This window comes from Aquincola sp. J276 (assembly GCF_024700035.1).
Classification (GTDB): Bacteria; Pseudomonadota; Gammaproteobacteria; order Burkholderiales; family Burkholderiaceae_C; genus Aquincola; species Aquincola tertiaricarbonis.
The window spans coordinates 3,267,718-3,322,933 of the sequence record NZ_JAJONC010000001.1 but is presented as its reverse complement, the minus strand read 5'-3'; the positions used below and the strand labels follow the sequence as shown (position 1 = coordinate 3,322,933).

Sequence of the window (55,216 nt, the reverse complement as noted above, 5' to 3'; positions counted from 1 at the left end):
GGAGCTGTTCGAGACGGTCACCGGCACCGAGATGGAACATGTGATCTACAAGGAGACCTCGCTGCTGTACACCGGCGTGGCCACCGGCGAGCTGGCCTTCGCGCTGGGCACCAGCGCCAGCTCCGGCTCGCTGCAGCGGGCGGGCAAGCTGCGCTACATCGCCGTGGCGGCGCCCAAGCGCGTGCCGGCCTTCGCCGACGTGCCGACGGTGGCCGAGTCGGGCGGCCCGGCCAACTTCGAGGTGATCGGCTGGACCACCATCGCCGCACCCAAGGGCATTCCGGCCGAGCGCGCCGAGAAGATCCGCCGCGACATCGAGAAGGCGCTCGCCGAGCCCGACGTGAAGCAGCGCTACGACACCTTCGGCTACGAGCTGTTCCCGCAGACACGCGAGCAGTTCGTGCAGTTCATCGGCAGTGAATCGGCACGCTTCGCCGACGTGGTCAAGAAGGCCAACGTCGCGCTCGACTGACGCCCGCCCCACACTGCACCCACCGCATCAGGAGACACCGCATGAGCAGCACCCACGCCTTCATCTGCGACGCCGTTCGCACCCCCTTCGGCCGCTATGGCGGCGCGCTGTCGATGGTGCGCGCCGACGACCTGGGCGCCGTGCCGCTGCGGGCGCTGATGGCGCGCAACAAGGAGGTGGACTGGGCGCAGGTGGCCGACGTGCTGTACGGCTGCGCCAACCAGGCCGGCGAGGACAACCGCAACGTGGCCCGCATGAGCGCGCTGCTGGCCGGCCTGCCGCTGGACGTGCCGGGCGCCACCATCAACCGCCTGTGTGGCTCGGGCCTGGACGCCGTGGGCAGCGCCGCCCGCGCCATCAAGGCGGGCGAGGCCGGCCTGATGATCGCCGGCGGCGTGGAGAGCATGAGCCGCGCGCCCTTCGTGATGCCCAAGGCCGAGAGCGCCTTCTCGCGTGCCAATGCGGTGTACGACACCACCATCGGCTGGCGCTTCGTCAACAAGCTGATGAAGGAGCAGTACGGCGTCGACTCCATGCCCGAGACCGCCGAGAACGTGGCCACCGACTACAGGATCGAGCGCGAGGCGCAGGACCGCATGGCGCTGGCCAGCCAGCTCAAGGCGGTGGCGGCGCAGAAGAGCGGCTTCTTCGATGCCGAGATCGTGCCGGTGACCATTCCTCAGAAGAAGGGCGACCCGGTGGTGGTGAGCAAGGACGAGCATCCGCGCGAGACCTCGCTGGAAGCGCTGGCCAAGCTGCGCGGCGTCGTGCGGGCCGACGGCACGGTGACGGCCGGCAATGCCTCGGGCGTGAACGACGGCGCGGCGGCGCTGCTGCTGGCCAGCGAAGCCGCCGCGGCGAAGAACGGCCTGACCCCGCGTGCCCGTGTGGTGGGTATGGCCACCGCCGGCGTGCCGCCGCGCATCATGGGCATGGGCCCCGCGCCGGCCACGCGCAAGGTGCTGGCGCTCACAGGGCTGACGCTGGACCAGATCGACGTGATCGAGCTGAACGAGGCCTTCGCCGCCCAGGGCCTGGCCGTGCTGCGCGACCTCGGCTTGCAGGACGACGACCCGCGTGTGAACCCCAACGGCGGCGCCATCGCGCTGGGCCATCCGCTCGGCGCCAGCGGCGCGCGGCTGGCCACCACGGCGGTGAACCAGCTGCACAAGAGCGGCGGCCGTTATGCGCTGTGCACGATGTGCATCGGCGTCGGACAGGGCATCGCCGTGGTCCTCGAACGGGTGTAAGCCGCCGCGCACCCGCCACGCCGGCCCCCGCAAGGTGGCCGGTTTTTTTTCGTCCCGTCCCCGTGCGCGCCAATGCAGTTTGTGCGCAGCGCGCCCAACCCACCCCTCGACCCCCTGGTGAGCAGCGGCGCGCGTGCCTAGAGTGGCCGCATTGCAGTAGCGACACCGGCGCCGGGCGATCAACGCACAAGAGCATGTCATGAGCGATGACGACTTCAGCCCCGACGATGTCCTGGCCGCGCGCCTGGCGCCTGGCAGCGCGGCTGGCGCAGAGCCGGCCCAGCGCGACCTGGTCGCCGGGCTGGAAAAGGGCCTGCAGGTGATCGAGGCCTTCGACCAGGACCGCCCGCGCCTGACCATCGCCGAAGTGGCCCAGCGCACCGGCCTCACCCGCGCCGCCGCGCGCCGCTACCTCATCACGCTGACGCACCTGGGCTTCGTCAGCCAGGACCGGCGGCTGTTCGCGCTCACGCCCAAGGTGCTTCGGCTGGCGCAGAGCTACATGCATTCGGCCCGGCTGCCGCGCATCGTGCAGCCGGAGCTGCATAAGCTGGCCTACGCGATGAAGGAGGCCTCCTCGGCCGGCACGCTGGACGGCGACGACGTGATCTGCATCGCCGCCACCAGCGCCGGGCGCGTGATCTCGGCCACTCTGCAGCCCGGCACCCGCGTGCCGGCGCACTGCACCTCCAACGGCCGCGTGCTGCTGGCCGCGCTGCCGCAGGCGGAGGTCGACGCCTGGATCGCCCGCCAGTCGCTGCGCGCCTTCACGCCGCACACCGTCACGCTGCCCGAGCGGCTGCGCATCGAGATCGCCCATGCGCGCGCCCAGGGCTACGCCTGCGTCGACCAGGAACTGGAGCTGGGCCTGCGCACCATCGCCGTGCCGCTGAAGAACTACCGCGGCGACACCGTGGCCGCCCTCAACTTCAGCGTGCATGCCCAGCGCATGACGATGGACCAGCTCGTCGAACACTGCCTGCCGCCGCTGCGGCAATCCCAGGCCACGCTGCGGCAGCTGCTGTAGCGCACCGCCTTCCCACACCCGCCGAAAGAAGTACCCATGAGTTCCTCCCGCACCCAGGTCGCCATCGTCGGCGCCGGTCCGTCCGGCCTGCTGCTCGGGGCCCTGCTCGCCCGCGCCGGCATCGACGCCGTGGTGGTGGAGCAGCGCAGCGCCGACTATGTGCTGGGCCGCATCCGCGCCGGTGTGCTGGAACAGGTGACGGTGGACCTGCTGGACGAAGCCGGCGTGAGCGAGCGGCTGCATGCCGAAGGCCTGCCGCATGACGGAGTGAACCTGAGCTTCGACGGCGTGCTGCACCGCATCGACCTGAAGGCGCTGACGGACAAGCACGTGGTGGTCTACGGCCAGACCGAGGTCACGCGCGACCTGATGCAAGCCCGCGCCGCCGCCGGCCTGAAGACCGTGTACGAAGCGCAGGACGTGGCGGTGCATGGCTTCGACGGTGCCCAGCCGAGCGTCACCTACACAGTGAATGGCGAGGCGCACACGCTGCACTGCGACTTCATCGCCGGCTGCGACGGCTACCACGGCGTGTGCCGCGCCAGCGTGCCGGCCGATGCGCTGCAGACGCACGAGAAGGTCTACCCCTTCGGCTGGCTGGGCATCCTGGCCGACGTGCCGCCGGTGGCGCACGAACTGATCTACGCCCACAGCGAGCGCGGCTTCGCGCTGTGCAGCATGCGCTCGGCCACCCGCAGTCGCTACTACGTGCAGTGCTCGCTCGACGACCATGCCGATCGCTGGAGCGACGACGCCTTCTGGGCCGAACTGGCCCGGCGCCTGCCGCCGCAGGTGGCGGCGCAGCTGGTCACTGGCCCGTCCATCGAGAAGAGCATCGCGCCGCTGCGCAGCTTCGTCACCGAGCCGATGCGCTTCGGCCGACTCTTCCTGGCGGGCGACGCCGCCCACATCGTGCCGCCCACCGGCGCCAAGGGCCTGAACCTGGCCGCCGGCGACGTCGGCCTGCTGGCACGTGCGCTGGACGAGCACTACCGCGGCAGCAACCGCGGCATCGACACCTACTCGCAGCGCTGCCTGCAGCGGGTGTGGAAAGCCGAGCGCTTCTCGTGGTGGTTCACCTCGTTGATGCACCAGTTCCCGGAGACGGGCAGCTTCGGCCAGCGCATGCAGCAGGCCGAGCTGGCCTACCTCACGTCGTCGCAGGCGGCCAGCACCGCGCTGGCGGAGAACTACGTCGGCCTGCCGCTGCCGCTGTGAAGCGGCACCGGCTGCGGTAACGTCGCCGGCCCGAAACACGTTCCATGGAGCCGACGATGATCCTCGAACACGCCGACATCACCATTCCCCCCGGCCAGCAGGCTGCCTTTGACGAGGCCATCGTGCGCGGCATCGAGACGGTGATCAGCCAGGCCAAGGGCTTCCTGGGCTGGCGCGTGCAGCGCGGCGTCGAGTCGCCCGAGCGCTATGTGCTGACTATCTACTGGGCGCGGCTGGAAAACCACACGGTGGATTTCCGCGAAGGGCCGCTGTTCGCGCAATGGCGCGCCATCGTCGGGCCCTTCTTTGCGAAGCCTCCGGTGGTGGAGCACTTCACGCTGGTCGGAGAGCAGCCGCTCTCCGCCTGAGGCATCGGGCCGGCAGGGCGCCGGCCCCGCCCAATCAGGCCTGCTGGGTGCCGGCCTGGCCGCCCTGGGCGCGCTTGGCGGCCGCCGCGGCCACCGCCTGGGTGATTTCCTTGCGGTAGCGGTTCAGCTCCTGCACGCTGGCGAAGCTGCGTTCGAACAGCAGGCTCAGGTTGTGCAGGATGCGGTCGCCGACCTTGTTTTCCCACACCGCGTCGAACTGGATCTGCTTGTCCAGCCAGGCTTCCAGCCAGCCGGGATCGGGCAGCCGGCTCTGCACCGTGTCGCGAGGGAACAGCTTCTCGTTCACGTGAAGGTTGGTGGGGTGCAGCGCCTGCGCGGTGCGGCGGGCGCTGGCCATCAGCACGCCCACCTTGGCGAAGGCGGCGCGCGCCTCGTCACCGAACTTGTTCATCGCCCGCTTCATGTAGCGCAGGTAGGCGCCGCCGTGGCGGGCCTCGTCCTTGGCCAGCGTCTCGTAGATCTTGCGGATCACCGGCTCGGTGTGCCATTCGGCCGCGCGGCGGTACCAGTGGTTCAGCCGCACCTCGCCGCAGAAATGCAGCATCAGCGTCTCCAGCGCGGGCGCCGGGTCGAATTCGAAGCGCACTTCGTGCAGTTCCTGCTCGGTGGGCACCAGGTCAGGCCGGAAGCGGCGCAGGTACTCCATCAGCACCAGCGAGTGCTTTTGCTCCTCGAAGAACCACACGCTCATGAACGCGGAGAAGTCGCTGTCGTCGCGGTTGTCGCGCAGGAACATCTCGGTGGCCGGCAGGGCCGCCCACTCGGTGATGGCGTTCATCTTGATGGTCTGCGCCTGCTCCTCGGTGAGCAGGTCAGGTTGGAACTGGTCCCACGGGATGTCCGTGTCCATGTTCCAGCGGACGGCTTCCAGTTGCTTGAAGAGTTCAGGGTAGAGCATCGCGGTTCCTAGGCAGCCGGCAATTCTAGGCGGCCATCCAAGGCCTCGTGCCGCCAAGCCCTTACCGCCGGTGCCACCGCCTCCAGCGAGGTGAAGGCGGACACCCCCGCGAGGCGCCGGCGCCACGATCCCATGCCCGCACCGCCGGACCACACTTGCGTAGCCGCGGGCAGCGACTCGCGCAGCTGCTGGAGCCCGCGGCCCACCTGCGCCGGCTTCTGGCAGCCGGTGAAGCTCAGCGCCACGACGTCGGCGCGGAAGGCGGTGGCCGCGGCCGCAATGTCGGGCACCGGCGTCTGCACCCCCAGCGACACGCAGCGGCAGCCCTCCACCGCCAGCAGCGCCTCCACCATCAGCAGGCCCATGGCGTGCGGCTCGCCCGGCAGCGTGGTCAGCAGCACGCACGGCCGGCCACGCGCATCGGGCGCCTGCAGCCGGCCCAGCGCCTGGCGCAGCAGCATGGTCACCGCCTCGGTGTACGCATGCTCCTCGTACACCGCCAGTTCGCCGCGCATCCACGCATCGCCGACCTGCGTATTGGTGGGCACCAGCATTTCCAGGACGAAGCGCGCCAGCCCCAGGCGGGTGAGCGCTTCCGACAAGCCATGCCGCACACCGTCCAGATCGTGTTCGCGCAGACGCTGCAGGCAGCCGTCCGGCGCAGCGCCGCCCTCGGCAGTGGGTGCGGCGGGCACCTCCCGCGGGCCGGCGATGTCGCCGAGCATCTGCAGCAGCGCCGGCGCGGGCAGCGCCACCACGCGGCCGGGCCGGTGGCCTGCGTCCAGCAGGCGCTTGATGGTGCGCAGCCGCTCCAGCTGCTCATGGGGATAGGCGCGCTCGCCGGTGGCTTCCCGCCGTGGCGCGGGAAAGCCGTAGCGCCGCTCCCACATGCGCAAGGTTTCCTTGCTGAGGCCGGTGTCGCGCTCTACTGCGGCAATCGACCACACCGGTGCCGCCGTGTCCACGATCTTCAGGTCGCGACTCATTTGTATTAGACAAACTCCGGTTCGTTGCGCATCATAGGTACATACGCCGCCGATGGGCAGTGTTTGTGTAGGACAAAAACATGTTCTTCTCTTTTCGCTCCAAAGCCTTGCAGGCCCTGTTCGGGCTGTGCGCCGTGGCGCTCGCCCCGGCCGTGCAAGCAGCCTGCCCGGCCTTGCTCGACCACACGCTGCCGCGCCTGCAGGACGAAAAACCGGTCAACCTGTGCAGCTACGCCGGCAAGGTGGTGGTGGTGGTCAACACGGCCAGCTACTGCGGCTTCACGCCGCAGTACAAGTCCCTGGAAGCGCTGTACAGCCGCTACCAGCAGCGCGGCGTCGTGGTGCTCGGCTTTCCCAGCAACGACTTCGGATCGCAGGAGCCGGGCAGCAATGCCGAGGTGGCGGCGTTCTGCGAGAACACCTTCGGGGTCAAGTTCCCGATGTTCGCCAAGTCCAAGGTCAAGGGCGGCGGCGACGTCAACCCGCTGTTCCAGCAACTGGCCCAGGCCAGCGGCAAGACACCTTCCTGGAACTTCCACAAGTACGTGATCGGGCGCGACGGCCGCTTCGCCTTCAGCGCCGGCAGCCTGACTGATCCGCTGAGCAAGGGCTTCGTGGCGGACATCGAGCGGCTGCTCCAGCAACCCGTGGCAGCCCCGTGACCATGCGCGCAGGCTCCCTTTCGCAAAGCTTTGTTTCTGGCTCGGCGGCCGTGGAACTCACCGCCGGCACGGCCGTCTATGCCAGAGGATGCGGCATCAACACCGCCTCCGAACGGTTTTGTCTGCGGCGTGGCCTTCCTGTTGATCAGGCTGCAATCCCGAAGCGTCTCTCCTCCTCCTCCCTCCCTCCCTCCTTCGCTTCGGGGCGCCACGCAGCAGCTTTTGTACACGGGCCGGCGGCACATGCCGGCCTGGGAGTCTGAGCCATGCGGCGCGTCGCCGTCATCGGCTCCGGCATCGCCGGATTGGCCGCCGCCCGTGCGCTGGCCCCGCATGCCGCGGTCACGCTGCTGGAAGCGGGTCCCTGGTTCGGCGGCCATGCCCACACGGTCGACGTCACGCTGGACGGCGTGACGCATGGCGTGGACACCGGCTTCCTGGTGTTCAACCTGCGCACCTACCCACGCCTGATCGCGCTGTTCAAGGAACTGGATGTGGCCACCGCGCCGTCCGAGATGTCGTTCTCGGTGCAGGCGCCCAGCCGTGGGCTGGTGTGGAGCGGCAGCGGCCTGGACGGGGTGTTCGCCCAACGGCGCAACCTGTTGCGCCCGGCCTTCTGGGGCATGCTGGCCGACATCCTGCGTTTCAACCGCGTGTGCACCGGCATCGCCCGCCGCAATGCCGACGCGGAGCTGGCCGAGCCGCTCGGCCGCTTCCTCCAACGCCTGCGCTTCGGCAGCCTGTTCCAGGAGGGTTACCTGCTGCCGATGATCGGCAGCATCTGGTCCTGCCCCACCGACCAGATGCTGCAGTTCCCGGTCGGCACGCTGATCCGCTTCTGCCACAACCACGGCCTGCTGCAGGCCACCGGCCAGCCGCCGTGGCGCACGGTGCGTGGCGGCTCTCGCGAATACGTGCGCCGCATGGTGCTGGAGGTCCCCGACGCGCGGCTGGACACGCCGGTGCTGCGCGTGCAGCGGCTGCCGCCGGCCGAGGGCCATGCGGGCGTGCTGGTCACCACCCGGCATGGCACGGAGCGATTCGACGACGTGGTGATGGCCACCCACAGCGACACCAGCCTGTCCCTGCTGGCCGATGCCACCGCGCCCGAGCGGGCGGTGCTGTCCGCCATCCGCTACCACGACAACCGCGCGGTGCTGCACACCGACGCCTCGGTGCTGCCGGCCACGCAGCGGGCCTGGGCCGCCTGGAACTACGAGCGCGCGCCGGACGCCGGCACCGAGCAGGCGGCCGTGTGCCTGCACTACCTGATCAACCGGCTGCAGCCGCTGCCGTGGCAACGGCCGGTGGTGGTGTCGCTGAACCCGGTGCGCGAGGTGGACCCCTCCACCGTGCTGGGCGAATGGCAGTACGCGCACCCGGTGTTCGACCAGGCCGCCATCGAGGCCCAGCGGCGGCTGCCCACGCTGCAGGGAAGCGCCGGCCTGTGGTTCTGCGGCGCATGGACGCGCTACGGCTTCCATGAGGACGGCCTGATGTCCGGCCTGGCGGTGGCGCAGGATTGGCTGCTGCGTCACCGCGACGCGCCCGTGCGCGTGGCGGCATGAGTGCCGAACCGGCGGCAGCGCCCTCCCCGGTCTGGCTCGGCGTGGGCAGCGTGCGCCACCAGCGCTTGCGCCCGCAGCCGCACGGCTTTGCCTACGGCACCTACTTCGTGATGCTGGCGCTGCGGCAGTGGCGACGCCAGCCCGGTGGCCCCCTGCCGCGCGGGCGCTTCGGCCTCGTGAGCTTCGACGACCGTGACCACGGCGACGGCCGCGCCGACTGCCTGCAGTGGATCGAATCGGTGCTGGCCGCCGAAGGCATCAGCGACGCCAGCGGCGAAATCTGGCTGCACTGCTTCCCGCGGGTGCTGGGCCACACCTTCAAGCCGGTGAGCTTCTGGTACTGCCACCGGGCGGACGACTCGCTGGCCGCCATCCTGGTGGAGGTGAACAACACCTTCGGCGAACGCCACTGCTACCTGCTGGCCGGCGAGGAGCTGGCCTACGGCCGCGAGCTGCAGGCGCGCAAGGTGTTCCACGTCTCGCCCTTCTGCCGCACCGAAGGCGACTACCGCTTCCGCTTCATGCGCACGCCCGCGGCGTCGGCGGCGCGTCCGCCGCGCACCGTCGTGCGTATCGAGCACCACGATGCCACCGGCCCGCTGATCGTCACCAGCGTGGCGGGCACGCTGGCGCCGGCCACCGCCGCGCGGCTGCGTGCCGCCTTCTTCGGCCAGCCCCTGATGACGCTCGGCGTGGTGGCACGCATCCACTGGCAGGCCTGGAAGCTGTGGCGCAAGCGGGTGCCCTTCTTCCGCAAGCCGAATCCGCCCGAACAGTTCGTGACCCGATGAGCCCGATGACCACCAGCACCCACCTCCTGACCCCGTCCCTGGCCCTGCCCACCGGCGCGCCGGCCGCGGCCCGGGCCGTGTTCAAGCTGCTGAGCCGGCTGCAGCACGGCACGCTGGACGTGCAGTGGCCCGATGGCACGCAGACGCATTTCGGCCAGCCTGCCGGCCCCGACACCGGGCCCCGTGCCGCCATGCGGCTGCACGACTGGCGACCCTGCGCGGCCGCCCTGCGCTCCGGCGACATCGGCTTCGCCGAGACCTACATCGACGGCGGCTGGGACACGCCCGACCTGGCGGGGCTGCTCAAGCTGCTGCTGGCCAACCGCAACGCCATCGAGACCGTGGTGTATGGCCGCTGGTGGGGTCGGCTGGCCTACCGCCTGAAGCACCTGCTGAACCGCAACTCGCGCCGGGGCAGCCGCCGCAACATCCACGCCCACTACGACCTCGGCAATCCGTTCTACCGGGAGTGGCTGGACGAGACGATGAACTACTCCAGCGCCTGGTTCGAAGGCGATACGCAGCGGCCGCTGGCCGAGGCGCAGCGGGCCAAGGTGCGGCGCGCGATCCGCGAATGCGGTCTGCTGCCCGGCCAACGCCTGCTGGAGATCGGCTGCGGCTGGGGTGCGGTGGCCGAGGCGGCGGCGGTGGAATTCGGCGCACAGGTCACCGGCGTCACGCTGTCCACCGAACAGCTGGCGCATGCGCAGGAGCGCATGGCCCGCGCCGGCGCCGCCGAGCGCTGCGACCTGCGCCTGCAGGACTACCGCGACATCGACGACGGCCCGTTCGACGCGGTGGTGTCCATCGAGATGTTCGAGGCGGTGGGCCGCGAGTACTGGCCGGCCTTCTTCCAATCGTTGCGCCGACAGCTCAAGCCGGGCGGCCGCGCCTGCATCCAGAGCATCACCATCCGCGACGACCTGTTCGAGCGCTACGTCAAGGGCACCGACTTCATCCAGCAGTACGTGTTCCCGGGCGGGCTGCTGCCCAGCCCGTCGCGCTTTCGCGAGCAGGCCGAGGCGGCCGGCCTGCTGGTGGTGGGCGAGCTGGACTTCGGCCCTGACTATGCGGAGACGCTGGCCCGCTGGCGCACCGCCTTCCTGTCGCGCGAAGGCCCGATCCGCCAGCTCGGCTACGACGCGCCCTTCATCCGGCTGTGGACCTTCTACCTCGCCTACTGCGAGGCGGCCTTCGCCACCGGCAACACCAGCGTCATGCAGTTCACGCTGGAAAAGCGCTGAGCTTCAGCGCAGCCAGCCCTTGCGTTTGAAGAACAGGAACGGCGCCGCCACCGAGGCGGCCATCAGCACCAGCACGTAGGGGTAGCCCCAGGCCCAGTCCAGCTCGGGCATGAACTTGAAGTTCATGCCGTAGATGCTGGCGATCAGCGTGGGCGGCAGCAGCGCGACGCTGGCCACCGAGAAGATCTTGATGATCTTGTTCTGGTTGATGTTGATGAAGCCGACCGTGGCGTCCATCAGGAAGTTGATCTTGTCGAACAGGAAGGCGGTGTGCGAGTCGAGTGAATCGATGTCGCGCAGGATCTGCCGCGCCTCCTCGAACTGCTCGGCATTCAGCATGCGGCTGCGCATCATGAAGCTCACCGCGCGGCGGGTGTCCATCACGTTGCGGCGGATGCGGCCGTTCAGGTCTTCCTCCTTGGCCACCGCGGCCAGCACCTCGCCGGCGGCGCGGTCGTCCACCTCCTGCTTCAGCACCCGCGCGCTCACGCGCTCCAGCGCGTCGTAGATGCCTTCGAGCGCATCGGCGCTGTACTCGGCGTCGGCGTCGTAGAGCTTGAGCAGCACGTCCTTCGCGTCCTCGATCAGGGCCGGCGTGCGGCGTGCGCGCAGGCGCAGCAGGCGGAACACCGGCAGGTCCTCGGCATGCACCGAGAACAGCACGTTGTCCTTCAGGATGAAGGCCACGCGGACGTTGCGCGGGGTGACGTCGTCGTCGATCAGGAAGTCGGAGCGGATGTGCAACTCGCCGTTGTCTTCCTCGTAGAAGCGGGCGGACTCTTCCAGGTCGTCGTCGACGGCGTCCTCGGGAATGGTCAGTCCGAAGCGGCTGGCGATCCAGCCCTTTTCCTGCGGCGTGGGCGCGTCGAGGTCGACCCAGACCGGACGCAGGTCCACCAGGGCCTCGGCACTTTCGATCTCTTCCTGGAACAGCCGCCCATTGGCGAGCCTGAAGACGTTCAGCATGCGGTACTCCGGCGCTCTGGGGCGCCCTGCGGGGTGCAACGGTTCGGAATGGCCCGCCCACCCCCGGCATGCCGGTGCGGGCGGTCACCTAGGGTGACTCTGGTCCACGGATCTCTCCAGTCGGTAAGCCCACGATTATGCCCATGAGATCCGACGCTTTCGGTGCCTCGCCCGGGTCGGTTCCGGGCCTTTGCGCCACCCTTGCCGGACCGTCACATCTGCAGAGAACTGCACTGCTTCCATCGGCTTGTCATGCCGCGAATTAGGGGGCACACTGTTTTCGACCGCCCCCGCAAAACCCCGCCTCCGCCGCCCTCAGCCGCCCCGCATCCCTCCCCCCGACCCGAGCCGTTCCCGGGCCTTTCGTCTTCTCCCCCAACCCTTCCCCAAAGGAGGATCTGATGAACCTGACGATCAGCGGACACCATCTCGAAGTCACCCCTGCGCTTCGCGAATACGTGCTCACCAAGCTGGACCGGGTGACGCGACATTTCGACCAGGTGGTCGACATCAACGTGCTGCTGAAGGTGGAAAAGATCCGGGAGAAGGAGCGCCGACAAATGGCGGAGATCACAGTGCACGTCAAGGGACGCGACATCTTCGTCGAGCAGAGCCACGAGGACCTGTACGCGGCCATCGACCAGCTGGTCGACAAGCTGGACCGCCAGGTGTGCCGCCACAAGGACAAGGTGCAGGACCATCACCACGCCTCGGCCAAGCGCCTGGACGCGAGCGTCTGAACACGCCGCGCCGCGGCGCGTAGCACGAGCGGCCCGCCGGGCCGCTTTTTTCCTTCAGGCGACCATGGCGCAGCGCAGCAAAACAGCAACACCCGAACCCCGGGTCTCCTCTGCGGGTAGCGGGGTACAGGCCGATTTCTATAATCAACGCCCTATTTGCCACAGTTCCTGCGGTTGTCGCTGCCGCCGCAACGTCGGGGAACCTACATGAACCGTCTCGCCGCCATCCTGCCTGCCACCAACGTGTTGGTGAATGTGGAAGCCACCAGCAAGAAGCGCGCGTTCGAACAGGCTGGCCTGCTGTTCGAGAACCAGCACGCAATTGCTCGGGCCACGGTCAGCGACAACCTGTTCGCGCGGGAGCGCCTCGGTTCCACCGGCCTCGGCCACGGCGTGGCCATTCCCCATGGCCGCATCAAGGGCTTGAAGAACCCGCTGGCAGCGGTCATCCGTGTTCAGCAGCCGATTCCGTTCGACGCGCCTGACGACGAACCCGTGGGCCTGCTGATCTTCCTGCTGGTCCCCGAGGCCGCCACGCAGCGGCACCTGGAGATCCTGTCCGAGATCGCGGAACTGCTGTCCGACCGCGAACTGCGCGAACGCCTGAAGACCGAGCCGGATGCCGCCGGCCTGCACAAGCTGATCGCTGACTGGGCACCGCTGAAGTCGGTCGCCTGACGACCGGGCCGTGAAGCCTTCGTCCATCAGCGCGGAGGCGCTCTTCGAGGAGCACCGCACCGCGCTGCGCTGGGAATGGGTGGCCGGTCATGCCCATCCGGAACGCCGCTTCGACGACGCCGCCGTGCGCGACGCACGCTCGGCCGCCGACCTGGTGGGCTACCTGAACTACATCCATCCCTACCGGGTGCAGATCGTCGGCCGCCGCGAGGTGGCCTACCTGAGCCAGAGCGCCGACGAGACCCTGGAGCGGCGCATCTCCCGCATCGTCACGCTGGAGCCACCGGTGATCATCGTGGCGGACGACCAAGTGCCGCCCGACCGCCTGACTGCGATGTGCGACCGGGCGGAGATTCCGCTGTTCGTCACCGCCGAATCGGCCGGCCACGTGATCGACGTGGTGCGCGGTTACCTGAGCCAGCTGTTCGCCGAACGCACCACCCGCCACGGCGTGTTCATGGACATCCTGGGCCTGGGCGTGCTGCTCACCGGCGAATCGGGCCTGGGCAAGAGCGAACTGGGCCTGGAGCTGATTTCCCACGGCCACGGGCTGGTGGCCGACGATGCGGTGGATCTTTACCGGGTGTCACAGACCGCGATCGAAGGCCGCTGCCCCGAGCTGCTGATCAACCTGCTGGAAGTGCGCGGGATCGGCCTGCTGGACATCAAGGCCATCTTCGGCGAGACGGCCGTGCGCCGGAAGATGCGGCTCAAGCTCATCGTGCACCTGGTACGCAAGGAAACGATGGAGCGCGAATTCGAGCGCCTGCCCTACGAGCCGATGTACGAGGAGATCCTGGGCGTGCCGGTGCGCAAGGTCATCATCGCGGTGGACGCCGGCCGCAACCTGGCCGTGCTGGTGGAAGCCGCGGTGCGCAACACCATCCTGCAGCTGCGCGGCATCGACACCTACCAGGAGTTCATCCAGCGCCACCAGAAGGCGATGGACAACGGCGGCGAGGGCTGAGGCCGCTCAGCTCGGCCGGTGCGGGCACTGCGGCTTGACGCAGGCCGCATACAGCGCCAGAGAATGGTCGTGCAGCTCGAAGCCACGCGTCTGGGCCACGGAGCGCTGGCGCTTCTCGATCTCGGGGTCGAAGAACTCTTCCACCCGACCGCAGGTCAGGCACACGAGGTGGTCGTGGTGCTGGCCCTCGTTCAGCTCGAACACCGACTTGCCGGATTCGAAGTGGCTGCGCGACAGCAGGCCGGCCTGCTCGAACTGCATGAGCACGCGGTACACGGTGGCCAGGCCGATGTCCGCGCCCTCGGCCAGCAGGGCCTTGAACACGTCTTCGGCCGTCATGTGCCGCTGGTTGGCGCGCTGGAAGACCTCGAGGATCTTGATGCGCGGGAGCGTCGCCTTCAGGCCGCTGCTCTTGAGTTCGTCTACGTGGTTCATGGCCGACCCCTGGAATTGGGGACCTTAGAATCCCGGCATGATAGCCAGCCCGCTCCGGCGCACCATGTTTCGAATCGAATACCTCGGCCTCCTGGGGGCACTGCTGACGCTTGGCGGTTGCGCGTCGTGGCAGGAATCGCTGAAGACCAGCGACAGCATCCTCGGCGTCATCACGCCGTATCGCGTGGAGGTGGTGCAGGGCAACGTGGTCACCAAGGAGCAGATGGCCGCCGTGCGCCCCGGCATGAGCCGCGCGCAGGTGCGCAACATCCTGGGCTCGCCGCTGCTGACCGACGTGTTCCATGAGAACCGCTGGGACTACATCTTCACCATCAAGCGCCAGGGCACCGAGCCGCAGCGCCGCAGCGTCGTGCTCACCTTTGACGGTGACCTGCTCAAGACCATCGATGCGCCGGACCTGCCGGGCGAGCAGGACTTCGTGGCCTCGATCAGCCCGGTCAGGGTCAGCAAGAACGAACCCAAGCTCGAACTGACGGAAGAGCAGCGCAAGGCCCTGCCGGTGCCGCCCAAGCCCGAGGCCACGCCCACCGCGCCCGAGCCCACCGGTGCCACCCGCACCTACCCGCCGCTGGAGGCCGCCAAGTGACGGCGCCGCTGCGCATCGCCATCGCCGGGTCGTCCGGCCGCATGGGCCGCATGCTGATCGAGGCGGTGAGCAACGCCGACGACTGCGTGCTGGCCGGCGCACTCGACCAGCCCGGCAGCCCCGCGCTGGGCGCCGATGCCACCGGCTGGCTGGGCCGCGAGAGCGGCGTGAAGGTCACCGACGACCTGCGCACGGCCCTGGCCGGTGCGCAGGTGCTGATCGACTTCACCCGCCCCGAAGGCACGATGGCCCACCTGGCCGTCTGCCGCGAACTGGGCGTGCGCGTGGTGATCGGCACCACCGGCTTCAGCGACGAGCAGAAGGCGCAGATCGCCGAGCACGGCCAGCACATCGGCATCGTGATGGCGCCCAACATGAGCGTGGGCGTGAACGTGGTGCTGAAGCTGCTGGACATGGCCGCCCGCGCGCTGAGCGAGGGCTACGACATCGAGATCATCGAGGCCCACCACCGCCACAAGATCGACGCGCCCAGCGGCACCGCGCTGAAGATGGGCGAGGTGGTGGCCTCCGCCCTGGGCCGCGACCTGAAGGAATGCGCGGTGTACGGCCGCGAGGGCGTCACCGGCGAGCGCGACCCCAGCACCATCGGCTTTGCCACGGTGCGCGGCGGCGACATCGTCGGCGACCACACCGTGCTGTTCGCCGGCACGGGCGAGCGCATCGAGATCACGCACAAGAGTTCCAGCCGCGTGACCTACGCACAGGGCAGCCTGCGGGCGGCCCGCTTCCTGGCCGACAAGCCGCAAGGCGTGTTCGGTATGGAAGACGTGCTGCGCCTGAACGCCTGACCGCCGCGATGGACAGCGGCTTCGGGGCGTTCTGGCACGCCAGCGACGGCGTGGGCCGCACAGTGGCGGCGCTGCTGCTGCTGATGTCGGTCAGCGCCTGGGTGGTGATCGTCTGGAAGGCCTGGGTACTGCGCCGCGCGGCCACCGACATCCAGCGCGCGGTGCCCGCCTTCTGGGCGGCGCGGCAGCTGGATTCCGGCCGTGAACGCCTCGCCGCGTTGGACCGCGAGGGCCTGCTGGCGCCGCTGGTGGATGCGGCCACCGCGCCTTCGCAGCCGGGCACGCTGGCCACCGACGCGCACCTGTCATCCCAGCTCACGCGGCGGCTGCGCGATGCACTGCACCGCGGTCTGGCGCACCTGCAGTTCGGCCAGGTACTGCTGGCCTCCATCGGCAGCACGGCGCCCTTCATTGGCCTGTTCGGCACGGTCTGGGGCATTTACCACGCGCTGGCCGGCATGACGGCCGAGGGCGGCGTGACCATCGAGCGAATCTCCGGCCCGGTGGGCGAGGCGCTGGTGATGACGGCTGCCGGCCTGGCCGTGGCCATCCCCGCAGTGCTGGCCTACAACCTGTTCGGCAAGTGGGTGAGCGGCTGCGAGGCCGAGCTGGAAGGCTTCGCGCACGATCTGCGCGAGATGATGCTGGCGCGCAGCGCCGATTCCTGAAGCCACGCCGCCATGGCTTTCGGCCGCCTCGAACGCAACCCCGGCGCACGGCCGATGAGCGACATCAACATGACGCCGCTGATCGACGTGATGCTGGTGCTGCTGGTGATCTTCATGATCACCGCGCCGCTGATGACCAGCAGCCTGAAGCTCGACCTGCCGAAGAGCGACGCCGGCCAGCCGAGCGAGTCGCCGGCCTTCGTCACCGTGGCCATCGACGAGCACGGCCGGCTGTTCCTCGACGAGCAGCCGCTGCCGCCCGACGGCCTGGCCCAGCGGCTGGCCGATGCGGCGCGCGGCAACCCGCAGCTGGAAGTGCAGTTGCGCGCCGACCGCCGCGTGCCCTACGGCGAGGTGGCGACGCTGATCGGCATGATGCAGAAGGCCGGGCTGACGCGCATCGGCTTCGTGACCGAGCCCGCCACGCCCTGAGCAACGGCTTGGGACGTGACCCGTCCCTACAATCGGCCGCATGAACGACAAGTACATGCCCGCCGACGTCGAATCCGCGGCACAGAACCACTGGAACGCACGCGACGCCTACCGCGTGACCGAAGACGCGAGCAAGCCCAAGTTCTACGCCTGCTCGATGCTGCCCTACCCCAGCGGCAAACTGCACATGGGGCATGTGCGCAACTACACCATCAACGACATGCTCGCCCGCCAGCTGCGGATGAAGGGCATGAACGTGCTGATGCCGATGGGCTGGGACGCCTTCGGCCTGCCCGCCGAAAACGCGGCGATGAAGAACAAGGTGCCGCCCGCGCAGTGGACCTATTCCAACATCGCCTACATGAAGAAGCAGATGCAGGCGATGGGCTTGGCCATCGACTGGAGCCGCGAGGTGGCCACCTGCTCGCCGGCCTACTACAAGTGGAACCAGTGGCTGTTCCTGCAGATGCTGCAGGCCGGCATCGCCGAGCGCCGCACGCAGGTGGTGAACTGGGACCCGGTGGACCAGACGGTGCTGGCCAACGAGCAGGTGGTCGATGGCCGCGGCTGGCGCTCGGGCGCGCTGGTGGAAAAGCGCGAGATCCCCGGCTATTACCTGAACATCACCAGGTACGCCGACGAGCTGCTGGAGCATGTGCAGCAGCATCTGCCCGGCTGGCCCGAGCGGGTGAAGCTGATGCAGGAGAACTGGATCGGCAAGAGCGAAGGCGTGCGCTTCGCCTTCCCGCACGACATCCGCGGTGAAGACGGCCAGCCGATCCAGGGCGGCCGCATGTACGTGTTCACCACGCGCGCCGACACCATCATGGGCGTGACCTTCTGCGCCGTGGCGCCGGAGCATCCGCTGGCCACGCATGCCGCGCGCGGCAACCCGGCGCTGGCCGCCTTCATCGAGCACTGCCAGCAGGGCGGCACCACCGAGGCGGAGCTGGCCACCAAGGACAAGGAAGGCATGGCCACCGGCCTCTTCGTGCAGCACCCGCTGACGGGTGATGCGGTGGAGGTGTGGGTCGGCAACTACGTGCTGATGAGCTATGGCGACGGCGCGGTGATGGGCGTGCCGGCGCACGACGAGCGCGACTTCGCCTTCGCCAAGAAGTACGGCCTGCCGATCACCCAGGTGGTGGCGGTGGACGGCGAGCACTACAGCTACGACGCCTGGGCCGACTGGTACGGCGACAAGCAGCGCGGCGTGGTCATCAACTCGGGCAACTACAGCGGCCTGCGCTACAAGGAAGCGGTGGACGCCATCGCGCACGACCTGGCCGCCAAGGGCCTGGGCGAGAAGAAGACCACCTGGCGCCTGCGCGACTGGGGCATCAGCCGCCAGCGCTACTGGGGCACGCCGATCCCCATCATCCACTGCGCCGATTGCGGCCCGGTGCCGGTGCCCGAAAGCGACCTGCCGGTGGTGCTGCCCGAGGACCTGATCCCCGACGGCAGCGGCAATCCGCTGAACAAGTGCGAATCGTTCCTCAACGTCGCGTGCCCCAAGTGCGGCAAGCCCGCCAAGCGCGAGACGGACACGATGGACACCTTCGTCGATTCGTCCTGGTACTTCATGCGCTACTGCGACCCGGCCAACACCCGCCGCATGGTGGCCGAGGGCACCGGGTACTGGATGCCGATGGACCAGTACATCGGCGGCATCGAGCACGCGATCCTGCATTTGCTGTACGCCCGCTTCTGGACCAAGGTGATGCGCGACCTGGGCCTGGTGAAGATCGACGAGCCCTTCAAGCGGCTGCTCACCCAGGGCATGGTGCTCAACCATATCTACAGCCGGCGCAGCGCCCAGGGCGGCGTGGAGTACTTCTGGCCGCACGAGGTGGAGAACACCTTCGACGCCGCCGGCAAGATCACCGGCGCCAAGCTCAAGAGCGACGGCTCGGCCGTGGACTACCAGGGCGTGGGCACGATGTCGAAGTCGAAGAACAACGGCGTCGACCCGCAGGAGCTGATCGACCGCTATGGCGCCGACACCGCGCGGCTGTTCGTGATGTTCGCTTCCCCGCCCGAGCAGACGCTGGAGTGGAACGACGCCGGCGTGGAAGGCGCGCACCGCTTCCTCAAGCGCGTGTGGGGCTTCGGCGCGAAGAACGCAGCTGCGATCACCGCGGCGGGCGACGTGGCGGGCGAGCTGTCACCGGCCGCCAAGGCGCTGCGCCGCGAGGTGCACACGGTGCTCAAGCAGATCAGCTACGACTACGAGCGCATGCAGTACAACACCGTGGTCTCCGGCGCGATGAAGCTGCTGAATGCGCTGGAAGACTTCAAGCCCGCGCCGGGCGACGAGCCGGCGCTGCGCGAAGGCTTCTCGGTGCTGCTGCGCGGCCTGTACCCGGCCTGCCCGCACATCACCCACGGCCTGTGGCAGCAGCTGGGCTACGCCGACCGCCTGGGCGACCTGCTGGATGCGCCCTGGCCCGAGGTGGACGACGCCGCGCTGGTGCAGGACAGCATCGAGCTCGTGCTGCAGGTCAACGGCAAGCTGCGCGGCGCGGTGACGGTGCCGGCCGGTGCCGACAAGTCCGCCATCGAGGCCGCCGCCCTGGCGCACCCGGAGTTCATTCGCTTTGCCGAAGGCAAGTCCGCGAAGAAGGTCATCGTGGTGCCGGGCCGTCTGGTGAACGTGGTGGTGTGATGCACAGACGCCATCTGCTGCACTCCTCGCTGGCCCTGCTGGGCGGCGGCCTGCTCGCGGGCTGCGGCTTCAAGCTGCAGCAGCCGCCGGTGCTGCCGTTCCGCAGCATCGCGCTCACCGGCTTCAACCCGCGATCGCCGTTGCTGGCCGAGCTGCGTAGCCGGCTGGGCGCCACGCAGGTGACCGAGATCCCCGCCCAGGCCGACGTGGTGCTGCATGCGCTGGCCGACGCCCGCGAACGCAGCGTGGTGGCCACCACCGCCGCCGGCCAGGTGCGCGAGGTGCAGCTGCGCACGCGCTTCAACTTCCGCGTGAACGCCAAGGGCGGCCGGGTGATGCTGCCGCCGTCGGAACTGCTGCTGACGCGGGACATGAGCTACAACGAGACCGCCGCGCTGGCCAAGGAGCAGGAGGAAGCCCAGCTCTACCGCGCGATGGAAGCCGACGTCGCCCAGCAGGTGCTGCGCCGCCTGGCCGCCGTGCAGCCGGGCGCCTGAAGCCACGATGCAGGTACGCACAGAACAGCTCGCCGGCCACCTGGCCAAGGGCCTGAAGCCGCTGTACGTGGTGCACGGCGACGACCCGCTGCTGGCCCAGGAGGCCGCCGACACGGTGCGCGCTGCGGCCCGCGCCGCCGGCTACACCGAGCGCAAGGTGTTCACCGTCAGCGGCCAGCACTTCGACTGGAGCGGGCTGCTGGGCAGCTCGCAGGCGATGAGCCTGTTCTCCGACCGCCAGCTGATCGAGATCCGCATCCCCGGCGGCAAGCCGGGCAAGGAAGGCTCCGAGGCCCTGCAGCGTTATTGCCAGACGCTGTCGGAGGACGTGCTGACCCTGATCCACCTGCCGCGGCTGGATGGCCAGCAGCTCAAGAGCAGCTGGTTCGGCGCGCTCGACGGTGCCGGCGTCACCGTGCGCGTGGAGCCGGTGGAACGGCGGGACCTGCCCACCTGGATCGCGCGCCGTCTGGCTGCCCAAGGCCAGCAGGTGGCGGCGGGCGAGGAAGGCCAGCGGACGCTGGCATTCTTTGCCGACCGCGTGGAAGGCAACCTGCTGGCCGCCCACCAGGAGCTGCAGAAGCTCGCGCTGCTGTATCCGCAGCGGGCGCTGGCCTATGCCGAGGTGGAAGCCGCGGTGCTCAACGTGGCGCGGTACGACGTCTTCAAGCTGGGCGAGGCGGTGCTCGCCGGCCAGGTGGCGCGTGCACTGCGCATGCTGGACGGCCTGCGTGCGGAGGGCGAGGCCGCGGTGCTGGTGCACTGGACGCTGGCCGAGGACATCCGCGCCATCAAGCGGGTGCATGACGCCATGGCCGACGGCAAGCCGCTGCCGATGGCATTGCGCGAGCAGCGGGTGTGGGGCGTGAAGGAACGGCTGTTCGAGCGGGTGCTGCCCGCGCTCAGTGCCACCGACGTGGCGCTGCTGGTGGAAGGCGCCAGCGTGTGCGACGGCATCGTCAAGGGCCTGAAGCACCCCGACTGGCCCACCGACGCCTGGGATGCGCTGCGCCGCCTGGCGCTGATGCTGATGCAGCGGGTGCTGCCGCTGCCGCCGGGCGCCTCGGCCTGCGGGCTGCGGCTGGTGCTGTAAGGCTTGTCGCCGCGGCGACGTGGGTTCAGTACCCGCGCTGCCGGTCCACCAGATTCGACAGCGGCTGCCCTTGCTGCAGCGCCACCAGGTTGCGCACGGCGATCGCGGCCGCGCTGCGGGCATCCGTCTGCGCGGCCACATGCGGCAGCACCGTGATGCGCGGATGCGCCCAGAACGCATGGCCATCCGGCAGCGGCTCGGTGGCAAACACGTCCAGCACCGCATGGCCGATCTGGCCGCTGTCCAGCGCCGCCAGCAGGTCGGCCTCCACCAGGTGCGCACCACGCGCGAGGTTGACGATGGCGGCGCCTGGCGGCAACTGGCTGAACAGCGCAGCGTTCAGCACGCCGGTGGTCTGCGGCGTCAGCGGCAGCAGGTTGATGAGCACGCCGCTGCGCGCCAGCAGCGGCGGCAGCGCGGCCTCGCCGTCGGAGCGGCGCCAGCCCGCAGCGTCATAGCCGTGCTGGCGCAGCAGCCGCAACGCGGCGCCGCCCATCTCGCCCAGGCCGAGCACCGTCACCCGCACTTCGCCGGCACGCCGCAGCGGATGTGGCTGCCAACGGCGTTCGGCCTGCTGGCGTGCGTAATCGAAGAAGCCACGGTGCAGCGACAGCACGGCCCACAGCGCGGTCTCGGCCATGGTCTCGTTCATCGCCGGGTCCACCATGCGGGCGATGGGCACGCCGGCGGGCAGCGTGTCGTCGCGCAGCAGCCGGTCGACGCCCGCCCACAGCGACTGGATCAGGCGCAGCCGCGGCAGTCCCTGCAGCCGGCCCGGCGCCGGGTTGGCCACCACGGCGGCTTCGATCTCGGCCGCAGGAAAGGCCTCGTCGTCCAGCCACCAGCGGGCGCCGGGCAGCGCGGCTTGCAGGTGGCCGCGCCACTCGCCGCGCTCCTGCGCGCTGAAGCTGCCGGTGAGCAGCAACTGCATCGCGTCGCTCCGATGCGGGAAAGCGTCGCCTTCGGGTGGCCGGCCGGCGCCGCTCATGCCGCGGCCGCTTGCTGCAGGCGCTGCAGCGCTGCCGACACCGTCTGCGCCCGGATCGCCGCGCGGTCGCCCGACAGCTGCAGCAGCTCAGCCTGCGCCGCCGCGCCGCGCCGGCCGATGGCCAGCCATACCGTGCCCACCGGCTTGCCCGGCACTGCGCCACCCGGGCCGGCGATGCCGGTGACGGCCACCGACAGCTCGGCCGGCGAATGCGCCAGCGCGCCTTCGGCCATGGCGCAGGCCACCTCGCGGCTGACGGCGCCGTGCCGGACGATCAGCCCCGCATCCACGCTCAGCAGCTCGGTCTTGGCCTGGTTGCTGTAGGTGACGAAGCCGCGCTCGAACCAGTCGCTGCTGCCGGCCATTGCGGTGCAGGCCGCGGCGATCAGGCCGCCGGTGCAGCTCTCGGCGGTGGCCAGGCGCCAGCCACGTGCACGCAGTGCATCGGCCAGCGCCGGCACCTGCGCCTCGAAGGAAGTCAGATCCATGACGCCACGGCCCTCCACAAGGCAATGACCAGCAGCGTGCACAGCGCCGCCACCAGGTCGTCGAACATGATGCCGAAGCCCGCGCGCCAGCCCGGCACCGCACCGGCGATGGACTTGAAGCGGCGATCGGCCCAGCGCACCGGGCCCGGCTTGGCGGCATCGAAGAAGCGGAACAGTGCGAAGGCCACCGCCTGCCCCAGCAGGCCCGCCGGCATGATGAGCCACAGCACGCACCAGAAGGCGATGACCTCGTCCCACACGATGGCGCCGGGGTCGGCGGTGCGCAGGTCGCGCGCGGTTCGGGTGCAGGCCCACCATCCCACCAGGAAGCCGATGCCGATGGCCCAGCCCCATTGCGACTCGGTGAGCCACAGGTTCAGCACCAGGAAGGCCAGCCAGGCCCACAGCGTGCCCACGGTACCCGGTGCCACCGGCGACAGCCCGCTGCCGAAGCCCAGCGCGATCCAGGCATGCGGACGCGGCAGCATGAAACGCGCGGTCGCGCGCTGGGGGCCGGCGGCTGGCGCCGCCGGCAGGTCGATCACATCGTCATTCATGTCTTGAAATGGTCGAACGAAGCCAGGCCATGGGCAACGGGCGCGCCCTGGGCGTCTACCACCCGCAGGCCGGGCTCGGCCTGGATGCGGCCCACGCAGGTCACCGCCACGCCGGCGGCGCGGCCCGCGGCCTGCACGGCGGCGGCCTGGTCGGCCGGTGCGATGAACACCAGCTCGTAGTCGTCGCCACCGGCCAGCGTGCACTGCTGCTGCACCGCCACCGGCTGCTGTGCCAGTACCGCGCTGCGCGGCAGCGCATCCGCATGCAGCACGGCGCCCACACGGGAGCGCGCGAGGATGTGGCCCAGGTCGCCCAGCAGGCCGTCGCTGACGTCGGCCGCGGCGGTGGCCACGCCCTGCAGCGCCTGGCCCAACGCCACGCGCGGCTGCGGCTGCTCCATCGCGCGGCGCACCTGCTGGAACTGCTCGCCCGGCAGCGCCACGCTGCCGCGGAAGCACTCCAGCGCCAGCCGCGCATCGCCCAGCGTGCCGCTGACCCACAGCGCATCGCCCGGCCGCGCGCCGGAGCGCAGCAGCGCCCGGCCCGGCGGCACTTCGCCCAACACGGTGATGCTGATGTTCAGCGGCCCGGCGGTGGTGTCGCCGCCCACCAGCTCGATGGCATGCGCGTCGGCCAGCGCGAACAGCCCGCGCGAGAAGCCTTCCAGGAAGGCCTCGTCCACCCGCGGCAGCGCCAGCGACAGCGTGAAGGCCAGTGGCCGTGCGCCGCAGGCGGCCAGGTCCGACAGGTTCACCGCCAGCGCCTTGTGGCCCAGCCACTGCGGCACCACGGTGCTGAGGAAGTGGCGGCCCTCCACCAGCATGTCGGTGGAGATGGCGAGCTGCATGCCGGGCGTGGGCGCCACCAGCGCGCAGTCGTCGCCGATGCCGAGTACCGCCTGGCCGCCGGGCCGCTGGAAATAGCGGGCAATGAGGTCGAACTCGCCGAGCGCCATGGCGTCTCAGCGCGCGGCAGGCGGCGGGGGTGGCGTGTCGATGGCTGCGTCGCGCAGCCGGTTGGCCAGTTCCACCGCCGACTTCACATCCATCTTCTCGAACACCCGGGCGCGGTGCACTTCCACCGTGCGCACGCTGATGTTCAGCGCATCGGCGATCAGCTTGTTGGGCCGGCCTTCGATCACCAGCCGCATCACCTCGCGCTCGCGCTCGGTGAGGTCCGCCAGCGCCTTGCGCAGGGTGTCGCTGGCCCGCCGCTGCTCGATGGCTGCCGCGCTCAGCTCGAGCGCATGCACGATGCGGTCGACCAGCGCGTTGTCGGAGAACGGCTTCTCCACGAAGTCGAAGGCGCCGCGCTTGACGGCGGCCACCGCGGTGGGCACGTCGCCATGGCCGGTGAGGAACACCACTGGCAGCGCCACCAGCCGCCCGGCCTCGGACAGGCGCTCGAACAGCGCCAGCCCGCTTTCGCCGGGCATGCGCACGTCCAGCAGCAGGCACGAAGGCGAGGTGGGCCAGGCACCGCCATGCTGGCGCCACTGGCCGTCGAGGAAGGCGTCGAAGGCCTCGGCGCTGGCAAAGCCTTCGGACAGCAGCCGACGGGAGCGCAGCAGCCAGGCCAGGGCATCGCGCACGACGTCCTCGTCATCGACGAGGTAGACCATCGGCAGGCCGAGCGAGGCAGGCAGGGGCAACATGGGAATCACGGGCAGTTGCCGCGATGCTAACCCCGCCGGGCGGGTGGCCGGCCGGCTAGGAAGCGGCGGTCTCGGTGCCTGGCGCGCTGGCCTCGCTGCGCATGCGCGACGGGTCGGTGGCCGGCAGCGTGAACAGGAACTCGGTGCCCTGCAGCGGGCTGCCGTCGGCGGCGGTGCGGGCATGGAAGTCCAGCGCGCCGCCGTGCTGCTCGATCACCGTGCGGCACAAGCTCAGGCCCAGGCCCATGCCTTCGCTGCGGGTGGTGAAGAAGGGCGTGAACAGCCGGCCCGCCACCTCGGGCGCGATGCCCGGGCCGGCGTCCAGCACGCTGAAGCTCACCCACCGGCCCTGCGCCTGACGCACGCGGATGGTCAGCACCCGCTGCGCCAGCGGCGTGCTGCTCTCCATCGCCTGGATGCCGTTGCGGGTGAGGTTCAGCAGCACCTGCTCCACCATCGTGCGGTCGGCCAGCACACGCGGCGGCGGCGTGGGAATGTCCAGCTCGATGCGGGTGCCGCTCTTGCGGGCCTGCAGCCGCACCAGCGGCATCACCGCATCGATGAGCTGCGAGGCGGAGATGGCTTCGCGCGCCTGCTCGCGCCGGCGCACGAAGTCATGCACGCTCTTGATCACGCGGCCGGCGCGCTCGGCCTGCTCCGCGATGCGCGACAGGCCCTGCTTGAGCATGCCCAGCGTCTGCTCGTCGGGCTCTTCCATCAGGTTGAGCGAGCCGGTGGCATAGCTGGCGATGGCGCTTAGCGGCTGGTTCAGCTCATGGCTGAGCAGCGAGGCCATCTCGCCCACCGTGGCCAGGCGGGCGGTGGCCTGCAGCCGGTCCTGCTGCTGGCGCGAGAGCTCCTCCACCCGGCGCTGTGCGCTCATGTCCAGCACCGCGCTCATCCAGCCCTTCTGCTTGCCCAGGGTGTCCACCAGCGGCGCCTCGTAGATCATCACCGGGAAGCGCTCGCCGTTCTTGCGCATGAACTCGGTCTCGAAGCCCTGCTGGATCTCGCCGCGGTCGCGCACCGCGCCCAGCCGTGCCTGCTGCCGCACGCGGTATTCCTCGACACGGTCGGTCGGCCAGTAGGCCGGCGGGTTGGTGTGCATCAGCTCGTCGGGGCCGAAGCCCACCATCGCGCAGAAGGCCGGGTTGACGTAGGTGATGCGGCCCTCCAGGTCACGCGCCCGCAGGCCGGTGATCAGCGAATCCTCCATCGCCTTGCGGAAGGCCAGCGCCTCTGCCAGTGCCGACTCGGCCCGCGCGCGCTTGCGCACGTCGCGCAGCAGCAGCAGCACCACGCCGAACAGCGCCAGCGACAGGCCCAGCACCAGTGCCGTGGCCAGGTTGGGAATCAGGCGCGGGCTGCCCTCGGCGCTGTCCACCCGCACCACCAGGGAGCTGCCGGGCAGGTCCAGCACCCGCTGCGCCTGGTACACGCCGGCGCCGCGCGGCACGCCGGCACGCGCCAGCCGCGTGCCGTCGCCTTCCACGAACGACACCTCGTGTACCCGGCCCTGCTCCGGCGACATCGCCTCCTCCAGCAGGCCGCCCAGTGCCAGCGTGGCCACCAGGTACTGCGGGGCGCGTGTGGCATTGGCGATCGGGATGCACAGGTCCAGCACCTCCAGCCCGGTGCCGCCCACCTGCGGCACGAAGTAGGTGCGGGAGAACATCGGCGTGCCGGCACGGCGGGCACCGGTGCAGGCGAGCTCGGCCTCGATGCCCATCGACGTGCGTGGCAGCTGGTTGAAGATGGGCGTTCGGTAGGGCGAGTCCATCGCCTCGTCCACCTCGAACTGGCTGTTGCGGCGCTCCACCCGCAGCAGCTCATGGCGGCCGCGCAGCAGGTCGCCGGCTTCGGCCCGCCAGCGCTCGGGCGAAGGCTCGTGCCAGGCCAGGGCCTGCAGCGTCTGAACGCTGCGCTGCATGTTGCGGCGCAGCTGGGCCGTCACCTCGCCGGCCAGGTCTTCCACCCGCTCCTGCGCGCGCACGCTCTCGTAGTTCAGCGTCAGCAGCACCAGGAGGGTCTGCGCCACCAGCAGCAGTGCCACCAGCGTGGCCCACAGCAGCGCACGCCTGACGCGGCGCGGCGGCCGGCGCAGGCGGAGCGGAATGCTGCTGGTGCTCATCGCCAACGAGTATGGGTCAACGCCCGGGCAAAGCTGCTACGCAGTTTTGCGCATCAATCGGGAACGTCGCCGGCGCGACACTCGGCGCCCCGAGGGGGCAAAATCGCTGCCCCTTTTGCCGCAACCACGGACCATACGCCATGCCCAGCCAGGAAGAGAAACGCGCAGAACTTCGCCGTGCAGCACTCGAGTACCACGAGTTCCCCACGCCCGGGAAGATCGCCGTCGTTCCGACCAAGCAGTTGGTGAACCAGCACGATCTGGCATTGGCGTATTCGCCTGGCGTGGCCGCGGCCTGCGAGGAGATCGTGGCCGACCCGGCGAACGCCTTCCGCTACACCTCGCGCGGCAACCTGGTGGCCGTGGTCACCAATGGCACCGCAGTGCTGGGGCTGGGCAACATCGGCCCGCTGGCCGCCAAGCCGGTGATGGAAGGCAAGGGCGTGCTGTTCAAGAAGTTCGCCGGCATCGATGTCTTCGACATCGAGCTGAACTGCGACAGCCTGGACAAGCTGGTGGATGCGATCGCGGCGCTGGAGCCCACCTTCGGCGGCATCAACCTCGAGGACATCAAGGCACCGGACTGCTTCTACGTCGAGCGCAAGCTGCGCGAGCGCATGAAGATCCCCGTCTTCCACGACGACCAGCACGGCACGGCCATCGTGGTGGGCGCCGCGCTGATGAACGGCCTGAAGGTGGCCGGCAAGAAGATCGACGAGGTCAAGCTGGTGACCTCCGGCGCCGGCGCGGCCGCACTCGCCTGCCTGAGCCTGCTGGTGAAGCTGGGCGTGCCGCGCAAGAACATCTGGGTGACCGACCTGGCCGGCGTGGTGTACCAGGGGCGCACCGAGCTGATGGACCCGGACAAGGCCGAATTCGCGCAGGAGACCGCGCACCGCACGCTGGCCGACGTGATCGCCGGCGCCGACGTGTTCCTGGGCCTGTCGGCCGCCGGCGTGCTGAAGCCGGCGATGGTGCAGACCATGGCACCCAACCCGGTGATCTTCGCGCTGGCCAATCCCACGCCGGAAATCCTGCCGGAGGAAGTGAAGGCGGTGCGGCAGGACGCGATCATCGCCACCGGCCGCAGCGACTATCCGAACCAGGTCAACAACGTCCTGTGCTTCCCGTACATCTTCCGCGGCGCACTGGACTGCGGCGCCACCACCATCACCAGCGAGATGGAAATCGCGACGGTGCATGCCATCGCCGAACTGGCCCAGGCCGAGCAGAGCGAGGTGGTGGCCGCGGCCTATGCCGGCGCCACGCTGAGCTTCGGTCGTGAGTACCTGATTCCCAAGCCCTTCGATCCGCGGCTGATGATGAAGATCGCCGCTGCCGTGGCACGCGCCGCGGCGGAATCCGGCGTGGCCACCCGGCCCATCACCGACTTCGACGCCTACACCGACAAGCTGCAGGCCTTCGTCTATGCCTCGGGCACCACCATGCGCCCGATCTTCAACGTGGCCAAGCGCGCCCAGCACAAGCGCGTGGCCTATGCCGAGGGCGAGGAAGAACGCGTGCTGCGCGCGGTGCAGATCGTCGTCGACGAAGGCCTGGCCCGCCCGACGCTGATCGGCCGCCCGGCCATCATCGCGCAGCGCATCGACAAGTTCGGCCTGCGCCTGGAGGCCGGGCGCGACTACGACGTGGTCAACACCGACCATGACGAGCGCTACACCGGCTACTGGCAGAGCTACCACCAGATGATGGAGCGCAAGGGCGTCACCAAGCAGCTGGCCAAGATCGAGATGCGCCGGCGGCTGACGTTGATCGGCACCATGCTGCTGCACAACGGCGAGGTGGACGGCCTGATCTGCGGTACCTGGGGCGGCACATCGCACCACCTGGTGTACATCGACCAGGTGATCGGCCGCCGCCCGGGCGTGAACACCTATGCCTGCATGAACAGCCTGATCCTGCCGGGCCGCCAGGTGTTCCTGGTGGACACGCACGTCAACTACGACCCCACCGCCGAGCAGCTGGCCGAGATCACCGTGCTGGCGGCCGAGGAGCTGCGCCGCTTTGGCGTGGTGCCCAAGGCGGCGCTGCTGTCGCATTCCAACTTCGGCTCGAGCAACCAGCCTTCGGCCATCAAGATGCGCGACACACTGGCACTGGTGCAGCAGCAGGCCCCGTGGCTGGAAATCGATGGCGAGATGCACGGCGACACCGCGCTCGACGCCGCCCACCGCGCCGAGGTGATGCCGCGCAGCACCCTGAGCGGCGAGGCCAACCTGCTGGTGCTGCCCAACATCGACGCCGCCAACATTGCCTACAACCTGCTGAAGACGGCGGCCGGCGGCGGCATTGCCATCGGGCCGGTGCTGCTCGGCGCGTCCAAACCGGTGCACATCCTGACACCGTCGGCCACCGTGCGGCGTATCGTGAACATGACGGCGCTGACCGTCGCGGACGCCAATGCTGCACGCTGAACGGCTTGCTGGAATGTAAATCGCTTGACAGCTGCCAGGGGCGCCCTCCTGCGTGGCAACCTGCGGCCCCCACCGATAGTTAGCGCGCACTCATACCCTGCCGCCGCTGCCCGAAACTGAGGCAGCGGCTTGAGCTTTTGCACCCGAGTCGGTACCATTTGCGCTTTCAGGATTCAGGGTTAACCCCGTGACTCAGGTCCAACGGTCCTCTTTGGTGCAGTCTCTTCGCAAGTTGGGGCTCACGCTGGGGGCCGCGGTGTGGTTGGCAGGCGCGGCTCCGGCCGTGTTCGCCAAGCCCTCACCGGCGGAGCCAGGCGTTGTCGGCAGCACGGTGACTTTGTCGCAGTTGCCTGTCGAGGCGCAGCGCACGGAACGACTCATCCGGTCAGGTGGCCCATTCCCGTACGAGAAGGACGGCAGCGTGTTCGGCAACCGCGAACGCCTGCTGCCCCGGCAGTCGAGAGGCTATTACCGCGAGTACACGGTGAAGACACCGGGCGTCCGCCACCGCGGTGCCCGGCGCATTGTGTGCGGCGGCCAGCCACCCACCCAGCCGGAAGCCTGTTACTACACCGACGACCACTACGCGAGCTTCCGCCGCATCGTGCAGTGAGCGACGTTTCCAGCCCTTGAACCCAGGAGGATCGCGACCATGCTCTTGCAGACCGTCCGTCCGAACATCGTCCAGGCCATCCGCGCCTATCGCGTCGATGACCTCATGAAGTCCGCCCAGGAGGTCGGGCAGCATTTCTTGTACGCGAACTTGGCCAACGCCCAGTCGAAGCAGGAAGTGCTGGAGGCCATCGCCGAGTCGTTCCTCTTCCCGGCGCATTTCGGCAAGAACCTGGATGCGCTCTACGATTGCATGACGGACCTGGTGCACAAGTCGGGCATGCAGCCCGGCTTCGTGGTGGTGCTCGAGCAACTGCCCGACAACGCACGCTTCGACCGCGAGGCCCGCGAGCAGTTGCTCGACGTGTTCCGGGACGCGGCGGACTTCTGGGCCGATCGGAAGGTGCCCTTCCGATGTTTCTATTCTTTTCAGTAGCCCGCTCCCAGGAAAACGGGTCATGGGAGCGGGCTGCTGAGACGGCCCAAGAGACGACGACTGCCAAGCCGAAGAGCACTTCCAAGGCAGCTGCGAACAGCAACTTCGGCATGAACATGCCGATGATGAGCAGCGCCTTCGATACCGCGATGTGGCTGAACGCTGCCTGAGGCAGCGCTCCTTTCGGTTCTCAGTCTTGACGACGGCGGCCTTCGGGCCGCCGTCGTGCTTTGTGCGTCAGCCGATGGCGGCGGCGAGCGCCACGAACTCCGCCACCGGCACTTCCTCGGCGCGGCGTTGCAGGTCGAATTCGCCGGCAAAGCCGCGCTCCTCCAGCCATTTGCCCAGCGTGTTGCGCAGCACCTTGCGCCGCTGCGAAAAGGCCACCGCCACCATGTTCTCCAGCAGCTCGAAACGCACGTCTGCCGGCGTGGGCCAGGGCAGCATGCGCACCACGGCCGAATCCACCCGCGGTGGCGGGTCGAAGGATTCGGGCGGCACGTCCAGCACCGACTCCATGTGGTAGCGCCACTGCAGCATCACCGACAGCCGGCCGTAGGCCTTGCTGCCGGGTGCGGCCACCATGCGCTCGACCACTTCCTTCTGCAGCATGAAGTGCTGGTCCTGCACCGCGTGCACCGAGTCCAGCAGGTGGAACAGGATGGGTGTGGAGATGTTGTAGGGCAGGTTGCCCACCACCCGCAGCGGCTGGCCGCGCTGCGCGCCCAGCGCGCCGAAGTCGACCTTCAGCACGTCGGCTTCCACCACGGTCAGGCCGTCCTGCTTGCGCAGCCGCGCGGCCAGGTCGCGGTCCAGCTCCACCACGGTGAGCTCGCCGCAGCGCGCCTTCAGCGGCTGGGTGATGGCGCCCAGGCCGGGGCCGATCTCGACCAGGGCCTGGCCGGGCTGTGGATCGATGGCATCGACGATGGCCTCGATCACGTAGCCGTCGGACAGGAAGTGCTGCCCGAAGCGCTTGCGCGCGATGTGCTTCAAGGCTGCTGCGGCGCTTCGCGCAGCTCGACGTAGGCGCGGGCGCGCAGCTCACGCACCCACTCGTTGTAGGCATCGTCGAACTTCTGCTCGCGCAGGGCATTGCGGGCCTGTTCGCGCAGCTGCTTGGGCTCGACATTGACGACGCGGCGCTCCAGCACCTGGATGAGGTGCACGCCGAAGCGCGAGGTGATGGGCGGCGACATGCCACCCAGCGGCAGCCGGTTCATGGCTTCCTCGAATTCCGGCACGAAGCTGCCCGGCGAGGTCCAGCCGAGGTCGCCGCCCTGCGGCGCGCTGCCGTCCTCGGAGTTGGCGCGCGCCAGGGCCTCGAAGCTGGCGCTGCCGGCCTCGATCTGGCGGCGGAATTCATCCAGGCGGCGCACGGCCACCTCGGCCGGCACCTGCGCGGAAGGCCGCAGCAGGATGTGGCGGGCGCGGGTCTGCGTGACCTGCAGCGCACCGCCGTCCTTGCGGTCGACCACCTTCAGCACGTGGAAGCCGGCGCCGGTGCGCAGCAGCTCGGGCGCCACCTCGCCGGCCTTCAGCGCGCCCACCGCCTGCACGAACACGTCCGGCAGGCGACTGGCCGGACGCAGGCCGATCTCGCCGCCCTTGTCACGGTTGGCGTCCTCCGACAGCTCCCGCGCCACGGTGGCAAAGGCCTCGCCGGCCTTCACCCGGGCCATTGCGGCCTCGGCACGGGCGCGTCGCTCGGCCACGGTGGCGACGGAAGCACCTTCGGGCACGGTGACCAGGATCTGCGCGATGTTCAGCTCCGGCTGCGCGGCGGCGGCCTGGCGCTGCTGCTCGATCAGGCGGTCGATCTCGACGTCGGTGATCTTGATGCGCGACTGAACTTCACGCTCACGCACCCGCTCGATCATCATCTGGTCGCGCAGGTTGTTGCGAAAGCGCGAGTACTCGATGCCTTCGCGGCGCAGACGCTCACGCAGCTGCGTGAGCGTGAGCTGGTTCTGCGCGGCCACGCCGGCCACCGCGCGGTCCAGCTCGGGGTCCTCGATGCGCACGCCGCTGTCGCGCGCGAAGCTGAGGATGGCGCGCTCCTCGATCAGCATTTCCAGCACCTGCTTGCGCAGCTCCGGCTCGTCGGGCAGCGACTGGCGGGCGCGGGCGGCCTCTTCGCGCACACGGGCCAGGCGCTGCTCCACCTCGAAGGCGGTGACCAGCTCCTGGTTGACGATGGCGGCGATGTGGTCGGCGGCGCGCACGCTCACGCGGCCCGGGGCAGTGGCCTGGGCCGAGGCGGCCAGGGTGACCCCGCAGCACAGGGTGAAGGCCAGCGCCTTCGAAAGCAAAGCTTGTTTCATCGAACGAGAGGCGGGTTCAGGCAGGGGCGGCGGGATCAGAAGGCGGCCGAGGAGGCCGCGTCGGCGCCTGCATCACGGTCTTCGCGCAGCAGGCGGTAGCCGGGCACATTGTCCTTCAAGACCTTGAGCGGGTTGGAACCGAGACGTGACAGGCCGACCAGCTCCAGTTGCAGCAGCAGACGGGTGGTGGCTTCGCTGCGGCCGGTGGACAGTCGCTCGGCCACCACGCGGCCGATCCAGCAGCCGGCGTCGTACTCCAGGCCGACGATGGAATCGGTGACACGGCTGTCGCGCAGGCTGTAGTTGAGGCGGCCCACGCCATACAGCGTGCCGCTGCAGGCACCGGCGGCCTGCACGCGTGCGGCGGCAGCATCGCGCTGGTACAGCGGCCATTGCCAGCCCACCTCCAGCTGCTCGCTCAGGCCGCGGGTGAGGCGGTAGCTGGCGCTGAGGGTGCGGAAGGGCCCTGGCGTGAAGCGCGTGGACAGCAGCGAGCGCACGGTGCGCCGGCTGTCGGGGTCGTACTGGATGGCGCCATCCACCATCCAGCGCGGCGACAGCGTGGCGGTGCCGAACAGCAGCAGGTCGGAGAAGCGCTGCGTGGAGCCCTCGCCTTCCGGCGTGGAATCGATGTTGGGCGTGCCGTCGGGGTTGGCCACCAGCTTCTGGTCGCGGAACTGCACGCGCTGGGCCAGGCCCAGGCGCAGGCGTTCGATGCCGGTGTTCTCGTCCAGCAGCCGGGTGGTGATGCCGGCGGTCAGCGTGTTGGTGTCGGAGACGCGGTCGACGCCGGAGAACTCGTTGTCGCTGTAGACGCTGACGGCATTGAAATCCTTGCCATAGGCATCGAAATTGGGCGTGCCGCGCTGCTCCCGGTAGGGCGTGTTGACGTACAGCACACGCGGCTCCAGCGTCTGCCGCAGGGTCTCGCCGAACCAGCTGGCCCGGCGCTCGAACACCATGCCGCCGTCCACGCTCACGGTGGGGATGGTGCGCGATTCGTTGTCATACCGGCCACCGGCCGAATGGTCGATCTGGTACTGCGCGGCATTGAAGGAGAACTTCGGGACCACCCACCAGCCCGGCGCGCGCCAGGGCCGGCTGATGCTGCCCAGCGCATGCAGCCGCGTGCCGGTGGGCAGCGGATCGAGCTGGCCGTTGCTGGGCCGCGTGAAGTGGTTGACCTCGGTCTCGAACGCGGTCTCGAAGCCGCCGGCCAGCAGGCTGCTGCCGCGCAGGCCCAGCTGCGGGCTGCGCTGATAGGGCGCCACGATGCGGGCGTCGTCCTGCTGCAGCACCTGCCATTGCTGCACGCGGGCATAAGCGGTGGCGTCGATGCCGTTCCAGCGGAAGCTGCGGTCGGCCTGCAGGTCGGTGGCCAGCAGCCGCGGCGTCCACGAGCTGGCCTGGGAGGAGAAGTCCTTCCAGTACTCGTCGTCGGACACCCGCAGGCCGCGGATGCGGTAGTGGATGCCCTGCGGCGCATCGCCTTCATGGAACAGCCGCAGCGCATGGCGCGAGGTGTCGGTCACGCGGTCGTCGGGCAGCGCATGCACGTCGATCTCGCCGCGGAAGCTGGGCTCCAGGTAGCGGAACTGCAGGTCGGCCGAGAAGCCGCGCCGCGTCATCACCGTGGGCGTGATGGTGGCGTCGCGGTTGGGCGCGATGTTCCAGTAGTACGGCACGCCGATGCCGACGCCGCTCTTGTTGTCCACGTCCAGCGAGGGCGGCAGCCAGCCGGACTTGCGCTCGTCGGTCAGCGGGAAGCTCAGGCGCGGCGCCGCAAGGATGGGCACGCCGTAGAAGCGCAGCACCGCGCCCTCGGCCACGCCTTCGTTGGCCTGCCGGTCCAGCCGGATGCGGTCGGCGCCCAGCAGCCACGCGGGCGTGCCGCTGCCGTCGGCGCCGCAGGAGGAATAGGTGCCGCCCCACAGCTGGGAGCGCTGGTCGTCGATGAAGTCGATGCGGTCGGCCTTGCCGCCGGCGCCGGTGGAGGGGAAGTAGTACTCCGGCTGCAGGAAGAAACCTTCGAAGCGCTGCAGTTGCAATTGCACCTCGGGGCCGGTGAAGCGGTCGCCGTCGCGGCTGATGCGCACATTGCCCTGGGCCTTGGCCAGGTCGCCCACGCTGTCGTAGCTGAGCTTGTCGGCGCGGATCACCAAGGGGCCGCGCTGCAGCTCGGCATTGCCCTCGGCCTGCGCGTCGATGTCGGGCCGGCCGCTGATGCGGTCGGCCTGCAGGATGACGGCGGGGCCTGCGGCTGTGGAAGCGGCCGGTGCCGGGGCGGAAGCGGCCGGTGCTTGTGGTGCGGCGGCCGGCACGCGCGCCGGGGCGGTCTGGGCGCCGGCCTGCGCGCAGCACAGTGCGGCGGCCAGGGCCAGCGGGGTGGGCATGCAGGCGCGCAGCCAGGCAAGGTGCGATGGATTCGGGCGCGTCAAGAGCAACTCGGGCAGCAGCGGGAAACGTCCGGCGGGCAAGTGGGCCACAGCCGGCCCCGGCGGGGCGGCACGCGGCCGCACTGGCGACACCGGGGCGATTTGTAGAATCGATTATGACCGCCACTTCCCCGTCCGCCATCGCCTGGCCCAGCGCCACGCGGCAGGCCGCTTTCCAGCAATGGCTGGCCCCGCTGGCCGTGCAGCACGGCCTGGACGTGGCCAGCCTGCGGCCGGCTTCGGCCGATGCCAGCTTTCGCAGGTATTTTCGAATCGACGGCGCATCGCACCGCAGCTTCGTGCTGATGGACGCGCCACCGCCGCAGGAAGACGTGCGCCCTTTCGTGAAGGTGGCCGCCCTGATCGCCGGCGCGGGCCTGCATGCGCCGCAAGTGCTGGCGGCCGACGAGGCACAGGGCTTCCTGCTGCTGACTGACCTGGGCCGGCAGCTCTACCTCGATGCGCTGTCCGAAGCCACCGCGGGCCAGGCCGATGCGCTGATGCGCGACGCCATCAAGGCCCTGGTGCACTGGCAGGTGCATGTGGACGCCAGCAGCCTGCCGCCTTTCGACGAGGCGCTGCTGCAGCGGGAGATGGCGCTGTTCCCCGAATGGTGCGTGGGCCGGGAATTCGGCGTCACCTGGGGCGAGACCGAACTGAAGCACTGGGCGCATGTGACACGCCGGCTGGCCGACAGCGCCCTGGCGCAGCCGCAGGTGGCCGTGCACCGCGACTGGATGCCGCGCAACCTGATGGTGTGCGACCCCAACCCCGGCATCCTCGACTTCCAGGATGCGGTGCGCGGCCCGCTGACCTACGACGTGGCCTCGATGCTGCGCGACGCCTTCCTGTCGTGGGAGGAGGAACGCGAGATCGACTGGGCCGCCCGCTACTGGGAGCAGGCGCGCAAGGCCGGCCTGCCGGTGCCGCTGGACTTCGGCGAGTTCTGGCGGCAGGTGGAATGGATGGGCCTGCAGCGCCACCTGAAGGTGCTGGGCATCTTCAGCCGCCTGAAGCACCGCGACGGCAAGCCGAAGTACGCCGAGGATCTGCCGCGCTTCTTCGCCTATGCCACCAAGGTGGCACGGCGCTACCGCGAGCTGGGCCCGCTGCTGCCGCTGATCGAGCCGCTGTCAGGCATGCGCGGCGAGATCGCCTATTCGCTGCGCTGAAGCGGCCGAGCCCTCGCAATCCAGCGTCGGGCAGCCGGCGGCTTCCAGCCAGGGGTCGCGGTCCTCGCCGCCGAAGCTGCTGACCAGGAACTCCAGCAGCGCCCGCGTGCGCGCCGGCACATGCTTGCGCGAAGGCATGCAGGCCCACAGCGTGAAGGTGAACAGCTGCCACTCGGGCAGCACGCGCTCCAGCGCCTGCTCTACCAGTGCATCGCCGGCGATGAAGGACGGCAGGCCGGCGATGCCCAGCCCGGCCAGCGCACCGGCATAGTTGACATCGGTGTTGAGCGAGCTCATCGGCGACGGGCCGGGCCGCACCAGCGACACCGCCTCGGCCTCGGGCTCGCCTTCGCTCCACACGCCGCGGTAGAAGGTCAGGCCGTTCTGCATCTCCGACACCGGCGGGATCAGGATCTTGTGCGTGCTCAGCTCGCGCGGATGGCTGGGCCGGCCGTGCAGGTCGAGGTACTCGGGCGCGGCGCACAGCACCACCTCGCTGCGCGCCAGGCGCCGGGCCACGAACTCGCCGTCCAGCGGGCCGCGCTTCCACAGGATGGTGATGTCCTGCGAGTCGTCGATGTCGTCCACCGCGCCGAAGGCATTGATCTCCACCGTGACATGCGGATAGAGCTTGTGGAAGGCCGGCAGCAGCTGCGCCACCCGGTGCACCGCGAAGGCCGGCGGCACCCGCAGCCGCACGATGCCGCGGGCCTCGCGCTGGGCGCTGCTGGCCAGGGCCTCGGCCTCTTCCACCTCGGCCAGGATCAGCCGCGAGCGCTCCAGGTATTGCTCGCCGATCTCGGTGAGCGCAATGCGGCGCGTGGTGCGGTTGATGAGCCGGGTGCCCAGGTGGGCTTCCAGCTCGGCCACCACGCGGGTGACGACGGCCGGGGCCACGTCGAGCGAACGCGCGGCGCCGGCGAAGCTGCCTTCATCGATGACGCGCACGAAGGTGCGCATGGCTTTGAACTGGTCCATAGGCGCGCATTGTTGGCCCAAGCGCAATGAACCGCCAGCCGCAGGGGCCAATCGGCCCCCGGGCCGTGCCGCCGTTACAGCGCTGTTACGCGGCGGCCTGCTGGCGGCGGCGTGCAAACACCGCCAGGCCGGCGATGCCCAGGCCGAACATCGCCCAGGTACCGGGCTCGGGCACTTGCGCGGCCAGGAACTCGGTGCGCGCGGCCAGGGCCTTGTCGGTGTAGTTGCTGAATACACCGTCGATGCCGTAGCCATACCACTCGAGGTACTGGGCATTGGCCGTGTCGTCGAACTTGCTGAAGGTGTAGCCGTGCACCTTCAGGTTGGCTGCATGCGCGGCGGCGATGAAGCTCTCACCCATGCCGGCGCTGCCGATGGACACGCCCACGCCGTCGGCGTACTGGGCGATGTTGGCCAGGCCCAGCGTGCCGATGGCATTTGCGCTGCCCAGCACCACCAGCTGGAAGTCGTAGCCCAGCTGCGTCTGTCGGGTGTTGATGTTCTGGATGGACGAGGCATTGAACGACTGGATGAACACCTTGTCGCCGGTCTTGTAGCCATTGGCCACCAGGGTGTCGAGCACCTTGGTCTCGATCTCGAGGCCCGCGGTCTTCACTTCCGGATAGATGCCGATCTCGCGCCCGGCCAGCGCGCTCTGCTGCTTGGTGAAGTCGATCACCTCCTGGAAGGTGGGCACGCGGTACGGCTCGGCGGCGCTGGGGTTGAAGCCGGGGTAGGTGGTGCTGGACAGGCCGCCCGACGGGTTGACCGTCAGCGTCTTGATCTCGGCCAGCGTGTAGTCGCCCACGCGGTAGCCGCCGTTGCGCTGGCCGAGCACCTGTTCCACGTTGGTGGTGCGCGCCAGCGAGGTGTCGTGCATGGCCACCAGCTGGCCGTCCTTGGTGAGCTGCAGGTCGGGCTCGATGTAGTCCGCGCCCATCTTGATGGCCAGCTCGTAGCCGCCGAGCGTGTGCTCGGGCAGGTAGCCGCTGGCGCCACGGTGGGCGATGACCAGCGGCGCCTTGCCGTCCAGCGTCTTCAGCGCGGCCTGGGCCGCGAAGGGTGCGGCCAGCGAGGCGGCGGCGGCCAGGGCCAGCACGGCCCCCTTCAAGTTCATCGACATCGGTACTCCTGTGATGTGTGGTTCTTCGAAGGGGCGCACTGTGCCGGGCGCCTGTGACGCAGCCGTTAAACGGCCGTCACTTCCTGCGCGCGGCGATCGCCTGCTCGGCCTTGGTCACCAGCGGCGCGCCGATGCTGTTCTTCCACTTGTCGTACACCGGGCGCGTGGCGGCCACGAAGGCCTCGCGCTCGGCCGCGCTCAGGCGGGTGACGGACACGCCCAGGCCACTCATGTCCTTGAGCAGCGGCTGGTCGGCTTCGGCGAGGCCCTTGCGGGCGATCTCGATCTCCTGCTTGCCGGCGTCGATGGCGGCCTGCTTGACGATCTCGCGGTCGGCCGGCGTCCAGCTCTGCCACACGTCGCGGTTGACGACGAAGATCAGCGGGTCGGCCACATAGCCCCACATCGTCACGTGCTTCTGGCCCACCGTCTGCAGCTTGGCCGCGGTGAAGATGGACATGGGGTTCTCCTGCCCGTCCACCGCGCCGCTGGCCAGCGCGGGCTGGGCGTCGGCCCAGCTCATCTGCGTGGGGTTGGCGCCCAGCGCGGTGAAGGTGTCGATGAACAGCGGCGAGCCCACCACGCGGATCTTCAGGCCCTTGAGGTCCTCGGGCCGCTTGATGTCGCGCTTGCTGTTGCTGATCTCGCGGTAGCCGTTCTCGCCCCAGGCCAGCGGCACCACGCCGGCCTTTTCCACCAGGGCGAAGATGTCCTGCCCCACCGGGCCCTGCGTGATGGCGTCCATGGCCGCGTAGTCGGGCAGCAGGAAGGGCAGCGAGAACAGGTTCAGCTCGCGGATCTGCGGCGACCAGTTGATGGTGCTGCCGATGGCCATGTCGATGACGCCCTGGCGGATGGCGGTGAACTCGCGCGTCTGGTCGCCCTGCACCAGCGACGTGCCGGGATACAGCTTGATGTTGATGCGGCCGTTGGTGCGCTGCTTGACCAGCTCCGCCCACAGCTCGCCGCCCTTGCCCCAGGGGAAGGCCGGGCCCAGCACCGTGGACAGCTTGTATTCGGCCTTGTAGTTCTGCGCCTGCGCGGCACCGCCGGCCAGGCCCATCACGGCCGCGGCCAGGGCCGACAGCGCCACACCCAACAGTCGTCGTTTCATGTTTCGTCTCCTCCGGTTGATCGGTTGAACTTCAGTAACCCAGCACCCGCGGCAGCCACAGCGCCAGTTGCGGGAACACGATGACGAGCAGCATCACGCTGCCCATCGCGGCCAGCAGCCAGCCCACCCAGGGATGGTGGCTTCCATGCGCACACGGGCGATGCGGCACGACACCATCAGGTTGACGGCCATCGGCGGCGTGAACTGGCCCAGCGCCACCTTCAGCGTGAGCAGCACGCCGAACCACACCAGGTCCCACTGGTAGTGCTGCGCGATGGGCAGCAGCAGCGGCACGAAGATCAGGAAGATGGACACGCCGTCCAGGAACATGCCCGCGACGATCATCACCACGATCAGCAGCGCCAGCACGCCGTATTCGCCCAGGCCCGAGTTGACGATGGCCCGCGTGACCGGATCGATGATGGACAGCGTGGACAGCGAATACGCGAAGATGCCCGCCAGCGACACCACCATCAGGATGACGGCCGACAGCTCGGCGCCTTCACGCAGGATGGGAAACAGGTCGCGCACGCCGATCGTGCGGTGCACCACCATGCCCACGAACAGGCCGTACACCACCGCCACCACCGCGGCTTCCGTGGGCGTGAACCAGCCCAGCCGCATGCCGCCCAGGATGAGCACCGGCGCCGCCAGGCCCCACGAGGCCTGCACCAGGCTGGGCCAGAAAGGCGGGCGCGGCATGCCGGCTTCCAATGCGCCCATGCGGTGGCGGCGCGCCAGCCACACCGCCGGCACCACCAGCGCGATGCCGGCCATGATGCCCGGCACCATGCCGGCCGCGAACAGCGCCGGCACCGAGGCGCCGGGCACCATCACCGAATAGACGATGAAGGCGATGGACGGCGGGATGAGGATGTCGGTGGCTGCGGCCGCGCCCACCACCGAGGCCGAGTAAGCCGGCGGATAGCCGGCGCGGTTCATCGCCGCGATCATCACCGCGCCCACCGCGGCCGCATTGGCCGGGCCGGAGCCGGAGATGCCGCCAAGGAACATCGCCACCGCGATGGCCACCAGCGGCAGCATGCCGGGTCCGCGGCCCACGATGGCCACCGCGAAGTTCACCAGCCGCTGCGCCACGCCCGAGCGGTCGAAGATCGAGCCCACCAGCACGAACATCGGGATGGCCAGCAGCGGGTACTTGGCCAGGCCCGCGTAGAAGTTCTGCGGCACCGCCAGCAGGCCGAACATCATCGTGTCGGGGTTGGCCAGCGCGATGGCCAGCGAACCGCCCAGCGCCAGCGCCACGCCGATGGGCACGCCCAGCAGCATCAGGCCAATGAACAGCAGGAACAGCGTGGCGGCGATCATGCTTCGGTCGGGCGCAGGCGCCGGTACAGCCCGAAGGCGCGGCCGGCGATGGCCAGCGACAGCAGCGGCAGCCACACCGAGAACCACCAGGCCGGCAGGCCGATGGCGGGCGTGGTCTCGTCGTAGCGGAACTCGTCCCACACCATGCGCACGCTCAGGCCCGCCAGCAGCAGGAAGAAGCCCGCGGTGCACAGCGCACCGAAGCGCCGCAGGCGGCGCCGGCGCTGGCTGCTGCCCACGTCCAGCAGGTACTCGATCTTGATGTGCATGTCCCGCGCGACGGCGGCGCAGCCGCCCACCAGCGTCATCACGATCATCAGGAAGACCGAGATCTCCTCGGTCCACGCGAAGGACTGGTTGCTGAAGTAGCGCACCAGCACGTTGGCGAAGGTGATGAGCACCAGCGCGGCCATGATGAGCACGGCCAGCCAGTCTTCAATGGCCAGTGGCACCTTCACTGGCGGCGGAGCCTCGTCGGGCGGCAAGCCCTGCGGCTCATTCACGGTCGGCTTTCACGAACGGGTCCTGCTGGAAATTGGCGGCCCCGTTTATAGCCGCAGCCCCCGCGCCACCGACGCGGGTTATCACTATCAAGCCCGCCGGGCCGCCCCAAGGGCTTGGACGCAACCTTGCGGGGCCGCGAGCGCAGCGAGCCTGGGCGCCGACGTCAAGGGCAGGCAGCCATCACCTGCGCCACCGCGGCGGTGAGCTTCTTGCCGTAGGGCACGTGCAGGAACTCGTTGGGGCCGTGGGCGTTGCTCTTGGGGCCCAGCACCCCGCACACCATCATCTGGGCCTTGGGGGAAGCCCTGCTGCAGCATGCTCATCAGCGGGATGGTGCCGCCCTGCCCCACGAAGCCCACCGGCGCGTCGAACTGCGCCAGCGAAGCGCTGTTCAGCGCCTCGTACAGCCAGGGCGACAGCTCCGGCGCATTCCAGCCGTTGGCACCGAACGCGCCGGCGCGGCCGTCGGGCTGGAAGGTGACCTTGGCGTTGTAGGGCGCGTTGTCCTCCAGCAGCGCCTTGAGCTTGAGCGCCGCCTCGTTGCCATCCACCAGCGGCGGCAGCCGCAGGCTGAGCTTGAAGGCGGTGTAGGGCCGCAGCACGTTGCCGGCGTTCTTCAGCTCGGGAAGCCGTCCACGCCCACCACCGACAGCGTGGGCTTCCAGGTGCGGTTGAGCAGCGCCTGCACCGGCTCGGTGGTGGTGGGCAGCGTGGGGCTGCCCTCGGCACCGCAGGCCCAGGGGAAGCGCTTCCAGACCTCGTCCTTCAGGATGGCGGCGGTGGCGCGGGCCTGCTCGACGCGCGAGGCCGGGATCTCGCAATGGAAGCTCTGCGGCAGCAGCTCGCCGGTGCGGCTGTCCTCCAGCCGGTCGAGTACCTGGCGCAGGATGCGGAAGCTGGAAGGCACCAGGCCGCTGGCATCGCCGGAGTGCACGCCTTCGGTCAGCACCTCCACCTTCAGCACGCCGCTGACCATGCCGCGCAGGCTGGTGGTCAGCCACAGCTGCTCGTAGTTGCCGGCGCCCGAATCGAGGCACACCACCAGGCTGACGTTGCCCAGCCGCGGGCGCAGCAGGTCGAGGTAGGCGGGCAGGTCGAAGGAGCCGCTTTCCTCGCAGGCTTCGATGATGCCCACGCAGCGCGGGCGCGGAATGCCCTGCCGGTCCAGCGCCATGATGGCGGTGAGCGAGGCATACACCGCATAGCCGTCGTCGGCGCCGCCGCGGCCATAGAGCAGGCCGTCCTCGTACTTGGGCGTCCAGGGGCCGAGGTCGTTGCGCCAGCCGCTGAACTCCGGCTGCTTGTCCAGGTGGCCGTACAGCACGATGGTGTCGTCGCTGCCGGCCTTGGTGGCGGGCACCTCGAAGAAGATGACCGGCGTGCGGCCTTCCAGGCGCACGATCTCCAGCTTCAGGCCCTCGACCTTGCGGCTTTCCACCCACTCGGCGGCCTCGCGCATCACCTGCTCGATGTGGCCGTTCTTCTGCCAGTCGGCATCGAACATCGGGCTCTTGCACGGGATGCCGATGTAGCGGGTGACCGCGGGCACGATCTCCTCGTCCCACACCTGGGCAGCGAAGCTGGCGATGGCCGAGGTTTCATCCGGTTGCAGGGGCAGGCTGGGGTCGCGGGCATTCATCGTGGCGGTCCTTTCGGCATGGGCTGGATCGGGCGTGCAGGCCAGTTTAGGCCTGCCGCAGGGCATCGACCGGCGGCTCGGCCAATGCCTGCAATGCCTTGTGCACCGCCTGCAGCGCCTGCGTGCGCGCCGGCGGCGGTTCATTGAACAGCTCGTGGAAGCAGCCATCGAAGCACTGCGCATGCACCCAGCGCCGCGGGGCGCGGGCGGCGAAGGCGGCGCTGCCTTCGGGGTCCACGCAGCGGTCGGCGCCGGCATACAGCAGCAGCGTGGGCAGGCTCCAGCGCGGCGCCTGCGCACGCACCAGCACGCCGGCATCAACGATGAAGCGCAGCAGCCGCGGCGTGATGCGGTCGTGCACCAGGGGGTCGCCACGGTAGGCCTGCACCGCGGCCGGGTCGCGGCTCAGCCACTCGGCCTTGAGCCCGCTGGGCAGCGCCTGCTCGGGCTTGAGCGACATCATCATGCGCAGCAGCCCACGCTGCAGGCCGTTCAGCCCCGCGTCCAGCGCGGGGGGAGGACAGCAGCAGGCCTTCCACCGGCCGGCACCAGGCATGCGGCTGGGCGTTCAGTGCCTCGGCCACGTAGCGCGCGGCCACCAGGCCGCCCAGGCTGTGGCCCAGCAGCACCAGCGGCCCGGGTGACTGGGCGCGGCAGTGGGCCACCATCTTGCCGAGGTCGGACAGCAGGCTGTACGGGCCGGCCACATGGCCGCGGGCACCGCCGGAGGCCCCGTGTCCACGCTGGTCGTAGCCGGCCACGTGCCAGCCCTGCCGGTTCAGCTCGTCGGCCAGCGCGGCATGGCGGCCGATGTGCTCGCCCAGGCCGTGCACCAGCAGCACGGTGCCGCGGGCCGCGCCCGGTGCGGACCAGCGTCGCAGGTGCAGCGGCAGTCCGTCGTCGGTGCGCAATGCAAACATGTGGCCGCAGTGTAGGCAGCCCGCTTGCGCGCGCAGCCCCTACCTTGGCAACCCGGTCGGCAGGCGGGTGTCTAGGCCGGCGGCGCGCGCCAGGCGGTGGCGAAGCTGTTCTTGCCGGTGCGCTTGACCTCGTACATTGCCGCATCGGCGGCTTCGGCCAGGGCCTGCAGCGTGGCGCCGTGGCGCGGCGCGGTGGCGATGCCGATGCTGGCACCCACCTGGGCAGTGCGGCCGTCCACCAGCTTGATGGGCTCGCACAGCGCCGCCAGCAGGTGGGCGGCCATGCGCGCCACCACCTCCTCATGCCCACCGGCATGCTGCAGCACCACCGCGAACTCGTCGCCGCCCAGCCGCGCCACGCTGTCGGTGCCGCGGCGCACCGCATGCTTCATGCGCAGCGCGCAGGCACGCAGCACCCCGTCGCCGGCGGCATGGCCCAGCTCGTCGTTCACGCGCTTGAAGCCGTCCAGGTCGATGTAGAGCAGGCACAGCGCCGGATGCTGGGGCGCGGCCAGCATGCGCTCGACCCGCGCCTCGAAGCCCACGCGGTTGCGCAGGCCGGTGAGCATGTCGTGCTCGGCCTGGTAGCGCACATGGTGCTCGGTGCGGATGCGCTCGGTCACGTCGTACATCACCGCCTCGATCAGCCGCTGCGCACCAGGCCGGCCGCCCTCCGCGGCGTCGTGGCCCTGCACGGAGATGAGGCAGTGCACCCACTGCAGGCCCTGGTCGCGCCGGCGCAGCTCCAGGTCGCCGGAGACGGTGTGGCCGCTGCGCAGGGCCTCGCGGATCATGGCTTCCACCCGCTCGGGCCAGGCAAACACCTCGCGCAGGAAGTCGGTCTCGCGCAGGTCGCGCATCTCGCGCAGCGGCATGCCCACCACGCGCAGCGCGGTGGGATTGCTGTTGAGCAGCCGGCCGGACGGCGTGAGCACGAAGATGCCCGCGCTGGTGGAGTCGAAGATCTCGCGGTACTGCGCCTCCATCGCCTCGATCTCGGCGCGCAGCGCCCGCTCGCGCTGCAGCGTCAGCTGGTTGGCCTGCAGCAGGGCGTTGGCGCCGGCGATGAGCTCGCCGATCTCGTCGTGCTGGTGCAGCGGCGGCGTGGGCAGGCGCTCGGCGGTGCCGGGCTGCATGCGGCGCAGTGCGCCGGCGGTGTGCACGATGGGCGCGGACACCAGCCGAGCCGCCACCGCGTACACGAGCAGCGCTACCAGCAGCGTCTGCGCCACCAGCGGCAGCGCCAGCGTGCGGGCTTCGGCCCGGGCGCTGCGGCGCTGCTCATCGGCGTCGGGCAGCAGCTCCAGCGTGCCGATGCGTTCACGCGCATCGAAGGGCGACAGCACCGGCCGCAGCAGCGACCAGTCCGCCGGCGGCCGCGCCGCCGTGCCGGTGTCGACCAGCACGCGGCCCGCGGCATCGCGGATCACGGCGCGCAGGAGCAGCGGATGGCCGACCAGCCCGCCGGCCACCTCGCCCAGCAGCACGGTGTCGCTGCTGAAGGTGCCGATCTGCACCGTCTTCTCGACGGCCGTGGCCAGGTCGTCCAGCGTGCGGCGGGCGTCGGCCTGGCTGCGCTGGGCGCCCAGGGCATAGGCCGCGGCCGCGGCCAGCAGCGCGAAAGCCACCGCGCCGCCGGCCACCGTCAGCAGCAGCCGCGCCTGCAGCCGGCCCAGCGCGCGCCAGCGCCGGCGGCGTGGCTTCAACGCGGCTCCCGCAACACGAGCACGGTGCGGATGCCGCGGTCGGCGGGCTCGGTGGCCACGTAGCCGATGGCATTCGGATTGCGGCGCACGATGGCCAGCATCTCCGCCTCGCCGGGCAGCGGCAGCGGCGGCATGCTCTGGCCGGTGAACATCAGTCGCGACCAGTAGCTGTTGACCTGCGACAGGCCCATGCCGGCCAACGCCTGGTAGAAGCGCTCGCGCCCGCTGCTGTCGCGCGGCAGGTCGAAGGGCAGGGCCACGTCGCCATGGGCGAAGACGCGGCTGCGGCCCATGTACAGGTCCAGCACTTCCTTCTGCGTCATCGAACGGCTGGGGTTGTCGGCATGCACCACCACGTAGAGGTCGGCCCGGGCGGGCGCGGTGGCAGCCACGGCCAGCACGCAGGCCAGCAGCCGGTGGGCGGCAAGGAAGAAGCAACGGCTCGGCTGTTTCATGCGCGGTGGTCGATCAGAAGATGAAATCGAGCACCACGCTGCCCACCACGGGCCGCGCAGACCGGGCTTCCCCGGTGGTCCAGAACAGGCTGCCGGTGCGCTCCACGCTGAAGCGGTCCAGCTGCAGCTTGAGGGCGGCGCGCGGATGCAGGTCCCAGCGCAGGCCGACCGATACCGAATGCTGGTGGGTGGCCCCGCCGTGCACTTCCCGGTGCACGACGGCGCCGGCGTTGCCCACGGCGCTGGCCACCTCCGGCCCGGCCAGCGGTGCCAGGGCCTCGGTCCAGTCGGACAGGGTCTGCCAGCCGGTGCCGAAGCGCCCCACTCCGGCCGTGCCGTACACCGTCACCGGCCCGATGCGCCGGCCCAGGCTGGCATAGCCGAAGCGGCCGCTGATGTACCGCTCCTCGGACAGCGCGCGCATCACCTCCACGGTGGCGATCCAGGGGCCGCCGTCGTCGAAGGCCAGGCCCGCGCCCACGTAGGTGACCCGCCGCGAATCCAGCAGGCCGCCCAGCACCTCGCGCAGCTCGGCTGCCTCGGCCGCCACCGTGGGCAGCGGCAGCGCCGCCACCTGCCCCAGCGTCTGCAGGGCCCGGGTGGCCACCGCGGTGCGCCCCAGGGCCGCGCGCACCGCAGCCACCGTGCCCCGCAGGTGCAGCCCGCCCTGGTCGCGGGAGACGGTGAGGCCCGCCAGCCGCTGGATGTCGTAGCGCTGGCTGCGCTGGCCGGTGGCACCGTCCACGGTGGTGGAGCCGCGGCCGGCGAAGGCATGCACCTTCCAGTGGGCGCCGCCGCCCTGGTGCTGCCAGGTGGCGTCGATGCCGTCCAGCAGGTAGATGGGCAGCGGGCCATAGGCGTCGTGGTTGGGGCGCACCCACAGGTAGCTGAAGCCGATGTTGCGCGACTCGGACAGCAGCACCACGTCGTTGTTCGTGCGGCCCAGCCTCAGCGTCAGGTCCGGCCGCGGCCGCCAGGCGACGAAGGCCAGTTCCACCGGCTGCACCTGCACCTGCGGCTGCAGCACCGCCTGGCCCACCATCTCCACCTCGTCGCCCAGGGCGTAGTTGGCCTGCAGCCCCAGGCGGCTGTCGACGTCCATGCGCAGCCCGCCGTCATTGCGCCGCTGCTTGTGCGAGCGGCGCATGCCCCAGTCGTCGGGCGCATTGATGGCGGTCACGCCCACCGTGCCGAAGCCATGGATATGCAGGCCGGTGTCGGCCTGGGCATGGGCGGTGGCGTGCGTCAGCGCCAGCAAGGCGCAGCCGATGGTCAGCCCGGCCAGCAGGAAGGGAAAGCGCATGTCGATCTGGTGGATTTGATCCGTCCAGATGATATCTACATGCAATCCCTCGATTGAGGGCCTATGGTTCCATCATTGATCGAAGCGGTAGGACACCAGCGATTCGCTGTCCGTCTCGACCACCAGCGGCTTGCCGGCCGGCGGAAAGGCCCGCTGCACGCAGTCCGCGCGCGGACACACGCGGCAGCCCGGCCCGATGGGCACCACCGGCTGCGGCGCGGCCAGGTTCAGGCCATCGGCGTACACCAGTTCGTGCGCATGCACCAGCTCGCAGCCGAGGCCGACGGCGAACAGCTTGCGCCGCGCCAGGTAGCCGCCGCCGCCGCGCTCGATGGTGCGGGCGATGCCGAAGAAGCGCGTGCCGTCGGGCATCTCCGCCACCTGGGTGAGGATGCGGCCGGGCTGGGTGAAGGCCTCGTGCACCTGCCACAGCGGGCAGGCGCCCCCGTGGCGGGCGAAGTGGAAGGCGGTGGCGCTCTGCCGCTTGCTGATGTTGCCGGCCTGGTCCACCCGCACGAAGTACACCGGCACGCCGCGTTCGCCGGGCCGCTGCAGGGTGCTCAGGCGGTGGCACACCGTCTCGAAGCTGACCTGGAAGCGCTGCGCCAGCAGCTCGATGTCGTAGCGCACCGTGCGCGCCGCCGCCAGAAAGGTGCGGTACGGCAGCATGAGTGCGCCGGCGAAGTAGTGCGCCAGGCCCTGGTGGGCCAGCGCGCGGGTGTCGGCATCGGCGAAGCCGGCGGCGCCCACCACCGCGTCGATGGCCTCGCGGCAGGCCAGCAGCGCGTACTGCGTGGCCATCTGGTAGGCCTGCTGGGCGTCGCTCAGGTGCGCCGGCACATGCAGCCGCCGGCGGGCGCGCTCGTAGCGGCGAAGGCTGCCGTCGGCGCCCATGCCGGCGGCGGCCACCACCTCCACGCCGCAGGCCTGCTGCAGCAGCGCCCGCAGCGCTGAGGCACGGCGGCCGGGCTGCACCTGGTGCTGCGCCGCGATGAGCTCGGCCTCACGGTCCAGCACGTCGACGTAGTTCTCCAGCTTGTTGAAGTGCTCGCGCACCGCCTCGTGCGGCGGCGGCGCGATGGGGCCGCGCAGGTGGTCGCCGCCCAGCTCGCCGTAGAAGCGGTCGATGGTCTGCGCATGCTCCTCCTGCAGCCGCAGGTGGCTCTGGTGCAGCGCCAGGAAGGCCTGCACCAGCTCGGGCGCCTGCGCCACCATGCGCGCCAGCTGCGGCGCAGGCACCGGCGCGGCGGACAGCGTGCGGTCGTTCAGCGCCGCATCCAGCTCGGCCAGCAGGCGCTGGTGCTCGTGCTCGGGGAACTGCGCCGCATCCCCGCCGAACACCTCGGCCAGCTTGAGCTGCACCGCGGCCGTGACCGGGCGCTGGTCATTCTCGATCTGGCTCACGTAGCTGAGCGACAGGCCCAGCCGCTGCGCCAGCAGCTGCTGGCTGAGGCCACGCTGCTCGCGCAGGCGGCGCACGCGGGCGCCGACGAACAGCTTGCGGCCGGCCGGCGGCATGGCGGTCGACTTCACAGGCTTCACAAGAACCGGGCCTCCGGGCGCACTAGGGTTTGCACTTTTCTGCTCTGCAACGCTTGAGACTTGTGAAGTTGGTGGATAGATTCTGTGTGAAGACCCGCCCCTTCACAACGGAGACATTCCATGGCCCCCAGCTTCACCCCCACCGCCAAGACCGTGCCGCTGCTGATCGGCGGCCAGCTCGTCGAATCGCAGAGCACGCAGTGGAAGGACATCGTCAACCCTGCCACGCAGCAGGTGCTGGCGCGGGTGCCGCTGGCCACGGTGGCCGAGGTGGATGCGGCGGTACAGGCCGCGGCCGAAGCCTTCAAGACCTGGCGCAAGACGCCCATCGGCCAGCGCTCGCGCATCTTCCTGAAGTACCAGCAGCTGATCCGCGACAACATGAAGGAGCTGGCGGCCATCCTCACCGCCGAGCAGGGCAAGACCCTGGCCGACGCTGAAGGCGACGTGTTCCGCGGGCTTGAGGTGGTGGAGCATGCGGCCGGCATCGGCAACCTGCAGCTGGGCGAGCTGGCCAACAACGTGGCCGGCGGGGTGGACACGTACACCCTGCTGCAGCCGCTGGGCGTGTGCGCCGGCATCACGCCGTTCAACTTCCCCGCGATGATCCCGCTGTGGATGTTCCCGATGGCCATCGCCACCGGCAACACCTTCGTGCTGAAGCCCTCGGAGCAGGACCCGATGGTCACCATGCGCCTGTGCGAGCTGGCGATGGAAGCCGGCGTGCCGCCCGGCGTGCTGAACGTGGTGCACGGCGCGGAAGAAGTGGTCAACGCCATCTGCGACCACCCGGTGATCAAGGCCATCAGCTTCGTCGGCTCCACCCGCGTGGGCACCCATGTGTACCAGCGCGCGTCGCTGGCCGGCAAGCGGGTGCAATGCATGATGGGCGCGAAGAACCACGCGGTGGTGCTGCCCGATGCCCACAAGGAGCAGACCATCAACGCGCTGCTCGGCGCCTCCTTCGGCGCGGCCGGCCAGCGCTGCATGGCGGTGTCGGTGGCGGTGCTGGTGGGCGCGGCGCGCGAGTGGGTGCCCGACCTGGTGGCCAAGGCCCGCACGATGAAGGTGGGCGCGGGCGATGCCGCGGGCACCGACGTTGGCCCGCTGATCTCCTGCGCCGCCAAGGACCGTGTCACGCGGCTCATCGGCCAGGGCATCGAGGAAGGCGCGCAACTGGCGCTGGACGGCCGCCAGCCGGCACTGGCCAGCGGCACGGCCGAAGGCAACTACGTGGGCCCCACCGTGCTGGCCGGCGTGAAGCCGGGCATGAAGGTGTACGACGAGGAGATCTTCGGCCCCGTGCTGTGCCTGGCCGAGGCCGAGACGCTGGACGACGCCATCGCCATGATCAACGCCAACCCCAACGGCAACGGCACTGCGCTGTTCACCCAGTCGGGCGCGGCGGCGCGCAAGTTCCAGGAGGAGATCGACGTCGGCCAGGTGGGCATCAACGTGCCCATCCCGGTGCCGGTGCCGCTGTTCTCCTTCAGCGGCTCGCGCGCCTCCAAGCTGGGCGACCTGGGCCCCTACGGCAAGCAGGTGGTGCTGTTCTACACGCAGACCAAGACGGTGACGGCGCGCTGGTTCGACGACGACGTCAGCGCGGGCGTGAACACCACCATCAGCCTGAAGTGACGGCGCGCCGCGGCCCATGGACTTCGAACTGAACGACGACCAGCGCGCCTTCCAGCAGACCGCACGCGAATTTGCGCAGAGCGCGATGGCGCCGCATGCAGCGCAGTGGGACGCCGAGGCCTTCTTCCCGATCGACACGCTGCGCCAGGCCGGCGAGCTGGGCTTCATGGGCCTTTACACGCCCGAGGCCGCGGGAGGGCTGGGCCTGTCGCGGCTCGACGCCACGCTGGTGTTCGAGGAACTGGCCGCAGCCTGCCCCTCCACCGCGGCCTACATCACCATCCACAACATGGTGACCTGGATGGTGGGCAGCTTCGCGCGGCCCGAGGTGGCCGAGCGCTTTGCGCAGCCGCTGGCGCGTGGCGAATGGCTGGGCTCCTACTGCCTGACCGAGCCCGGCGCCGGATCGGACGCCGCCTCCTTGCGCACCACCGCGCGGCTGGATGGCGAGCATTACATGCTCAACGGCGGCAAGGCCTTCATCTCCGGCGCCGGCGCCACCGATGTGCTGGTGGTGATGGCGCGCACCGGCGGCCCGGGCGCGGCCGGCATCTCGGCCTTCGTGCTGGATGCCAAGAGCGAAGGCATCCGCTACGGCCGCAAGGAAGACAAGATGGGCTGGAACAGCCAGCCCACGCGCCAGATCACCTTCGACGACGTGCGCGTGCCCGCGTTGCAGCGGCTGGGCGAAGAAGGCGAAGGCTTCAAGATCGCGATGAAGGGCCTGGACGGCGGCCGCATCAACATCGCCACCTGCTCGGTGGGCGCCGGCCAGGGCGCACTCAACGCCGCGCAGCGCTACCTGCATGAGCGCAAGCAGTTCGGCAAGCCGCTGGCCGAGTTCCAGGCGCTGCAGTTCAAGCTGGCCGACATGGCCACCGAGCTGGTGGCCGCGCGCCAGATGGTGCGGCTGGCCGCCAGCAAGCTGGACGCAGCCCATGCCGACGCCACCACCTACTGCGCGATGGCCAAGCGCCTGGCCACCGACCTGGGCTTCCGCGTGTGCAACGAGGCGCTGCAGCTGCATGGAGGCTACGGCTACATCCGCGAATACCCGCTGGAACGGCTGCTGCGCGATGCCCGGGTGCACCAGATCCTGGAAGGCACCAACGAGATCATGCGGGTGATCATCGCCCGCCGCATGCTGCAGGACAACGCGACCGACACCCTCCGCTGAACTTGTATGGACAACTTGAACAACGCTGAATTCACGGGCCTGCGGCTCGAGCGCCGCGGCCACACCGCCGTGGTGACGCTGGACAACCCGCCGGCCCACACCTGGACCGAGGCCAGCCTGGGCGCCCTCACCCGGCTGGTGGCCCAGCTCAATGCCGAGCGCGAGATCTACAGCCTGGTGATCACCGGCAGCGGCGAGAAGTTCTTTTCCGCCGGCGCCGACCTGAAGCTGTTTGCCGATGGCGACAAGGGCCGCGCCGCCACCATGGCGCGCCGCTTCGGCGAAGCCTTCGAGGCGCTGGCCGCCTTCCGCGGCGTGAGCATCGCGGCCATCAACGGCTATGCGATGGGCGGCGGCCTGGAATGCGCGCTGGCCTGCGACCTGCGCGTGGCCGAGGAACATGCGCAGATGGCCCTGCCCGAAGCCACCGTCGGCCTGCTGCCCTGTGCCGGCGGCACCCAGTGGCTGGCCTGGACGGTGGGCGAGAGCTGGGCCAAGCGCATGGTGTTGCTGGGCGAGCGGGTGGACGCGCCTACCGCGCTGCGCATCGGCCTGGTGGATGACGTGGTGCCGCGCGGCGGCGCGCTGCAGCGTGCGCTGGCCATGGCCGCGATGGTGGAAAAGCAGAGCCCCACCAGCGTCACCGCGTGCAAGAAGCTCATCCAGGGCGCGCGCCACCAGCCGGCGCACCAGGTGCTGGTGGCCGAGCGCGAGGCCTTCGTGGCCCTCTTCGACAGCGAAGACCAGCGCGAAGGCGTCAATGCCTTCCTGGCCAAGCGCCACCCGGAGTGGCGCAATGCTTGACCTCGACCAGATGACCACCCACGGCGTGGCGGTGCGCGAGATCGCCACCACCAGCGGCCACCGCATCGGCCATGTCACGCTCAACAGCACCGCCACGCTGAATGCGCTGAACCTGCCGATGGTCAAGCGCCTGGCCTCGGCCTTCGACACCTGGGCCGACGACGAGGGCATCGTGGCCGTGGTGCTGGACGCGGCCGGCGACAAGGCCTTCTGCGCCGGTGGCGACGTGGCCTCGCTGGCGCGCGAGATCCTGTCGCTGCGCACCGAATCGCCGGGCACGGTGTCGCCGCTGGCCGAGGCCTTCTTCGAGCACGAGTACCGGCTGGACCACCGGCTGCACACCTACCCCAAGCCCATCGTCGGCTGGGGCCACGGCATCGTGATGGGCGGCGGCATCGGGCTGCTGGCCGGCTGCTCGCACCGGGTGGTGACGCCGCGCACGCGGCTGGCGATGCCCGAGGTGGCGATCGGCCTGTACCCCGACGTGGCGGGCAGCTGGTTCCTGCCGCGCATGCCGGGCAAGACCGGGCTGTTCCTGGCGCTCACCGGTGCCTCGGTGCATGCGGCCGACGCGCTGTTCCTGGGCCTGGCCGACTTCGTGGCCCGCCACGAGGACAAGGCCGCGCTGCTGGCCGCCATGGCCGAGGCGCCCTGGCGCGGCGACGCCGAGCGCGACGGTGCCCGGCTCAGCCACCTGATCGAGGCGCTGGGCACGCCGGATGAGCTGCCCGCGGCCCCGGTGCGCACCCACCTCGACCTCATCAACAAGACCATGGGCCACGACCGGCTGGCCGACATCGCGCCGCGGCTGCGCGGCCTGGCCGACCATGCCGAGCCCTGGCTGGCGCAGGCGGCGCAGGGCTTCATCAAGGGCTCGCCCAGCTCGGCGGCGGTGTCGTACGAGCTGCTGCGCCGCGCGCGCACGCTGTCGCTGGCCGATGCGCTGCGGCTGGAGTACCAGGTGTCGCTGGGCTGCTGCCTGGCCAACGACTTCGCCGAAGGTGTGCGTGCCCTGCTCATCGACAAGGACAAGAACCCGCGCTGGGACCCGCCGACGCTGGACGCGGTCACCCAGGCCCATGTGGATGCGCATTTCCAGCCCCGGCACGACGGACCGCATCCGCTGGCGGATCTTGTCTAGACAAGCCGACACGGACACCGAGGAGACAACATGGACGACAAGCAACGCATCGCCTTCATCGGCCTGGGCCACATGGGCGGCCCGATGGCGCTCAACCTGAAGAAGGCCGGGCATGAGGTGGCCGGCTTCGACCTCAGCGCCGAGGCCTGCAGCCGCCACGCGGCCGAAGGCCTGCGCATCGCGCCCAGCGCCGCCTCCGCGGTGGAGGGCGCGCAGGTGGTGGTGACCATGCTGCCGGCCAGCCGGCATGTGGAATCGCTGTACCTGCCGCAGGGCGAGCAGGCCGGCCTGCTGGCCGCGCTGCCCGCCGGCACGCTGGTGATCGACAGCAGCACCATCGCGCCGGCCAGCGCCCGCAAGGTGGCCGAGGCCGCCCAGGCGCGCGGCCTGGCCTTTCTCGACGCACCCGTGTCGGGCGGCACCGCGGGCGCGGCGGCCGGCACCCTCACCTTCATGATCGGCGGCGAGGCGGCCACGGTGGAACGGGCCACGCCAGTGTTGAAGCACATGGGCGCCAACCTGTTCCATTGCGGCGAGGCCGGCGCCGGCCAGGCCACCAAGCTGTGCAACAACATGCTGCTGGCGGTGCTGATGATCGGCACCAGCGAGGCGCTGTCGCTGGGCCAGGCGCTGGGGCTGGACGCCAAGGTGCTGTCGGAGGTGATGCGCCGCAGCTCCGGCGGCAACTGGGCGCTGGAGAAGTACAACCCGATGCCCGGCGTGATGGAGGCGGCGCCCGCCTCGCGGGGCTACACCGGCGGCTTCGGCACCGACCTGATGCTCAAGGACCTGGGCCTGGCGCTGGAAGCCGCCCTCGGCGCCAACGCCTCGGTGCCGCTGGGCGGGCTGGCGCGGCAGCTGTATGCGGCGCACAGCAAGGCCGGGCACGGCGGGGAAGACTTCTCCAGCATCTTGAAGCTGCTGACCGGCAAGGGCTGAAGACCGGCCAGCGTCAGGCAGCCGCACGCGCCGCACGCCGCACCGCCTGCGGCGCTTGTCCATACAGGCGGATGAAGGCGCGGCGCATGCGTTCCTCGTCGCCGAAGCCGCTGGCACGGGCCACCGCGGCCACGCTGCCGTCGCCGGCCTCGATGCGCAAACGGGCTGCCTCGGCGCGGATGCGTTCCACCGCCTTGGCCGGCGTCTGGCCGGTCTCCGCACGGAAGGCACGGGCGAACTGCCGCGGGCTCAGGCAGGCCACCGCCGCCAGGTCGTCCACCGTCAGGGCGGCGGTCAGGTGCTCGCGGATGTGGGCCAGCACCGCGCGCATGCGCTCGCTGCCCGGCGACATCGCCAGCAGCGACGAGAACTGCGACTGGCCGCCCGCGCGGCGGTGGTAGACCACCATCTCGCCGGCCACCGCCTGGGCCAGCGCGGTGCCGTGGTCCTCCTCCACCAGCGCCAGTGCCAGGTCGATGCCGGCGCTGATGCCGGCCGAGGTCCACACCGGGCCGTCGTGGATGAAGATGCGGTCGCTGTCCACCCGCACCGCCGGATGCAGCTGCTGCAGCGTGGCCGCATGTCGCCAGTGGGTGGTGGCGCGGCGGC

General features: G+C 70.0%; 53 protein-coding genes and 3 pseudogenes (2 of these 56 running past the window's edge). 30 read left to right on the top strand and 26 right to left on the bottom strand.

The window, feature by feature from the left end; all coding sequences use genetic code 11:
* The 5 genes from LRS14_RS15435 to LRS14_RS15415 all read left to right on the top strand — a co-directional run.
* Window positions 1-472: the 3' end of a tripartite tricarboxylate transporter substrate binding protein gene (locus tag LRS14_RS15435; RefSeq protein WP_046110925.1), read on the top strand. 530 nt of this gene lie to the left of the window's left edge; only the last 472 of its 1,002 coding nucleotides appear in the window; its start codon lies beyond the left edge, outside the window; the stop codon is at window positions 470-472.
* Window positions 473-513: 41 nt separating this feature from the next.
* A complete protein-coding gene (gene pcaF, locus LRS14_RS15430) occupies window positions 514-1,722 on the top strand; it encodes a 3-oxoadipyl-CoA thiolase (RefSeq protein ID WP_257800074.1) in 1,209 nt (402 codons plus the stop codon).
* A 199-nt stretch (window positions 1,723-1,921) separates the two neighbouring features.
* Window positions 1,922-2,749 carry an IclR family transcriptional regulator C-terminal domain-containing protein gene (locus LRS14_RS15425; RefSeq protein WP_257800073.1) on the top strand — a complete coding sequence of 276 codons (828 nt, stop codon included), beginning with the start codon at window positions 1,922-1,924 and terminating at the stop codon, window positions 2,747-2,749.
* Between the two features lie 36 nt (window positions 2,750-2,785).
* Window positions 2,786-3,967 carry a 4-hydroxybenzoate 3-monooxygenase gene (gene pobA / locus LRS14_RS15420; protein WP_257800072.1) on the top strand — a complete coding sequence of 394 codons (1,182 nt, stop codon included), beginning with the start codon at window positions 2,786-2,788 and terminating at the stop codon, window positions 3,965-3,967.
* A 56-nt stretch (window positions 3,968-4,023) separates the two neighbouring features.
* Complete coding sequence (locus LRS14_RS15415) at window positions 4,024-4,335, top strand: antibiotic biosynthesis monooxygenase (RefSeq protein ID WP_046110922.1); 312 nt, start codon at window positions 4,024-4,026, stop codon at window positions 4,333-4,335.
* A gap of 34 nt (window positions 4,336-4,369) precedes the next feature.
* Here the strand turns inward: LRS14_RS15415 and LRS14_RS15410 are convergent, their stop codons facing one another.
* Together LRS14_RS15410 and LRS14_RS15405 are read right to left on the bottom strand one after the other, a co-directional pair.
* Complete coding sequence (locus LRS14_RS15410) at window positions 4,370-5,254, bottom strand: ferritin-like domain-containing protein (protein WP_257800071.1); 885 nt, start codon at window positions 5,252-5,254, stop codon at window positions 4,370-4,372.
* A gap of 8 nt (window positions 5,255-5,262) precedes the next feature.
* Complete coding sequence (locus LRS14_RS15405) at window positions 5,263-6,240, bottom strand: MerR family transcriptional regulator (RefSeq protein WP_257800070.1); 978 nt, start codon at window positions 6,238-6,240, stop codon at window positions 5,263-5,265.
* 80 nt (window positions 6,241-6,320) lie between these two features.
* On the opposite strand from LRS14_RS15405, the gene LRS14_RS15400 reads away from it, so the two are divergent.
* The 4 genes from LRS14_RS15400 (at window position 6,321) to LRS14_RS15385 (ending at window position 10,505) form a co-directional block, all read left to right on the top strand.
* Complete coding sequence (locus LRS14_RS15400) at window positions 6,321-6,902, top strand: glutathione peroxidase (RefSeq protein WP_257800069.1); 582 nt, start codon at window positions 6,321-6,323, stop codon at window positions 6,900-6,902.
* 266 nt (window positions 6,903-7,168) lie between these two features.
* Window positions 7,169-8,470 (top strand): NAD(P)/FAD-dependent oxidoreductase, encoded by a 1,302-nt coding sequence (locus LRS14_RS15395; RefSeq protein ID WP_257800068.1) that lies wholly within the window; start codon window positions 7,169-7,171, stop codon window positions 8,468-8,470.
* Complete coding sequence (locus LRS14_RS15390) at window positions 8,467-9,261, top strand: DUF1365 domain-containing protein (protein WP_046110917.1); 795 nt, start codon at window positions 8,467-8,469, stop codon at window positions 9,259-9,261. Before LRS14_RS15395 ends, LRS14_RS15390 begins: the two co-directional genes overlap by 4 nt.
* Window positions 9,262-9,266: 5 nt before the next feature.
* Entirely contained in the window at window positions 9,267-10,505 is a 1,239-nt protein-coding gene (locus tag LRS14_RS15385) for a cyclopropane-fatty-acyl-phospholipid synthase family protein (RefSeq protein WP_257800489.1), read from the top strand.
* A 3-nt stretch (window positions 10,506-10,508) separates the two neighbouring features.
* On the opposite strand, the gene corA is transcribed toward LRS14_RS15385, so the two are convergent.
* Window positions 10,509-11,471, bottom strand: a complete 963-nt coding sequence (gene corA / locus LRS14_RS15380) for a magnesium/cobalt transporter CorA (RefSeq protein ID WP_046110915.1) — start codon at window positions 11,469-11,471, stop codon at window positions 10,509-10,511.
* A 401-nt stretch (window positions 11,472-11,872) separates the two neighbouring features.
* Here corA and hpf point away from each other — a divergent pair, with 401 nt between their 5' ends.
* The 3 genes from hpf (at window position 11,873) to hprK (ending at window position 13,856) form a co-directional block, all read left to right on the top strand.
* On the top strand, window positions 11,873-12,211 hold the full coding sequence (hpf, locus tag LRS14_RS15375) for a ribosome hibernation-promoting factor, HPF/YfiA family (RefSeq protein WP_046110914.1): 339 nt from the start codon (window positions 11,873-11,875) through the stop codon (window positions 12,209-12,211).
* A gap of 207 nt (window positions 12,212-12,418) precedes the next feature.
* The gene (locus LRS14_RS15370) at window positions 12,419-12,889 is read left to right on the top strand and encodes a PTS sugar transporter subunit IIA (protein WP_046110913.1); all 471 of its coding nucleotides are present in this window, start codon (window positions 12,419-12,421) and stop codon (window positions 12,887-12,889) included.
* Window positions 12,890-12,899: 10 nt separating this feature from the next.
* Window positions 12,900-13,856, top strand: a complete 957-nt coding sequence (hprK, locus tag LRS14_RS15365) for an HPr(Ser) kinase/phosphatase (protein ID WP_046110912.1) — start codon at window positions 12,900-12,902, stop codon at window positions 13,854-13,856.
* A gap of 6 nt (window positions 13,857-13,862) precedes the next feature.
* Here the strand turns inward: hprK and fur are convergent, their stop codons facing one another.
* On the bottom strand, window positions 13,863-14,291 hold the full coding sequence (fur, locus tag LRS14_RS15360) for a ferric iron uptake transcriptional regulator (RefSeq protein ID WP_046110911.1): 429 nt from the start codon (window positions 14,289-14,291) through the stop codon (window positions 13,863-13,865).
* 64 nt (window positions 14,292-14,355) lie between these two features.
* Between fur and LRS14_RS15355 the strand changes: the two genes are divergently transcribed.
* The 7 genes from LRS14_RS15355 to holA are packed head-to-tail and all read left to right on the top strand — an operon-like array spanning window position 14,356 to window position 21,062.
* Window positions 14,356-14,898, top strand: coding sequence for an outer membrane protein assembly factor BamE (locus LRS14_RS15355; protein ID WP_046110910.1), 543 nt, complete (start codon window positions 14,356-14,358; stop codon window positions 14,896-14,898).
* Window positions 14,895-15,707 (top strand): 4-hydroxy-tetrahydrodipicolinate reductase, encoded by an 813-nt coding sequence (gene dapB, locus LRS14_RS15350; RefSeq protein ID WP_046110909.1) that lies wholly within the window; start codon window positions 14,895-14,897, stop codon window positions 15,705-15,707. The genes LRS14_RS15355 and dapB overlap by 4 nt, the downstream gene beginning before the upstream one ends.
* An 8-nt stretch (window positions 15,708-15,715) precedes the next feature.
* Window positions 15,716-16,375 carry a MotA/TolQ/ExbB proton channel family protein gene (locus LRS14_RS15345; RefSeq protein ID WP_257800067.1) on the top strand — a complete coding sequence of 220 codons (660 nt, stop codon included), beginning with the start codon at window positions 15,716-15,718 and terminating at the stop codon, window positions 16,373-16,375.
* Between the two features lie 12 nt (window positions 16,376-16,387).
* The gene (locus LRS14_RS15340) at window positions 16,388-16,807 is read left to right on the top strand and encodes a biopolymer transporter ExbD (protein WP_257800066.1); all 420 of its coding nucleotides are present in this window, start codon (window positions 16,388-16,390) and stop codon (window positions 16,805-16,807) included.
* 40 nt (window positions 16,808-16,847) lie between these two features.
* Window positions 16,848-19,472 (top strand): leucine--tRNA ligase, encoded by a 2,625-nt coding sequence (leuS, locus tag LRS14_RS15335; RefSeq protein WP_257800065.1) that lies wholly within the window; start codon window positions 16,848-16,850, stop codon window positions 19,470-19,472.
* Complete coding sequence (lptE, locus tag LRS14_RS15330) at window positions 19,472-19,969, top strand: LPS assembly lipoprotein LptE (RefSeq protein ID WP_046110905.1); 498 nt, start codon at window positions 19,472-19,474, stop codon at window positions 19,967-19,969. Before leuS ends, lptE begins: the two co-directional genes overlap by 1 nt.
* A gap of 7 nt (window positions 19,970-19,976) precedes the next feature.
* A complete protein-coding gene (gene holA / locus LRS14_RS15325; protein ID WP_257800064.1) occupies window positions 19,977-21,062 on the top strand; it encodes a DNA polymerase III subunit delta in 1,086 nt (361 codons plus the stop codon).
* 25 nt (window positions 21,063-21,087) lie between these two features.
* Here the strand turns inward: holA and LRS14_RS15320 are convergent, their stop codons facing one another.
* The 6 genes from LRS14_RS15320 to LRS14_RS15295 are packed head-to-tail and all read right to left on the bottom strand — an operon-like array spanning window position 21,088 to window position 26,881.
* Window positions 21,088-21,993, bottom strand: coding sequence for a glyoxylate/hydroxypyruvate reductase A (locus LRS14_RS15320; protein WP_257800063.1), 906 nt, complete (start codon window positions 21,991-21,993; stop codon window positions 21,088-21,090).
* Between the two features lie 53 nt (window positions 21,994-22,046).
* Window positions 22,047-22,538 (bottom strand): CinA family protein, encoded by a 492-nt coding sequence (locus LRS14_RS15315; protein WP_257800062.1) that lies wholly within the window; start codon window positions 22,536-22,538, stop codon window positions 22,047-22,049.
* Entirely contained in the window at window positions 22,529-23,095 is a 567-nt protein-coding gene (locus tag LRS14_RS15310; protein ID WP_046110902.1) for a phosphatidylglycerophosphatase A, read from the bottom strand. Before LRS14_RS15310 ends, LRS14_RS15315 begins: the two co-directional genes overlap by 10 nt.
* Entirely contained in the window at window positions 23,092-24,051 is a 960-nt protein-coding gene (gene thiL / locus LRS14_RS15305) for a thiamine-phosphate kinase (RefSeq protein ID WP_257800061.1), read from the bottom strand. The genes LRS14_RS15310 and thiL overlap by 4 nt, the downstream gene beginning before the upstream one ends.
* Window positions 24,052-24,057: 6 nt before the next feature.
* Window positions 24,058-24,750, bottom strand: coding sequence for a response regulator transcription factor (locus tag LRS14_RS15300; RefSeq protein ID WP_046110900.1), 693 nt, complete (start codon window positions 24,748-24,750; stop codon window positions 24,058-24,060).
* Window positions 24,751-24,805: 55 nt separating this feature from the next.
* Entirely contained in the window at window positions 24,806-26,881 is a 2,076-nt protein-coding gene (locus tag LRS14_RS15295; protein ID WP_046110899.1) for an ATP-binding protein, read from the bottom strand.
* Window positions 26,882-27,021: 140 nt separating this feature from the next.
* Between LRS14_RS15295 and LRS14_RS15290 the strand changes: the two genes are divergently transcribed.
* The 4 genes from LRS14_RS15290 (at window position 27,022) to LRS14_RS15275 (ending at window position 30,534) form a co-directional block, all read left to right on the top strand.
* Complete coding sequence (locus LRS14_RS15290) at window positions 27,022-29,316, top strand: NADP-dependent malic enzyme (protein ID WP_257800060.1); 2,295 nt, start codon at window positions 27,022-27,024, stop codon at window positions 29,314-29,316.
* 283 nt (window positions 29,317-29,599) lie between these two features.
* Window positions 29,600-29,929 (top strand): ribonuclease, encoded by a 330-nt coding sequence (locus LRS14_RS15285; protein ID WP_232315226.1) that lies wholly within the window; start codon window positions 29,600-29,602, stop codon window positions 29,927-29,929.
* A gap of 39 nt (window positions 29,930-29,968) precedes the next feature.
* On the top strand, window positions 29,969-30,364 hold the full coding sequence (locus LRS14_RS15280; protein ID WP_046110896.1) for a barstar family protein: 396 nt from the start codon (window positions 29,969-29,971) through the stop codon (window positions 30,362-30,364).
* Complete coding sequence (locus LRS14_RS15275; protein ID WP_157039394.1) at window positions 30,343-30,534, top strand: hypothetical protein; 192 nt, start codon at window positions 30,343-30,345, stop codon at window positions 30,532-30,534. The genes LRS14_RS15280 and LRS14_RS15275 overlap by 22 nt, the downstream gene beginning before the upstream one ends.
* 67 nt (window positions 30,535-30,601) lie before the next feature.
* Here LRS14_RS15275 and rsmA read toward each other — a convergent pair whose 3' ends face one another.
* The 3 genes from rsmA to LRS14_RS15260 are packed head-to-tail and all read right to left on the bottom strand — an operon-like array spanning window position 30,602 to window position 35,081.
* On the bottom strand, window positions 30,602-31,360 hold the full coding sequence (gene rsmA, locus LRS14_RS15270; RefSeq protein ID WP_257800059.1) for a 16S rRNA (adenine(1518)-N(6)/adenine(1519)-N(6))-dimethyltransferase RsmA: 759 nt from the start codon (window positions 31,358-31,360) through the stop codon (window positions 30,602-30,604).
* The gene (locus LRS14_RS15265; RefSeq protein WP_257800058.1) at window positions 31,357-32,688 is read right to left on the bottom strand and encodes a peptidylprolyl isomerase; all 1,332 of its coding nucleotides are present in this window, start codon (window positions 32,686-32,688) and stop codon (window positions 31,357-31,359) included. The genes rsmA and LRS14_RS15265 overlap by 4 nt, the downstream gene beginning before the upstream one ends.
* Window positions 32,689-32,723: 35 nt before the next feature.
* On the bottom strand, window positions 32,724-35,081 hold the full coding sequence (locus LRS14_RS15260; protein WP_257800057.1) for an LPS-assembly protein LptD: 2,358 nt from the start codon (window positions 35,079-35,081) through the stop codon (window positions 32,724-32,726).
* A 158-nt stretch (window positions 35,082-35,239) separates the two neighbouring features.
* Here LRS14_RS15260 and LRS14_RS15255 point away from each other — a divergent pair, with 158 nt between their 5' ends.
* The gene (locus tag LRS14_RS15255) at window positions 35,240-36,295 is read left to right on the top strand and encodes an aminoglycoside phosphotransferase family protein (RefSeq protein ID WP_046110892.1); all 1,056 of its coding nucleotides are present in this window, start codon (window positions 35,240-35,242) and stop codon (window positions 36,293-36,295) included.
* Here the strand turns inward: LRS14_RS15255 and LRS14_RS15250 are convergent.
* The 8 genes and pseudogenes from LRS14_RS15250 to LRS14_RS30705 form a co-directional block, all read right to left on the bottom strand.
* The gene (locus LRS14_RS15250; protein ID WP_046110891.1) at window positions 36,257-37,273 is read right to left on the bottom strand and encodes a LysR family transcriptional regulator; all 1,017 of its coding nucleotides are present in this window, start codon (window positions 37,271-37,273) and stop codon (window positions 36,257-36,259) included. The two genes, LRS14_RS15255 and LRS14_RS15250, sit on opposite strands and share 39 nt — an antisense overlap.
* 85 nt (window positions 37,274-37,358) lie before the next feature.
* The gene (locus LRS14_RS15245) at window positions 37,359-38,396 is read right to left on the bottom strand and encodes a glycerophosphodiester phosphodiesterase family protein (protein ID WP_052736013.1); all 1,038 of its coding nucleotides are present in this window, start codon (window positions 38,394-38,396) and stop codon (window positions 37,359-37,361) included.
* A 76-nt stretch (window positions 38,397-38,472) separates the two neighbouring features.
* Window positions 38,473-39,510 (bottom strand): DctP family TRAP transporter solute-binding subunit, encoded by a 1,038-nt coding sequence (locus LRS14_RS15240; protein WP_046110890.1) that lies wholly within the window; start codon window positions 39,508-39,510, stop codon window positions 38,473-38,475.
* 31 nt (window positions 39,511-39,541) lie between these two features.
* Window positions 39,542-40,839: pseudogene (locus tag LRS14_RS15235) on the bottom strand (TRAP transporter large permease).
* Window positions 40,836-41,342 (bottom strand): TRAP transporter small permease, encoded by a 507-nt coding sequence (locus LRS14_RS15230; RefSeq protein WP_046110888.1) that lies wholly within the window; start codon window positions 41,340-41,342, stop codon window positions 40,836-40,838. The pseudogene LRS14_RS15235 and the gene LRS14_RS15230 overlap by 4 nt, the downstream one beginning before the upstream one ends.
* A 164-nt stretch (window positions 41,343-41,506) precedes the next feature.
* Window positions 41,507-42,982: pseudogene (locus LRS14_RS15225) on the bottom strand (M20 family metallopeptidase).
* Between the two features lie 46 nt (window positions 42,983-43,028).
* Complete coding sequence (locus LRS14_RS15220) at window positions 43,029-43,454, bottom strand: serine aminopeptidase domain-containing protein (RefSeq protein ID WP_404977584.1); 426 nt, start codon at window positions 43,452-43,454, stop codon at window positions 43,029-43,031.
* Window positions 43,381-43,794 (bottom strand): annotated as a pseudogene (locus tag LRS14_RS30705) (alpha/beta fold hydrolase); the annotation flags it as partial. The pseudogene LRS14_RS30705 and the gene LRS14_RS15220, both read right to left, overlap by 74 nt.
* Between LRS14_RS30705 and LRS14_RS15210 the strand changes: the two are divergent.
* Window positions 43,717-43,917, top strand: a complete 201-nt coding sequence (locus tag LRS14_RS15210) for a hypothetical protein (RefSeq protein WP_257800510.1) — start codon at window positions 43,717-43,719, stop codon at window positions 43,915-43,917. The pseudogene LRS14_RS30705 and the gene LRS14_RS15210 sit on opposite strands and share 78 nt — an antisense overlap.
* 56 nt (window positions 43,918-43,973) lie before the next feature.
* Here the strand turns inward: LRS14_RS15210 and LRS14_RS15205 are convergent, their stop codons facing one another.
* The 4 genes from LRS14_RS15205 to LRS14_RS15190 form a co-directional block, all read right to left on the bottom strand.
* Entirely contained in the window at window positions 43,974-45,608 is a 1,635-nt protein-coding gene (locus LRS14_RS15205; RefSeq protein WP_257800054.1) for a diguanylate cyclase domain-containing protein, read from the bottom strand.
* Window positions 45,605-46,063, bottom strand: coding sequence for a hypothetical protein (locus tag LRS14_RS15200; RefSeq protein ID WP_257800053.1), 459 nt, complete (start codon window positions 46,061-46,063; stop codon window positions 45,605-45,607). Before LRS14_RS15200 ends, LRS14_RS15205 begins: the two co-directional genes overlap by 4 nt.
* Before the next feature lie 13 nt (window positions 46,064-46,076).
* Complete coding sequence (locus LRS14_RS15195; protein WP_257800052.1) at window positions 46,077-47,366, bottom strand: hypothetical protein; 1,290 nt, start codon at window positions 47,364-47,366, stop codon at window positions 46,077-46,079.
* 72 nt (window positions 47,367-47,438) lie between these two features.
* A complete protein-coding gene (locus tag LRS14_RS15190; RefSeq protein WP_257800051.1) occupies window positions 47,439-48,899 on the bottom strand; it encodes a short-chain fatty acyl-CoA regulator family protein in 1,461 nt (486 codons plus the stop codon).
* Between the two features lie 129 nt (window positions 48,900-49,028).
* On the opposite strand from LRS14_RS15190, the gene LRS14_RS15185 reads away from it, so the two are divergent.
* From LRS14_RS15185 to mmsB, 5 genes are read left to right on the top strand one after another with little or no spacing between them, the layout of a single operon-like run.
* Window positions 49,029-50,546, top strand: a complete 1,518-nt coding sequence (locus LRS14_RS15185) for a CoA-acylating methylmalonate-semialdehyde dehydrogenase (RefSeq protein WP_257800050.1) — start codon at window positions 49,029-49,031, stop codon at window positions 50,544-50,546.
* A 16-nt stretch (window positions 50,547-50,562) separates the two neighbouring features.
* On the top strand, window positions 50,563-51,723 hold the full coding sequence (locus LRS14_RS15180) for an acyl-CoA dehydrogenase family protein (RefSeq protein WP_257800049.1): 1,161 nt from the start codon (window positions 50,563-50,565) through the stop codon (window positions 51,721-51,723).
* Between the two features lie 15 nt (window positions 51,724-51,738).
* On the top strand, window positions 51,739-52,527 hold the full coding sequence (locus LRS14_RS15175; RefSeq protein WP_257800048.1) for an enoyl-CoA hydratase: 789 nt from the start codon (window positions 51,739-51,741) through the stop codon (window positions 52,525-52,527).
* A complete protein-coding gene (locus LRS14_RS15170; RefSeq protein WP_257800047.1) occupies window positions 52,520-53,668 on the top strand; it encodes an enoyl-CoA hydratase/isomerase family protein in 1,149 nt (382 codons plus the stop codon). The genes LRS14_RS15175 and LRS14_RS15170 overlap by 8 nt, the downstream gene beginning before the upstream one ends.
* Before the next feature lie 30 nt (window positions 53,669-53,698).
* Window positions 53,699-54,607: a 3-hydroxyisobutyrate dehydrogenase gene (gene mmsB, locus LRS14_RS15165; protein WP_257800046.1), complete on the top strand. Its 909-nt coding sequence runs from the start codon at window positions 53,699-53,701 to the stop codon at window positions 54,605-54,607.
* 13 nt (window positions 54,608-54,620) lie between these two features.
* On the opposite strand, the gene LRS14_RS15160 is transcribed toward mmsB, so the two are convergent.
* Window positions 54,621-55,216, bottom strand: partial view of a GlxA family transcriptional regulator gene (locus LRS14_RS15160; RefSeq protein WP_257800045.1) — the 3' portion only. 376 nt of this gene lie beyond the right edge of the window; the window shows 596 of its 972 coding nt (coding positions 377-972); its start codon lies off the right edge, out of view; it ends in the stop codon at window positions 54,621-54,623.

Excerpts from the sequence above, each read along its gene's own strand:
- thiL (WP_257800061.1), bottom strand. The coding sequence starts at position 24,051 with ATGGCGCTCGGCGAGTTCGACCTCATTGCCCGCTATTTCCAGCGGCCC.
- LRS14_RS15250 (WP_046110891.1), bottom strand. The coding sequence starts at position 37,273 with ATGGACCAGTTCAAAGCCATGCGCACCTTCGTGCGCGTCATCGATGAA.
- LRS14_RS15400 (WP_257800069.1), top strand. The coding sequence starts at position 6,321 with ATGTTCTTCTCTTTTCGCTCCAAAGCCTTGCAGGCCCTGTTCGGGCTG.
- LRS14_RS15255 (WP_046110892.1), top strand. The coding sequence starts at position 35,240 with ATGACCGCCACTTCCCCGTCCGCCATCGCCTGGCCCAGCGCCACGCGG.
- mmsB (WP_257800046.1), top strand. The coding sequence starts at position 53,699 with ATGGACGACAAGCAACGCATCGCCTTCATCGGCCTGGGCCACATGGGC.
- fur (WP_046110911.1), bottom strand. The coding sequence starts at position 14,291 with ATGAACCACGTAGACGAACTCAAGAGCAGCGGCCTGAAGGCGACGCTC.
- LRS14_RS15185 (WP_257800050.1), top strand. The coding sequence starts at position 49,029 with ATGGCCCCCAGCTTCACCCCCACCGCCAAGACCGTGCCGCTGCTGATC.
- LRS14_RS15320 (WP_257800063.1), bottom strand. The coding sequence starts at position 21,993 with ATGCAGTTGCTGCTCACCGGCAGCTTCAGCGCGCAGGAGCGCGGCGAG.
- LRS14_RS15385 (WP_257800489.1), top strand. The coding sequence starts at position 9,267 with ATGACCACCAGCACCCACCTCCTGACCCCGTCCCTGGCCCTGCCCACC.
- LRS14_RS15345 (WP_257800067.1), top strand. The coding sequence starts at position 15,716 with ATGGACAGCGGCTTCGGGGCGTTCTGGCACGCCAGCGACGGCGTGGGC.
- corA (WP_046110915.1), bottom strand. The coding sequence starts at position 11,471 with ATGCTGAACGTCTTCAGGCTCGCCAATGGGCGGCTGTTCCAGGAAGAG.
- LRS14_RS15310 (WP_046110902.1), bottom strand. The coding sequence starts at position 23,095 with ATGAATGACGATGTGATCGACCTGCCGGCGGCGCCAGCCGCCGGCCCC.
- LRS14_RS15265 (WP_257800058.1), bottom strand. The coding sequence starts at position 32,688 with ATGAAACAAGCTTTGCTTTCGAAGGCGCTGGCCTTCACCCTGTGCTGC.
- LRS14_RS15200 (WP_257800053.1), bottom strand. The coding sequence starts at position 46,063 with ATGAAACAGCCGAGCCGTTGCTTCTTCCTTGCCGCCCACCGGCTGCTG.
- LRS14_RS15410 (WP_257800071.1), bottom strand. The coding sequence starts at position 5,254 with ATGCTCTACCCTGAACTCTTCAAGCAACTGGAAGCCGTCCGCTGGAAC.
- pobA (WP_257800072.1), top strand. The coding sequence starts at position 2,786 with ATGAGTTCCTCCCGCACCCAGGTCGCCATCGTCGGCGCCGGTCCGTCC.
- LRS14_RS15245 (WP_052736013.1), bottom strand. The coding sequence starts at position 38,396 with ATGTCGATGAACTTGAAGGGGGCCGTGCTGGCCCTGGCCGCCGCCGCC.
- LRS14_RS15355 (WP_046110910.1), top strand. The coding sequence starts at position 14,356 with ATGTTTCGAATCGAATACCTCGGCCTCCTGGGGGCACTGCTGACGCTT.
- LRS14_RS15315 (WP_257800062.1), bottom strand. The coding sequence starts at position 22,538 with ATGGATCTGACTTCCTTCGAGGCGCAGGTGCCGGCGCTGGCCGATGCA.
- hpf (WP_046110914.1), top strand. The coding sequence starts at position 11,873 with ATGAACCTGACGATCAGCGGACACCATCTCGAAGTCACCCCTGCGCTT.
- LRS14_RS15395 (WP_257800068.1), top strand. The coding sequence starts at position 7,169 with ATGCGGCGCGTCGCCGTCATCGGCTCCGGCATCGCCGGATTGGCCGCC.
- LRS14_RS15300 (WP_046110900.1), bottom strand. The coding sequence starts at position 24,750 with ATGTTGCCCCTGCCTGCCTCGCTCGGCCTGCCGATGGTCTACCTCGTC.
- LRS14_RS15260 (WP_257800057.1), bottom strand. The coding sequence starts at position 35,081 with ATGCCCACCCCGCTGGCCCTGGCCGCCGCACTGTGCTGCGCGCAGGCC.
- LRS14_RS15240 (WP_046110890.1), bottom strand. The coding sequence starts at position 39,510 with ATGAAACGACGACTGTTGGGTGTGGCGCTGTCGGCCCTGGCCGCGGCC.
- LRS14_RS15405 (WP_257800070.1), bottom strand. The coding sequence starts at position 6,240 with ATGAGTCGCGACCTGAAGATCGTGGACACGGCGGCACCGGTGTGGTCG.
- LRS14_RS15275 (WP_157039394.1), top strand. The coding sequence starts at position 30,343 with ATGTTTCTATTCTTTTCAGTAGCCCGCTCCCAGGAAAACGGGTCATGG.
- LRS14_RS15340 (WP_257800066.1), top strand. The coding sequence starts at position 16,388 with ATGGCTTTCGGCCGCCTCGAACGCAACCCCGGCGCACGGCCGATGAGC.
- LRS14_RS15290 (WP_257800060.1), top strand. The coding sequence starts at position 27,022 with ATGCCCAGCCAGGAAGAGAAACGCGCAGAACTTCGCCGTGCAGCACTC.
- lptE (WP_046110905.1), top strand. The coding sequence starts at position 19,472 with ATGCACAGACGCCATCTGCTGCACTCCTCGCTGGCCCTGCTGGGCGGC.
- LRS14_RS15180 (WP_257800049.1), top strand. The coding sequence starts at position 50,563 with ATGGACTTCGAACTGAACGACGACCAGCGCGCCTTCCAGCAGACCGCA.
- leuS (WP_257800065.1), top strand. The coding sequence starts at position 16,848 with ATGAACGACAAGTACATGCCCGCCGACGTCGAATCCGCGGCACAGAAC.
- LRS14_RS15280 (WP_046110896.1), top strand. The coding sequence starts at position 29,969 with ATGCTCTTGCAGACCGTCCGTCCGAACATCGTCCAGGCCATCCGCGCC.
- LRS14_RS15415 (WP_046110922.1), top strand. The coding sequence starts at position 4,024 with ATGATCCTCGAACACGCCGACATCACCATTCCCCCCGGCCAGCAGGCT.
- LRS14_RS15195 (WP_257800052.1), bottom strand. The coding sequence starts at position 47,366 with ATGCGCTTTCCCTTCCTGCTGGCCGGGCTGACCATCGGCTGCGCCTTG.
- LRS14_RS15425 (WP_257800073.1), top strand. The coding sequence starts at position 1,922 with ATGAGCGATGACGACTTCAGCCCCGACGATGTCCTGGCCGCGCGCCTG.
- pcaF (WP_257800074.1), top strand. The coding sequence starts at position 514 with ATGAGCAGCACCCACGCCTTCATCTGCGACGCCGTTCGCACCCCCTTC.
- holA (WP_257800064.1), top strand. The coding sequence starts at position 19,977 with ATGCAGGTACGCACAGAACAGCTCGCCGGCCACCTGGCCAAGGGCCTG.
- LRS14_RS15390 (WP_046110917.1), top strand. The coding sequence starts at position 8,467 with ATGAGTGCCGAACCGGCGGCAGCGCCCTCCCCGGTCTGGCTCGGCGTG.
- LRS14_RS15170 (WP_257800047.1), top strand. The coding sequence starts at position 52,520 with ATGCTTGACCTCGACCAGATGACCACCCACGGCGTGGCGGTGCGCGAG.
- LRS14_RS15370 (WP_046110913.1), top strand. The coding sequence starts at position 12,419 with ATGAACCGTCTCGCCGCCATCCTGCCTGCCACCAACGTGTTGGTGAAT.
- LRS14_RS15295 (WP_046110899.1), bottom strand. The coding sequence starts at position 26,881 with ATGAGCACCAGCAGCATTCCGCTCCGCCTGCGCCGGCCGCCGCGCCGC.